Genomic DNA, 47,791 nt, shown 5'->3' with positions numbered 1-47,791 from the left:
TAATGGAAAAATCTAAAAGGTATGTTTTACCGAAAAAAAGAAGTAGAAACTACCCACGAGTTGTGAAAGGGAAACCACAGAAATACCCAAAAAAATGCCAGTCAATCTCTTAACTGACTGGCATTACCCATCAGGAGGCTTTTTTAGGACATCAGATCTTAGTGATCAGATGCACCTGAGATTCCAATACCTGTTTGTGAGCGAACAAACTGTGCATCGAAAGCTTTGCGTTCTGTCTGTGCTTTCACTGAGCGGTCTGTGATGGAGAAGAACCAGCAGCAGAAGAAAGACAATGGCATTGCAAATAATGCAGGACCATTAAATGGAACGACTGGTGTATCTGAAATCGCGAAAGTATCTACCCAAACTGCTTTAGACAGTATGATCAGTACTACTGCAGTCACCAAACCAACCACGCCACCAATGACAGCACCACGTGTGGTCAGGCCTTTCCAGAACATAGACAGAACCAGTACCGGGAAGTTGGCACATGCGGCTACCGAGAATGCCAGACCCACCATGAAGGCAACGTTTTGCTTCTCGAACAGGATTCCCAGAATCATCGCAAAGATAGCAAGACCAAGAGTTGCAATTTTAGACATGCGCAGTTCAGATTCAGGTGTAGTACGGCCTTTCTTGAATACGTTTGCATACAAGTCATGTGAAATTGCTGAAGCACCTGACAAGGTCAAACCTGCAACTACCGCAAGAATGGTTGCGAATGCCACTGCAGAAATGAAGCCCATGAACAGGTCACCACCCACAGCATCTGCCAGGTGAACCGCGGCCATGTTGTTACCGCCCACCAGCTCTAGCTTGCCTGTGATTGCCATTTTTGCAATGTCCAGGAACTGCGGGTTGTTCGCTACGTATAGAATCGCACCGAAACCGATAATGAAGGTTAACAGGTAGAAGTAACCGATAAAGCCTGTTGCAACCACCACTGATTTACGTGCTTCTTTGGCATCTTTTACTGTAAAGAAACGCATCAGGATATGTGGCAGACCTGCTGTACCAAACATCAGCGCCAGACCAAGAGAAATCGCATCGACCGGATTCGAAGCGAGATTACCCGGACCCATAATCTTGGTTGCATCTGCAAGGCTCAAGTCATGTACTTTAGAGTAAACCTGAATCGATTGTTCAAACATATTGGTAAAGCTGAAACCTACGCCCTTCATTACCATGAAAGCCATAAATGTCGCACCAGACAACAGCATTACTGCTTTAATGATCTGTACCCAAGTGGTCGCTAGCATGCCACCGAAGATTACGTAAGCCATCATCAACAGGCCAACAATCACCACAGCAATATTGTAGTTCAGACCGAAGAGTAACTTGATCAACTGACCTGCACCTACCATCTGTGCGATCAGGTAAAACGCAACCACAACCAGTGAACTTAATGCAGCTAGAGTACGCACCGGTTTTTCTTCCAAACGGAACGACACTACATCAGACAGGTTAAATTTACCCAGGTTACGCAAACGTTCTGCCACCAGGAATAAAACGATTGGCCAACCCACCATAAAGCCTAGTGAGTACAGCAATCCGTCAAAACCGGACAGGAATACCATCGCGGAAATACCGAGGAAAGATGCTGCAGACATGAAGTCACCAGCAATGGCCAGACCGTTCTGGAAGCCAGAAATCCCGCCGCCGGCAGTATAGAAATCATTAGTATTTGTGGTTTGTTTGGCAGCCCATTTGGTAATAAATAAGGTTGCTCCAACGAAAATCACAAACATGATAATCGCGTGCCAGTTGGTCGCTTGCTGCTCCGCAGCACCCAGATCTGGTCCAGCAAATGCCATTGCCGAGCTGAGCAAGGTCAGCGCTGCAGCAGCAAGCGCTTGATATGAAATCCCTTTCATCTTAGTGTTGCCCCTTTTCTTTTGTAATCGCTTCCACTTCCTGAATTGCTTCTCTGTTCAGCTGATCAAGTTTGTTATTGGCAATGTAGGAATACACCCAGCACAATATAAAAGACAAAATAATGATACCGATACCTAGAGGTACACCCCAGGTCGTTACACCGCCAGAAATTGAAGACAATAGAAATTCTTTGTTGTAGCCAACAAGCAACATGAAACCGACATAGACAAATAGCATGATGCCGGTTAAGGTCCAGCTCAGCGTACTTTTTCTACGTACCATTTCTTTGAATTTGGGATTCTGTAGAATTCTTTCTACTTGGGCCTCATCCATAGTTACACTCCTGTAGCCCCACCATGGGCTTACTATTTTTTAATTCGAATTATCACTGTTGCAAAATAACAACATTTAGAATGACTTGTAATTTAGACTTTGGTCGTTAAAAAATGATCAATTTAAACTGCTGAGTGCATGATGCGGTATCATAGCGTCATGCACAGTACACATCAGGCTATATGAACAGTTGGCTCATCATAGGGGTGCTCGCCCTCTATATCACTTTACTCTTTACTTGCGCTTTCTATGGGGAAAAACATGCCAGCCGGCTCAGTACCCGTGGCCGTATGCTATTGTTTAGTTTAACTTTAGGCGTCTATTGTTCTTCCTGGACATTTTATGGCGCGACTGGCGCTGCAGTTCGTGAAGGAATTATTTTCCTGCCGATCTATCTTGGTCCCCTGCTCTTTGTCGCGATTGGTTACGATATCTGGCGCCGTCTGGGACGGGTACGCCAGCATCATGCCATTTCATCGATCGCCGACTTCGTCGCTGCACGTTATGGTAAGAGTGGGCCTCTGGCTTCGCTGGTCACCATTCTGGCGGTGATTGCCATCATTCCCTATCTGGCTTTGCAGTTACGTGCAATTGCTTTAAGTGCCGCAGTAATTCTGGAACCGTCCGCAGGGATTGCCAGTACGACTAATAGCGTACTGTTCCTGACCGGCGTCCTGGCAATCCTGGCAATGATTTTCGGTACCCGGCAGATTGCCAACACCGAACAGCATGGCGGTCTGATGCTGGCTGTCGCCTTTGAGTCTTTTGTTAAGTTATTTGCCTTGCTGGCCGTAGCCTGTTTCTTTATTTTTGAAGCACCAGAAAATCTGCCTCAGATCAGTAGCGATATTCAGTCAACCTTCCATGATGTACAGCTGTTTGGCGTACCGGAAAGTTTCTGGGTACAGACCCTGTTGGCTGCACTGGCGATTATCTGCTTGCCACGTCAATTCCACGTAGCAGTGGTTGAATTACGGGATGAAAAACATATCCGTGGTGCACGTCGCTGGTTTGCCATTTATCTGATTCTGACCACACTGGCAATTATCCCGATTGCCAGCTGGGCACTGCATGCGGCTCCCCAATATTTAGCGATTCCAGATGTCGCGGTACTGTCTTTACCGCTTAGCTATAATCAGGACTGGCTGACCTTATTGGCCTTCTTAGGCGGTTTCTCGGCTTCCACCGGCATGCTGCTGGTATCTTCAGTCGCCCTGTCGATCATGCTAAGTAATGACCTGATCATGCCGGCGCTCTGGCGCTTAAACCTGATCTCACGGCATGACAAGCGTTTGCCACTGGTACTCAAATTTACCCGCCGGATCTGTATCCTAGCCGTGATGTTGATGGGCTTTCTGTTCTTCAACTTTTTTAATGATATTGACCAGCTCTCAGTCTTTGGTCTGCTGGCCTTTAGTGCCGTGGCACAATTCGCCCCTGCCCTGATTGGTGGTCTGTATTGGCGTGGCGGGAGTAAGCAAGGTGTATATGCTGGCCTGCTGACCGGTTTCGCTTTATGGTCGTATACCCTGCTATTACCAACGATTTTGCGCAGCCTGCCAGAAGCCTATCAGCAGTTCAGCCAGAGTTTTCTGGAACAGGGTCCTTTGGGCTGGAACTGGTTACGTCCTGAAGCCCTGATCGGTTTCGAATCTTTTGATCCTTTAACGCATGGTGTGGTCTGGGCACTAGGTCTGAACACATTCCTATATATCTGGGTTTCCCGGATGTTCCGTCCAAGTGTGGCTGAACAGATTCAGGCGGAAAGTTTCTTCTACTATGAAACCAAGCCGCTTCCTTCTCAAAGTCCATCTACTGATGTCAGCTACTCGCATCAGGATGTGGCCCGTTTAAAAGTTGGTGACCTGATTACGCTGGCCAAGCGCATTACCGGTGAAGGTCCAACCATGCAGGCCTTCCAGCAGTTCTGTGCTCAAAATAGTGTGGAACTGAATGAAAATAGCAGTGCCAATGGCATGTGGTGGCGTTTTACCGAGCAGTATCTGGCCGGTACCATTGGTGCAGCCTCGGCACGTACCCTGCTGACTACCGCGATGGTGAATAATGGCCTGGCCCTCGGTCAGGTGGCGAATATTCTGGATCAGGCCTCACAATGGCAGCGTTTTAACCAGAACCTGATCATGACCATGATCGACCATATGACCCAAGGGGTGAGTGTGGTTGATGAAAATATGTGTCTGGTCGCCTGGAACAACCAATACCTGAAACTGTTCGACTATCCAAAAGATATTGTTTATGTCGGCTGTCCAATCGCTGACCTAATCCGTTATAACGCTGAACGCGGTGAATGTGGTCCGGGCTCGGTCGAAGAACATGTGCGTAAACGGATTCACTGGATGCAGGTCGGCAGTGCGCATGAATTTGAACGGATCCGTAAAGATGGCCGCGTGATTCAGATGCGGGGTAACCCAATTGAAGGCGGTGGTTTCGTGACGACCTTTGCCGATATTACTGCCTTCCGTGAAAATGAAGCATTACTGGAAGCCCGGGTTCAGGATCGTACCCAGCAGCTCGCTGATGCCCTGTCTGAACAGCAACTGGCGCGTGAACAAGCCGACAAAGCCAATATGTCCAAGAGCCGCTTTATTGCTGCCGCCAGTCATGACCTGTTACAGCCAATGCATGCTGCACGTCTGTTCAGTACGGCGCTGGAGCAAAGTGTACAAAGCGAAGAAGATCGCAAGACCCTGCAGCAACTGGATCGTGCCCTGCATGGGGCAGAAAGCATGCTCTCAGCTCTGCTGGATATTGCCCGACTGGAGGGCGGTACGATTCAGCCGAAACGCCAGGCTTATCCACTGCATGATTTATTAAGTGATCTGGAACTGCAATTCAAATCCATTGCGGCACAACGTGGCATCAAACTGCGAGTGCATGATGCCCAGTTCTGGATTGACACCGATCCACAATGGATTCGCCGGATTATCCAGAACTTTGTCAGCAATGCCCTACGTTATACCGCCAAAGGTAAGGTCGTGGTCGGTGTACTGCGTTCTAGCAACCGGCCAAATCATATCCGGATCGGGGTTTGGGATACCGGTCCCGGTATTGCTGAAGAACAGCGGATCAAGCTGTTCCAGGAATTCGAGCGATGTGGCCATACTTCGCCTTGGGGTGAACAGGGTCTGGGGCTTGGTCTCGCCATCGTGCAACGTATGACTGGTCTATTGGATTATCCAGTTCATGTTTCTTCCGAGCTGGGCAAAGGTTCCTGCTTCATGATTGAAGTGCCACTGACCGCAGCACCGAAAGTCGTTGCCGCCCCTGTTCAGGCTGTGCCGTTGAAGTCCAAGGCCTTTAAGATTCTATGTCTGGACAATGATGAAACCATTCTGGAAGGCATGTCGACCTTATTGACCAAATGGGGTTATCAGGTCTTTAAAGCCACCGAACCAGAACAGGCCGCCGAGATGATTCAGCAGGAAAATATTCAGGTCTGGCTGGTCGATCAGCATTTAAACCAGGACAAGATCGGTCTGGACTTTATTCTGGAACATCGTAGTAGTGATATTCCGGTGGCATTGATTACCGCAGATTCTGATCCGGAACTGCCACAGCGCCTGAAGGATTTAAATATTGTCCTGCTGAAAAAACCGTTGAAGCCTGCTTCACTCCGTTCCTGGTTATCCGGTCTGAAAATCTCGGGCAGCTAGAACTTTTTATTTTCATCTCAATGCCCATTTTAATGATTTAAGATGGGCATTTTTTATACTGAATAAATACCTATCTTTACCTGACTGGCAAAAAAAATTGGCCAATGTGCCAAAAGCACCAAATTTCACATAATTCTTGCTGATAAATTGCTCAAAATTATCATTTCAGCATTCTCTATGGCAAAAGCCACCAAATCTATTAATATACATGTGTACACCTAGTTACAATTATTTAAGTTGCTGTTTTAAATTAATTTTTAATCCTATTTTATGGCAGATAGAACTTTGGTCGTATTTTTAATACAACAGGCTTAGTTCTAAAAATAGACAATATAAGAAGCGATCAGTTTCCATCTGACAATGCCTAAATCCTTTTGGCAGCTGGTCTATTTGCACTGCTAGATAGGAGTTATAAAAATGAAACTCGATGAATCAATTGCTCAGCTTCCCGCACAGACTCAGCAATTCCATCGCCAATATGGTGCTAATGCCTTATTACCCAGCATCGACTGGGCGCAAATGTTTAAATACAGCAAACTCGACGATACCCAGATTCAGGCACTTGAAACCCTGTATCAGCATGCGGTTCCTTTAGCCCTGCAAGTTTTTGATGAACTGCATTTTGATGTCTTTGAACCTTATGCCTACAAACCGCAAGGTTTAGGTTTATTTGAACGTTTGGCTGAACAGGAAAACAAGCTGATTGAATCTCTGGAAGCAGAAGCTGAAGATTTACCTGTACAAACCCGTCATCAGATCTGGAGTATGCTGCTGCGTGGTGGTGCCGTACTGGTCTTTAAAGCGTGGCTCGGCAAAGTGAAAAATGAAGAAGATTGCCTGGATACCACCCAGTTTGATGAACTCTCTGACTTGCTCTTTATCAAAACCTGCCCGCATGAACTGGCAGAGCACCTACAGGTCGATCCGAATAGCACAGACGAGCATGTGTTCCTGATGTATGAAGATGAAGTTTATCTGGACCGTTTTAACAGTCTGGAAACTGCTGCCCTGTTTGTAGACTTGGGGGTTTATGATGCAACTTTCCTGAGTCTGCGTGATGACCGCGTGGCAGAATACCTGATCTCCAAAGGCTATGTCACTCAAGAACAGATTGATGAATTGCAGTCCGCATTGAATCCAATGTTCTGTACCGATGTCACCCAAAAACAGGATTATATTGCTTAATCTGGCAATATTCTCATAATAAAAAAGACCTCAATTGAGGTCTTTTTTATTTTGTAAGCTGTATCACTTACATTTTCTTTTCTTCAATATTCAAGGCATTAATAGCAAGCACCGCCTGGGTACGGTTTTGTACACCCAGCTTACGGAAGATTGCTGTTACGTGCGCTTTAATGGTGGCTTCTGAAACATCCAGTTCATAAGCAATCTGTTTGTTCAGCAAGCCTTCGGCCACCATCATCAAGACACGGAACTGTTGCGGTGTCAGTGACTGAATCCGTTCTGCCAATGCAGTTTCATCTGCAGCACGCGGATCGAAATTCATGTTGGCTGGCAGATTGGGTGGTAACCAGATTTCCCCTTCGAGGACTTCACGAATCGCTTCACCAATATGGCTTGGATGCGCAGATTTTGGAATATAGCCCATCGCACCATGTGCAATCGCACGCTGGATAATGCTGGCTTCTTCGTGAGCAGAAACGACAATAATTGGAATCGAAGGATATTGGGCGCGAACGTGGACCAGAGCAGAAAAGCCCGATGCACCTGGCAGGTTTAAATCCAGAAGGACAAGATCAGGCTCAGGACCATTTTCTAGACGTTCATAAAATTCATTGACTGCTGCAGTTTCATGAATCTGCGCTTGTGGCAGACTATAACGAACAGCTTGGATCAGAGCATGACGAAACAGTGGATGATCATCAACGATTAAAATATTCATAGGACGTGAGAGAGATCTTGTGCACAGTAGCTCCTATTCTAACCACACAAGCCAGTTTATGGATATGCAAGATCACCAATTTTTTAAATAATGTGGAGTTTTTCTTTAATTTTTTTAAATTTTGGCTTATTTCAATAATTCTTTAATTCTCATCACTTTTTTATATATGATTTATTCCTATTCTGCATAGCTTATCTCTATTCAATATAAATATAGTTATCAATCATTTATCCAGCTCTATCCGTTTCAGAAGCACATTTTCCGCTTATATAGAAAAATCAGATAACTTTTCAGCATTTCGTTATTTTACACCTACTGCGGCAATCGGGATTAATAGGGTCATTCCGAGCTTAACCATTTTTAGGTACTTCACATGTCCCATTTTTCCGAGCAAAAACCTTTAAACATCGTGGCTGTTTCTGGCGGCCTGAATCACCCATCTAAAACCGAAGCACTGGTTCAAGCCATTCTGGATGAACTGGGTGAAGCGACGCCAATCAATGTACATTTCATCAAGTTCAGTGAAATTGGCCAGCTTTTAGGTGGTGCAATTTACCGTAACCAGCTACCGCAACGCGTGCAGGATGATCTGGCAGCTGTTGAAGCAGCAGATGCCCTGATTGTCGGTACGCCTGTTTACCGCGCTTCATTTACGGGCTTGTTCAAGCATTTCTTTGACTTCGTAGAACAAACGGCGCTGGTAGATGTACCGGTTCTTTTAGCAGCTTCTGGTGGTAGTGACCGTCATGCGCTGGTTCTTGAACACCAATTACGCCCATTGTTCAGCTTCTTCCAGGCACAAACTCTGCCAATCGGGGTGTATGCCACAGATCGTGACTTTACGCCTGAATACACCATTCACAGCGAATTACTCCGTGCCCGTATTACCCTGGCAGTGGCTCGTGCCCTACCAATCCTTGAATGGGCGCCAGCAAAGGGGCAGCGTGCTGAGGTTATTAAAGAAAAATCTCAGCAAGCCAACCAGAACCTAGGCATCAACAAGCAAATCGAACAGGAAGAAGTTTTACCTTCAGCTGCAGTACCAAGTCTGGATGCCGCAGAATCCCGTTTGCACAGCAAGAAAGTGCCAAAGACTCAAGTGGCTTAATAGCCGCTTCATTCAGAGGGTAAGAATAATGTCTCAAGATAAAAATATTGTATTTGCTTACTGGGTTCCAAATGTCAGTGGCGGTCTGGTGGTCAGCGACATTGAACAGCGTACTGACTGGAGCTATGACTATAATGTCCGTCTGGCGCAAACTGCTGAGAAAGCAGGTTTTGACTATGCCCTGACCCAGATCCGTTTTACTGCGGGCTATAACGCTGAAAACCAGCATGAATCAGTGAGTTTCAGTCATGGCATCCTGGCGAAAACTGAACGTTTAAAAGTGATTGCCGCGATTTTGCCGGGCCCATGGAAGCCTGCGCTGGCAGCGAAGCAGCTGGCCACCATTGACCATCTCACCAATGGCCGGATTGCGATTAATGTCGTAAGTGGCTGGTTCCGTGGCGAGTTTGATGCAATTGGTGAAGAATGGCCGGAACATGACGAACGTTATGCACGTTCAGAAGAATTTATTCGCAGCCTGAAAGGGGTCTGGACCCAAAACAATTTTAGTTTTGATGGTAAATACTACCAGTTCCAAGACTATACCTTGAGTCCAAAACCGGTACAAAAACCGTATATTGAAATCTTCCAGGGGGGAAGTTCCCGGGCAGCACGCGATATGGCATCTCGCGTGTCTGACTGGTACTTCACCAATGGCAATACACCTAAAGAGCTGAAAAAACAGATCGATGATATTCGTGAAAAAGCCAAAGCGAACAACCACTCTGTGAAAATTGGCGTAAATGCATTTGTGATTGCACGTGATACCGAAGAGGAAGCGCAAGCAGTACTGCGAGAAATCGTGGCCAAGGCCAATGTTCAGGCGGTGAAATCTTTCGGTGAGGCAACGCGTGAAGCGGGCGCAGCCAGTAAAGAAGGTGAAGGTAACTGGGCCAAATCTACGTTTGAAGATCTGGTGCAATATAACGATGGCTTCCGTACCAACCTGATCGGTACGCCAGAGCAGATTGCGGAACGTATCATCGAACTGAAAAAAGTCGGTGTTGATCTGGTTCTTTCAGGCTTCCTGCACTTTATTGAAGAAGTGGAATACTTCGGTGAAAAAGTCTTGCCACTCGTGCGTGAACTCGAAACGCAGCAAGCTGAACAGCAACAAGAAGAACAAGAAGAACAAGAAGCTGAGCTCGTTTAAACTATAATAATGCTCAGCATAACGATTCATTCCCTCAAGGCTCGGCTTGAGGGATTTTTTTGTGCAACACAGTGTTCTCGGCATAGAGATAGCCGCCTGCTTCATTCTTGACTAGAATGAAGCCAAACTCGATGAGATAGAAATTTAAATTATGTATACCGGTATCGTACAAGGCTTGGAAAAAGTCGTGGATATTCGCCAGGGCAATGGCTTCATTACCATTATCGTGAGCAACGAAAATCAGTTTTTTCAGGATGTCTTTATTGGCGCCAGTGTTGCGATCAACGGCGTCTGCCTCACCGTAACGACTATTGATCAGAAGCTAAACCAGATTCACTTCGATATCTCCGATGTAACCCTTGCCCTCACCACCTTAAAATCTCTTCAAGTAGGTGATGAAGTGAATGTCGAACGCTCTGCCAAAGTCGGTGCAGAAAATGGCGGGCATAATCTGTATGGACATATTGAAGGCACAGCGATCATTAAAAATCTGGAACATCGCGGTGAAACCTACCATATCGATATTCAGATCCCAGATGGCAATATCAAATACTTTTTCCTGAAAGGGTTTATTGGTCTGAACGGCTGCAGCCTGACCATCAATCGCGTCGATCGCGCCAATAGTGAAATTTCGATTGATCTGATTCCCGAAACTTTGCGTCTGACCACCTGGAAAAATGCCAAAGTAGGTGATGAAGTCAATTATGAAATTGACCAGACCACGCGTACCTTGGTGGATACCTTAGAAAATATTCACCAGCGTTAAATGAAAGAGCCGCTTATACCATAGGCGGTTTTTTAACTGATCATTCTGCCCATATCTACGTTTCTATACAGAATTTTCAGGTGGAATGAATAAAATAATCTGATTCCGATTCAGAACGTTATTCCCATGCAGTTGATCTGGTTCCGCCAAGACCTCCGTATACATGACCATGCCGCACTCTGGCATGCTACTCAGCAAGGACCTTGCATTGCGCTAGCAGTCCTCTCTCCCGAACAATGGCAACTGCATCAGGATGCCCGGATCAAAACTGATTTTTATCTGCGTCGGCTCAAATATTTAAAACAGCAGCTACAGCAACTGAATATCCCGCTGATCATATTGAATATTCCTTTGTGGGAAAATTTAGCGCCAGAAATATTGAATCTGTGTCAAACCCTGAAAATTGAAAGCTTGCATGCCAATATCGAAGTTGGCGTCAATGAACTGGAACGTGATGCTCAGGTGCAGCAATTACTAGAACAGCAGCAAATCAGGATCGAGCTCTATCATGACCGCACCCTGTTTCCCCTCGGCAGTATCCGGAACCAGTCCAATCAACCCTATCAGGTCTATAGTGCCTTTAAGAAAAAGTGCTATGAACGGCTAATTCTGGATGTACCCACCTGCTATCCTGAGATTGAAACTCAAGATCCAATCCAATTATCAACTAAGCTCCCCAATGTTGATCTTGAAAAATTCTCAGCGGATTATGTGGTAGAGCATGCTGCCCAACTTTGGCCTGCGGAGGATCGAACTGCCTTGGATCTGCTCGATGATTTTATCGAGGACAAAATGGTTCATTATAAAACCGCTCGTGATCTGCCAGCAGTTGATGGCACCAGCCGTCTTTCCCCTTATCTGAATATCGGTATTCTCTCCATTCGCCAATGTATGCAAGCTCTTTTTCAGGATGGCTATTTCCAGATTGAGGATGTGGGTCAGCAGACCTGGTTAGATGAACTCTTGTGGCGGGAATTCTATCTACAGACCCTGTTTGATTTTCCACGTGTCTCCAAACACCAACCATTTAAGCAAAATACCAATAAGATCCAGTGGCGCAATGCCCCCGAAGATCTAGCTGCCTGGCAGCAAGGCCAGACCGGAATTCCAATTGTCGATGCTGGCATGCGGCAAATGCTGGCAACTGGCTGGATGCATAACCGGGTCAGGATGATTACTGCGATGTTCCTGTGTAAGAACTTGCTGATCGACTGGCGACTGGGTGAAAGCTGGTTTATGCAGCATCTGATTGATGGCGATCTGGCTGCGAATAATGGCGGCTGGCAATGGTGCGCATCAACCGGCATGGATGCTGTGCCCTACTTCCGGATTTTTAATCCGGTCAGCCAGTCCCTGAAGTTTGATCCCAATGGAGACTATATCCGCGAGTGGGTGCCTGAACTGGCGCATCTGGATGCCAAATCCATTCATGAACCTTATGCCAAAAATCCTGATCTGGAACTGGATTATCCAAAACCGATTGTCGATTTAAAAGCCTCTCGTGTACGAGCCATAGAAGCCTTTAAGCAGATTTAGAAGAAACTATCACTTCATCTAATATGAAAAGCCTCCAATATTGGAGGCTTTTTATTTTCATATTAAGAATAAAAACTTGGATCAGGCACTTTCCCGGTCAGTATCCATTCCCCAACTTCCTGATATTTATAATCTACCGGATCATGCAAGGTCTGGGTGCGAACATTACGCCAGAAACGGTCCAGATTCAGTTTGGCTGTGGTCGCACGCGCGCCCATCACCTGAAAAATATTCTGGGTGATATAGAGAGATGTATTGGTGGCCGCGATTTTGGCTGTAGCAATCGCCACTGAAACTTCACCACGCTGCTCGGCAGTGAGATCATTGCCCAGATCCCAAGCAGCTTGTAAGGTTTGAATCGCTTTATCAGCCAGCAAACGCACGCTTTCCAGCTGCACATAAAAATCGGCAAAATGCTTCTGGGTAAAAGGGTCATTCACAGCCTCTTCTACCAGTGATTTAGACCAGGCTTTTTGAGTCTGTACGGTTTGTTTAGCCACTTCAAACGCACCTTCTGCTACACCGAGGAACATGTGTACAAAGATCAGCTGGGCAATCAAAGGACGTAAGCTTGAATACGGTGTACTCAGTGGACCGGGATTTAACAGCAATTCATTTTCATGAATTCTGACCTGCTCAAAATGGCTGGTGCCGCTATCGGTCTGGCGTTGACCCATATTATTCCAGTCACCGAGAAAACTTACACCCTTACGTGCTGTTGGAATTACCCCGATCAGTAATTTTCCAGCGTCGTTATAGCCTGAGCACAGTAAGATATCGGAATCAATGGAGCCCGAACAGAAGCTTTTATGCCCATCAAAAATATATTCTTTTTCAGCAACTTTTATTGCGGTAGTACGACGGTCCAGTGGATTTAGGGTATTGCCCCAGAACAGGTTTTCCCGAGCGGTCTGTTCAAACCATGGGCCATATTGTTCCGGTTGGGAAAATAATTGAACCGTTGCAATCAGCAAATGATGAAACCCATAAACATGTGCTAATGAACTATCGACTCGGGCAATGATTTGAATGGTTTTAAAAATTGTCTGCCAGTCTGCTTCCTGACCGCCGTACTGTTTTGGAATAGACAGGCCCAGTAAACCGCTCTGACGAATCAGATCACGCTCGGCTTTAGGATTACCGCCCTGCTTGTCACGAGCTGCGGCTGTTTGGGCAAAAGTTTCTGTCAGTTGCTGGGCAATTTGCAGTGGAGATTGATCTAGATATTGTTGTCGTACATTCATTCTTTTGACCTAAGTTCAGCATGGTTTTAGCTTAGCAGATTGCAGCTTGGCACTATATTCGAAAGCATGCAGAGCTTATTCCTGAGACAAAATACCGGCAAATAATGCCGGTATTTGAACGTCCTAAACTTATGCCTGATTACGCTGCACTTCAGCAATTAACTGATCCACGACTTGTGGCTCAGCCAGAGTCGAGGTATCGCCCAGACTGTCCAGTTCATTGGCAGCAATCTTTCTTAAAATCCGGCGCATAATTTTTCCTGAACGGGTTTTAGGTAAAGCGGGTGCCCAGTGCAAGGCGTCTGGCGTTGCCACTGGCCCTAAAATTTTACGTACCCAAGCTACCAGTTCACCGCGCAGCTGTTCAGTACTTTCAGTCCCTGCCTGCAAGGTGACAAATGCACAAATCCCCTGACCTTTGATGTCATGCGGCATACCGACAACAGCCGCTTCGGCAACCGCTTCATGGGCCACCAGTGCACTTTCAATCTCTGCCGTACCCAGACGATGGCCTGAAACATTGAGTACGTCATCGACACGACCGGTAATCCAGTAATAGCCATCTTCATCACGACGTGCGCCGTCACCAGTAAAATAGGTACCCGGATAGGTCGAGAAATAAGCTTCAATAAAGCGGTCTGGGTCACCCCAGATGGTGCGCATCTGACCTGGCCAGGAATCCTTAATTACCAGATTGCCTTCTGCCACCCCTTCAATTTCCTTGCCTTCTGCATCGACAATGGCTGGTTGTATGCCAAAGAATGGACGGGTCGCAGAACCCGGTTTCAGGTCGGTCGCACCTGGTAAAGGCGTAATCATGAAGCCACCAGTTTCGGTTTGCCACCAGGTATCAATCACCGGACAGCGGCTTTCACCGACTACCGAGTAATACCAGTTCCAGGCTTCCGGGTTAATCGGCTCACCGACCGAACCTAAAATTCTCAGGCTGCTACGATCACTTTCCCGTACATAGGCATCCCCCTCACGCATCATGGCACGAATGGCTGTCGGTGCAGTATAGAGAATGGTCACATTGTGCTTGTCGACGATATGTCCGGTACGTGCCCAGCTCGGATATTGCGGCACTCCCTCGAACATGACCGTAGTCGTACCATTAGAGAGCGGACCATACAGTACATAGGAATGCCCGGTAATCCAGCCGACATCGGCAGTACACCAGAACACATCATCCTGTTTGATGTCAAAAACTTCTCGGAAAGTACAGTTCACATAAGTCAGATAGCCGCCTGTGGTATGCAGTACGCCCTTAGGTTTTCCGGTTGAACCCGAGGTATATAGGATAAACAGCGGATCTTCCGCATTCATCGGCTCAGGCGGACAGATCTCATTGACGGTCATAATTTCCATGTGATACCAGAGATCACGCCCCTGTTGCATTTCCACCGGATTGCCAGTGCGATGTACAACGATGACATGTTCAACCGATTCGGTACCGGCGACTTTCAGGGCTTCATCCACATTGGCTTTCAGTGGAATGGCTTTGCCCCCACGCATGCCCGAATCTGCGGTAATCACCATTTTGGCCTGACTGTCTTCAATCCGGCTGGCCAGAGAATCAGGTGAGAAACCACCAAACACCACACAATGCACTGCACCAATCCGGGCACAGGCCAGCATGGCAATTGCGGCTTCCGAGACCATTGGCATATACAGCACCACCCGGTCGCCCTTTTTAATTCCGTTCTTTTTCAGGACATTGGCGAAACGGCAGGTTTCATCATAAAGCTCATGAAAAGAAATAATCTTGTGACGGGATGGATGATCCCCTTCCCAGATAATCGCCGGTTTATAAGGATGTTCCTTAAGATGGCGATCCAGACAGTTGGCACTGACATTGAGCTGGCCATCTGCAAACCATTCAATTTTAAAATTGTCTTTATCAAAACTGGTATTTTTAACCTGGGTAAAAGGTTTGATCCAGTCCAGGCGCTGTGCCTGTTCAGCCCAGAACTGATCCGGTTGTTCAATGGATTGCTGATAACGCTCAAAATACTCTGTATCAGTGGTACGTGCGGTTTTCTTAAATTCTACTGGTACTGGATAGATTTCTTTCATTGTTCGCTTCCTTGATCTTGTTCTATCTCATCACGAGAGCTTGATGGCATTTTGTTGATTGTTTTTTATGCATAATGGCAGTATGTACTGCATATTTCAAATCCGACAATCATGCTTTCGTCGTAGATTATTTATTCAAATTCAATCAGAATAACTTCGGATAATGCTCAGCTATGGCCAAAGTCAGCTAGATATTGCTATCGTCAAATAAAATGAGTCGCCCACTCTCGCTGTATTTTATACAGGCTTAGGATCTTGCCCATGAATTCAACTGAACCTTCCTATTTCCCTCCTCCTTTTCCTGCAGCAGATCATCCCCTATCGATCAGGGGCCGATTTGGACGTTTGAGTTTTATTGCCTGGTCTGCATTTTTACAGTTTATTTTCTTATGCAGCAGTATTGCGCTAGGTTTAAGTATTGATATTGTGAACATTGCCAGCCTATCAGTAGATTCAAACTGGCAAATCTCCCTGCACGGCCTGTCCAGCCTGTTTGCCTTAGCGATCATGCTGGTCTATCTGTATTTCGGTATTGTGATTACAGTACGACGCTTACACGATCTGGACCGCAGTGGCTGGTGGATGCTGCTATTCTTCGTGCCTTTGATCAATCTGTTTGTCTGGATTTATATCCTGCTTTTTCCAGGAACAAGAGGCAGCAATCAGTATGGCCCGATACGTACAAGCCCCGTCTGGGAAAAAATTGTGGCCTGGCTGGTAATCATTTTTACCGTACTCAGCCTGTTGGCGACGACTGCGTTATTCTCTTATATGAGTGAAGGTGAACCTTCAAGAATCCCAAGTGAAGTGAAACAAAAAACGACTGAGTTCTTTTAAGACAGTTGTGTCTGTTTTGCATAAATATATTGTGTATAAATTTCGCTGTTGTTAATTTTTTGCTGTAGTTGAGGCAAAATAAGCGAAATTTAAATTGTGGAGTTTTTGTGGCTGAGCAAGAGAATACTTTAAGCCAGGTAACTGAAGGGACGACTGAGCTCCTGCATCAGGCGACTGAAAAAACTGCCCAAACCGTGATCGAACATACCTCCAAGTACAATGATGCCTATAGCACCATTGACAAGATCATGGAGGGTTTCTGGGAGCGTGTGCCTTATTTCTGCATCGCACTGACAGTCATTGTCATTTTCTGGTTACTGTCAAAACTGTTTAAGTTTTTTGTCCGTAAGACTTTAGAAAACCGTACTTATACCCGACAGAATCTGGTACTGGTGCTGAACCGTGTCGGTAGTACCGTGATTGTTTTCTTCGGTGTTTTAATCGGGCTGGTGATTGCAATTCCAGGTTTCACCCCAGGTCAGCTGATGAGTGCGCTTGGGATTGGTTCGGTGGCGATCGGTTTCGCATTTAAGGATATTTTCCAGAATCTGCTCTCAGGTGTACTGATTTTGCTGGGTGAACCTTTCAAGATTGGCGATGACATTATCGTGAATGGTCTGGAGGGTACCGTGGAAGATATCCAGATTCGTGCAACTTTTTTACGCTCGCCAGATGGTCGTCGTATCGTAATTCCAAATGCTACGGTCTATACCAGTGCAGTCACGGTGAATACTGCTTATACCCGTCGCCGCTGTGAATTTTCGGTCGGGATCGGTTATGAAGATGATATCCAGAAAGCCAAGGATATTATTACTGCAATTCTGGATAAAGATCCGACCATCCTGAGTCAACCTGCATTTAGCGTCAATGTGATTGCACTGGCAGACTTCTCGATTACTCTCAAAGCCTTATGGTGGGTCAATACCACTGAAACAGGCATAGGCACCTCAATCAGTGCAGTTCAGGAACGGGTGATACAAGCCTTTGCTGAACATAATATTTCGATTCCATATCCGGTGCAGGAAGTGAAAGTCTATCGTGGCGATGGCCATGAAGATGCCTCAGCTCGCGCTAAACAGTCGACCTAAAACATATGAAATCGCCGTTTCAGTACGGAGAATACGGTTGCCAAGGCGCACTGCTTGGCAGCCGTTTTTTATGAGCAAATCAACTTCATACGGAATAAAGCCACCTTCGGGGCCAATGACAATCGTGCAAGTATGCTGAAGTGCATATGGCATCGGCTGTTCCGCATAAGGATGTGCAACAAAGGCTGGACAGTCTGCTGTAATGAGTCCCGGCAAAATATCTTCAACAAAAGGTTTAAAGCGTTTATACAGCTCAATTTTCGGAGCAAGCGTATCCCCTGCCTGTTCTAAACCAAGATCTACATAATGATTCAGCTGCTGCAAAAATGGTGTCTGCCAATAGCTTTTATCCACCCGATAGCTATGCAATAAAATGATTTTCTCTACGCCCATGGTCACAGCATCCATGATCAGACGACGCAAAACTTTAGGACGTGGTAAAGCTACAATTAGAGTAACAGGCAGCTTTGCAGGAACTGCTTCTTCTTGAATCGGCTTCAATAAAACTGCCTTTTCAGAGATTTCGACAACTTCAGTTAAATACCGTTTCCCTTCCCGAATTCCGACTTTTAATGTGTCACCGACCTGAACCTCAAGATGCTGTTGCAAATGTTCCAGCTGTCGCTTTGACGTAATTGACCACAGTTCAGATTCAGTTTGGCGGGGATCAAGCAGGACGATATTCATAAAAAATTAACTCAACAAATCCATCACTGGATACGCGGAAACGTCATCCACAACTGTCCGAGGCAGGACTCTTTTTGCCTGATATAGGTTCTGCGATATCTCTGCAAAAAGATGGTATATGACGAGTTTTGTGGATGACAAATGGTTTTGTTACTTTTGTCGAAACAAAAGTAAAAGAAAGAAGAGTCCCTAGCATTAAATCTATAAAGATAAGGCTTGGTTTTAACCTTATACAGTCAATCCATAAAAATCAGCTTCTTCACAAATCAGAATATAATCAGAGATATTGATCAACCACCTGAATATGCTTTTCAAGTGAACCCTGATTCTGCTGCATAATCTTTTGTGCAGCAGTATTCAAGCTTTCAGCTTTAGCTGAATTATTCAAAATCTCTAGTAAAGTCTCAGCCGCCTGCGTGGCATCCTGCACCACTTCTACCGCATGCGCCTGCGCAAACTCATCTACAATCGTCTGAAAGTTAAAATAGTTTTTACCCAGAATCGTTGGAACATTTAGCGCAATCGGCTCCAGAATATTATGTCCACCACCTGGTTCATTTAGAGAACCACCAACATAACAGGCTTGGCTCAAGGCATACCAGAGCCACATCTCGCCCATAGAATCCGCCAGATAAACCTGAGTATTTGTTTCAATGCGCTGTCCCAGGCTACGACGTTGGGTTCTTAAATCTAAAGACTGTGCAGCTTGGAACACCTCATCAAAACGTTCCGGATGGCGTGGCACAACGATACAAACTAATGCTGGATTTGCATCTAACGCAGCTTTAAGCTCAGACATCAATTGCTGTTCTTCAGGTGCATGCGTACTGGCGAGAGTAATAATCTTCCGGCCTTGCAAAGACCATTCCTGTCTCAACCCTGCCGCATGATCAATAAATTGCCGCGGTGCCATGATATCAAACTTGATATTGCCCAAGACCTGAGTTTTTTCTGAAGCGATACCTAGGTCAATATAACGCTGCTGGGTTGCTGTATCCTGAGCCAAAAGGCCGGTTAAATTCTTAAGCATGCCACGGGTTAGGCCTTTGACTTTGCCATAGCCTTTGGCGGATTTTTCAGAAAGACGGGCATTCAGTAACAGACATGGCACATTAAAAGCAGGTGCCTGATCAATCAGATTTGGCCAGAGCTCGGTCTCCATCAATAACAGCAATTTAGGCTGATATTTTTGATAAAAATCACGAATCAGGGTTTTCTGGTCAGCTGGTAAATATACAGCCTGAAATAAGTCTAAATAAGGTTCTTTCAAGAAGAGAGATTTGGCACGTGCCTGCCCGGTCTTGGTGGTATTGGTCACTAGAACCGGATGCCCAAGTTTTAAATAATGCTCAATTAAAGGTTGTGCAGCATTGGTTTCCCCTACGGATACCACATGAAACCACATTGCCTGCAGGTTTTTAGGGGACTGGAAAGGACCAAAACGTTCCAGCAGTTCTTGTTCTAATTGTTCCGGACTGGTCGCACGTTTACGTATACGGGATTGATAAAGCGGTTTCGCTAGCGCCAAGGCTGCGTTATACCAGAATGGAGTAGCCACATTGCGCCCCAAAACAGATTCAATCGGCAAAATATAACAGAGCCACATCGACATGTTAATCGATGTGGCTCTTATTTCGAATTATTCTATGGTGCTTAATACCTTAACTTCTGCCAAAGTTGGATAATCAATATAACCTTCAGCCACCTGACTACCGATCATATTTTCCATTTTCAGCTCATTAAGCGATGCATTCTGAAGCAGACGCTCGTATAGATCAGGATTCGCAATGTAGGCTTTACCAAATGCGACTGCATCTGCCTTTTCAGCTGCCAACAGCTCAATCGCATCTTCACGACTCAGTTGCATATTGGCAATATAAGGCACTCCACCAGAACGCTCTTTCATATATTCAGAAATACTGTCTTCAGCCAGATATTCACGGGTAAAGAAGAAGGCAATCTTGCGCTTGCCCAGCTGCTCCATGGCATAACCAAATGTTTCACGTGGATCATTATCACCCATGTCATGGTCATCACCACGCGGCGCAAAATGCACCCCTACACGATCCGCACCCCATACTTCAATCAGTGCATCAGTTGCTTCTAGCAGGAACCGTGTACGGTTTTCCACTGAACCACCGTATTCATCTTCACGCTGATTGGTTTTACTTTGCAGGAACTGGTCAATCAGATAACCATTGGCAGCATGTAATTCAACACCATCAAAACCGGCTTCTTTAGCACGAATCGCAGCTTGCTTATATTGCTCGGTAATCGTGTGAATTTCAGAAACTTCCAAAGGACGCGGCGTAACGTATGGACGTTTTGGACGTAACAAGCTGACATGACCCGCTTGTTGTACTGCACTTGCAGAGACTGGTGTTTCACCATTTAACAGATCCGGATGCGATACACGGCCAACATGCCAAAGCTGGGCAACGATTAAACCGCCCTTCTCATGAACCGCTTGAGTGACCTTTTTCCAGCCTTCGACCTGAGCATCGGTAAACAGTCCTGGAGTATTTAAATAGCCATTGGCTTCTTCAGAAATCACTGTAGCTTCAGAAATGATCAGGCCAGCACTTGCACGTTGCGCATAGTATTCAACCATCATTGGGGTTGGAACGCGATCAGCAGTTGCGCGGCTACGGGTCAGCGGCGCCATGATGACACGGTTTTTAAGCTCTAACGCACCGAGCGTTAAAGGAGAATTTAATTCAGCCATCGTTACTCCCACCTGTTAAAGGTGTTGTTGTAGGTGTTCGATAAATTGCTGAATCAAAGTTTCATTGCGGGAGAAATATGACCACTGTCCGTGCTTGGTTGCAGTGATCAGACCAGCCTGCTGTAACACCGACAGGTGATTGGACATGGTGGACTGTGAGACCTGGCCCAAACATTCAATTTGACCTGCACAGACCCCACGTTGAAAGCCACCACACTCTTCCGCAGACAGATATTGCTCCGGAGATTTTAACCACTCCAGAATTTGTCGACGGGTCGGATTGGCTAAGGCTTTAAAAATTAGATCAAGGTCCATAGGCACATCACAATCAGTGGCGCAACGAAACTTCATTCAGCATCTGCGACCATTATATCGTATTTTTTCGATTTATATATCGAATAATTTAGATATAAGAGTCACAGTCTGTTAAAGCTTTGTTACGCCAGCTTTTAAACGATTTCTTACAGGCCCTGTTTCAGGCTTGCTTCGATAAATTTGTCCAGATCACCGTCCAGAACTGCGCCAGTATTGGAGTTTTCTACCCCTGTACGCAAATCCTTGATACGTGAATCATCAAGGACATAAGAACGGATCTGGCTACCCCAACCGATATCAGACTTGGAATCTTCCAATGCCTGTGCAGCTTCATTACGTTTATTCATTTCCAGCTCATATAGCTTGGCACGTAATTGCTTCCAGGCATGGTCACGGTTGGCATGTTGTGAACGCTGGTTCTGACATGCCACCACAATACCGGTTGGAATATGGGTTAAACGCACTGCAGAGTCAGTTTTGTTAATGTGCTGACCACCCGCGCCTGATGCACGGTAAGTATCGGTACGTACATCTGAAGGATTGATTTCAATTTCGATATTGTCATCTACTTCAGGTGAGACAAACACGGCAGAAAATGACGTATGACGACGGTTGCCCGAGTCAAAGGGTGATTTACGCACTAAACGGTGTACACCAGATTCGGTACGTAACCAGCCATAGGCATACTCACCTTCGACACGAATCGTCGCAGATTTAATCCCGGCGACATCCCCATCAGATTCTTCCATCAGTTCAGCTTTAAAACCATGACGTTCGATCCAGCGCATGTACATACGTAGCAGCATAGAGGCCCAGTCCTGTGCTTCGGTACCGCCCGAACCTGCCTGAATTTCTACATAGCAAGGGTTTGGATCCATCGGGTTGCTGAACATACGACGGAATTCAAGCTTCGCCAGTTCTTCTTCAGCCGCATTCAGCTCAGCCTGCACATCTTCAAGCATGGCCTCTTCATCTGCTTCAACCGCAAGGTCGAGCATTGCCTGGGCATCTTCAAGCTGGGTCGTTAAGCCGTCCAGTACATTGAGTACATTTTCAAGCTCGCCTTTTTCTTTGGCCATGGCCTGAGCACGACTCTGGTCATTCCAGATCGCCGGGTCTTCTAATTCACGCAGGACTTCTTCTAAACGCTCTTTTTTCAGATCGTAGTCAAAGATACCCCCGTAGTGTTTGACCACGTTCGTTTAAGTCTTTTAATTGGTTTAGATACGGATTAATTTCCACGTGAATTTCTCTCAATCAAAATTAGGTATAAACTCTTAGGTCAATATTATATCACAGTCTATTTCGCCAATTTATAGCGATAAATCCATCTTTAAAGCTAAGCAAGAAAATATTAACCGCACATTTTTTAATTACAAAATTTGTCAGCTTGATAAAATAGCTAAATATTATTTTTAATACTTTCTCATTCTATTCTTAAATATATTTCGCTGTATTTTTATACTCGGTTTTTGATTCATTTTAAAACCCTAAAAACCATACAAAACAAGATAAAAAATAGCATTTTCAATACATTCCACAATATCTACACATTTTTAATAAAACAAAACATTTCATTTTTAGTTTTTAAATTCAATTACTTATTAAATGAAAATTACATAATATTACCTTACTCACAATGTAGTAACTTTCCTTTGATTGACGATTATTGGAATTGGTCTAGACTTAAAGTTGTAACAAAAAGTGTATTAATTTTAGCCATATTTTCAGAGGGGAGTATCCGCATGAAAAAACTAGCAATCGCTTCAGCATTACTTTCAGCCGTAGCTCTTACAGGTACAGCAGCTCATGCTTATCAAGTAGAAGTGGGTGCATCTGCAGGCCTAACAGACCCGGATAATGGTAGCTCAAGCGGCTCTTTTGGTGTTGATGGCACATACTACTTTAATCCAGTTGAAACACGTAATGCACCATTAGCCGAAGCAGCCTTCCTTGATCGAGCAAGTAATGTGAAAGCTCAATATCAATATGATGATTACGACTCTTCAGAACGTCACCGTTATGGTGTAGGTGCTGAATACTTCGTACCAAACTCAGATTTTTATTTGAGTGGTAGCGTAGGTCGTGATGATGCTAAATACGACAATGCACCTGATTTTGACGAAACCGTTTATAGTGCTGAAGTCGGTTATTTACCTGCACCAGGTCTGTTAATTGCAGCAGGTGTGAAAGGTTATGACAATGACTATGATGACGGTGTAGATCCAACTTTACGTGCTAAATATGTGACTACCTTAAGCAATGGTAAAGACATTAACCTTGAAGCTGGCGCTGCCTTTGGCGACCTAGATGAGTACAACTTAAAAGCTGACTACTTCATCGACAAAACTTTAAGTGTTGGTGCTGATTATCAAAGCAAAGACAATGGCCCTTATGACTCAAATGAATTTGGTGTAAGTGCACGTAAATTCTTTAATGAACAAGTAAGCTTGGAAGGTCGTGTAGGTTTTGGTGAAATTGGTAACCAAGACTACAACAAATTTGGTCTAGCTGCGAAATACCGCTTCTAATCCAAACTAAGAAATTTCATTATAAAAAAACCCATCTTCGGATGGGTTTTTTTATTGCACTTTAAACAAGCATTTAGGTAGTTTTTGCACATTGACGGGGCGATTATTATCTGTACAATTTGTTACAACTGTTCATCAAACAGTCATATTTTTATAACAAAGAGAGAACTCTAAATGCTTAAGAAACTTACTCTTGCTACAGCACTTATTGCTAGCCTAGGAACTGCTCACGCTTATCAAGCTGAAGTAGGCGGTACAATTGCTCTGGTTGATCCAGACAATGGGGATACTTCTACTGGTTTCGCAATTGATGGAACTTACTACTTCAATCCAGTTCAAGTTAAGAACTCGCCTCTTAATGAAGCAGCATTTTTAAATCGTGCAAGCAATATCAATGCAGCGGTTTCTTATATTGATTACGATTTATTTGATGTGACTACATTTAATGTAGGTGTTGAATATTTTGTTCCAAATTCAGATTTTTATGTAAGTGGTAATATTGGTCAATCATCTACTGATACACCAATTGGTGATGATGACACAACTATATACTCAGCAGAATTAGGTTATTTACCGGTTCCTGGTCTATTACTGGCTGTTGGCCTAGCTGGTTATGACAATGACGCAGGCGATGATGTAGATCCAACCTTACGTGCCAAATATGTTACTCAAGTTGGTCAATATGACATGAACTTTGAAGGTGGTGCAAGCTTCGGTGATCTTGATGCTTATAGCCTCGGCGCAGATTTATATTTAGACAAAACCTTCAGCGTTGGTCTGGGTTACTCTGATTCCGATATTGATAATAGTGATGTCTTCACTATTCGCGCGAAGAAATTCTTCAATCAGCAAGTTAGCCTAGAAGGTTCAATTGATTTCGCTGACGAAGGCAATATCTTTGGTGTACGTGGTGCATACCGCTTCTAATCTGCAAGATTAAAAGTTAAAAAAACCGCTCAATTGGGCGGTTTTTTTATTTGAATAATTTATTGCTCCAGATGAGCAATTCGCATTTGCAGGCTGACATTGCCATTAAAGACATTTTTATCCAGTTCATAGACCAGACGTACATGCTGCTTCATTGGATCAAATTTGTATTTATCGATAGCATTAAAGGCAATCGCATCCACAACCTGTCCATTCTCTAAAGCAACACGTAATTTCAGATGTACATCCTTGAGCCAGCGGTAATCCAGAATCTTAAAGATGCCTTCAAAAATCGGTTGAGGAAACTTTTGCCCCCATGGACTTAAGTTTTGCAGTAAATCGACTGTTTCAATTTGGAAAGCTGATGCCGGTAGTTCACCATCAGTCCACAGCGTAGCTGTAAATAGGCTTTCATCCATCTCTGCAATCAGCTGTTCAAAGACCTGTTTAAATTCAGCAAAATGCTGCTTTTTAATGGTTAATCCCGCTGCGGCCGCATGTCCACCGAAATGGCTGACCAGATGCGGACACTGCTCTGCTATCCGTTCAATGCTATCCCGGATATGAATCCCTTCAATGGAACGTGCTGAACCTTTGATATGAATACCGTCTTCATCAGCAGCAAAGACTATACTTGGACGATGGAACTGTTCTTTTAAACGCCCCGCTACAATCCCGATCACACCCTGATGCCAGTGCTGTTCAAACATGATCAGTGCGGCAGGCAAAGTATTCTCATCCAGCTGGATTTTTTCCAGTTCAGTCAAAGCTTCCTGCTTGATTTTGCCTTCTACCTGACGACGTTCGACATTCAGTTTATTCAGCTGTTCTGCGAGTGGATAAGCGGTTGCCAGATCCGGAGCGAGCAAACACTCAATCCCGATATCCATGGTTTCCATACGACCCGCTGCATTAATACGTGGACCCAGTACAAAACCCAGATCCTGCGCTTTGAGCGTGGCAGCATCACGACCAGCAATTTCCAGCAAGGCACTGATACCAGGTCGGCAAAGATGCTGCTGAATCCGTTTTAAGCCAGCATCCACCAGAATACGGTTGTTATAGTCCAGACTTGCAACATCTGCATAAGTGCCTAAAGCCACTAGATCCAGATAATTGGTAATAACCGTTGAAGATTTACCGAGCTTTTTACGATGAGTCGATAGATTTGCCAGAACATAAAAAGCTACCCCCACTCCCGCCAAGGCCTTACTTGGAAAATCACAACCTAACTGATTGGGATTGACTACAGCTTCTGCTGCAGGTGTAGGCTTGGTGGTTAAGTGGTGATCGGTAATAATCACCTGCATACCATGATCCTGCGCCTGCTTCACACCTTCATGACTGGAAATCCCGTTATCCACCGTAATTAAAAGATCCGGCGTAAAATTGGCAAAAGCCAGATCTGCAATCGCAGGTGTCAGGCCATAACCATACTTAAACCTATCAGGAACCAGATACTCGACATGGGCACCCATATCACGTAGGGCTAAAACCATCAGTGTTGTACTGGTCGCCCCATCAGCATCATAGTCACCGACAATTACGATTTTCTGGCCAGTATCTATAGCCTGATCAATTAGCTGAATTGCTTCCGGTAAGCCTTTCATGGTCGGAGCCAACAGATGCTTGAGTTTAAGCTCCAGCTCCTGTTCAGATTCCACACCACGGCGTGCCAGAATGTCAGCTACAAATGAAGGCACGCCCTGAAAAGATTCAGGGCGTGTCAGTAAAGGTCTTTGCTTGATTTCAAGTTTAGGCATTGTTATGGCATCAATCGTTGTAGTTTCCACGCCCCATCGATTTTTTCATAACTCAGGCGGTCATGTAAACGGTTTGGACGGCCCTGCCAGAATTCATAATAATCTGGCTGCAAACGATAGCCGCCCCAAAATCCCGGTTTATCCAGCTCTTCCTGATTGGCGACCTGCTGATGCAGATCCCAGAAACGTTGCTGTAGTTCTTCACGACTCGCAACCATACCGCTTTGCGGGGTACTGATATGAGCAGCGATCTGACTTTCACGTGGACGTTTATGATAATAGTCAGTTGATTCTTCTTCCGAAATTTTAACTACCTTTCCGCTAATCCGGATCTGACGTTCCTGTTCCTGCCAGTAAAACAGTAATTCTGCATACGGGTTTTCGGCCAGATCCAGACCTTTCTGACTATCATAATTGGTATAGAAATCATAACCCGCTTCAGTGGCACCACGCAGCAACACTGTGCGCACATGCGGACGACCCTGTGCATTTGCGGTTGCCAATGACATGGCATAGGGTTCATGCAGCTGTGCAGCAAGTGCATGGTTAAACCACTGCAAAAACTGCATATGCGGGTTGGGATTGACCTGATCTTCGTGTAGCTCGCCTTTTTGATAGTTCAGACGCAGTTCACTTAGATCCTTAATCAGATCGCTCATTTACTCTTCCCCCATTTAAGCGGCGTTGGCACGTACCGCATCAGCCAATGAATTTGCCAGTGTGGTCACCTCTGCAAGATCCTCGCCCTCAACCATGACACGGATCACCGGTTCAGTCCCTGATTTACGGATCAGTAAACGGCCACGGCCTTTGAGCTGCTCTTCAGCTTTGTTAAATTCTGCAGTCAAAGCAGGCACTGAGTACGGGTCAAACATGGTATTCAGACGTACATTCACCAAGACATTTGGCAATAATTTAAAATCAGCCACTAACTCGTGCAGTGCTTTCTTCTGCTCGACCATCACGGTTAAGACTTGCAGCGCAGCAATAATCGCATCGCCTGTGGTGCTCTTGTCTAAAGTCAGGATATGGCCTGATGGCTCACCACCAATCGACCAGCCTTTTTCTTCCAGACCTTGCAGTACATAACGGTCACCGACTTTAGCACGTAGCAGCTCTACTCCGGCTTTTTCCAGCGCCAGTTCCAGCGCCATATTGCTCATCAAGGTACCGACGATACCCGCCGGCTTGTTTTTTGCCTGAGTCGCGAGGATATACAAAATATGATCGCCGGTAATTTGCTCACCATTTTTATCGACCATGATCACACGGTCTGCATCACCATCGAAGGCTATGCCTAAATCAGCCCCATGCTCAACCACTGCTTTTTGCAGATTTTCTGGATGAGTCGAACCACAGTTCTCATTGATATTCAGACCAGTCGGTTCGTCATAGATGGAAATGACTTTTGCACCCAACTCACGGAAAACCGCAGGGCCAACGCTGTAAGCTGCACCATTGGCACAGTCAACAACAATGGTTAAATCATTCAGGTCTAAATGGTATGGGAAGGTTGATTTACAGAATTCGATATAACGGCCATTGGCATCTTTCACGCGGAAACTTTTACCCAAGTTCGCGTTATCTTCGATCACCAGTTCTTTTTCCAGCTCCTGGTTGATCTCATCCTGCAAAGCATCAGGCAGTTTTTTGCCTTCACTCGAGAAAAACTTAATCCCGTTATCAAAATATGGGTTATGTGACGCAGAAATGACAATGCCAAGGCTAGCATGCAAAGCACGGGTCAAATGGGCAATGGCCGGCGTTGGCAAAGGTCCAAGCAGATGCACATAAACACCTGCCGCATTGAGTCCTGCCTGTAGCGCAGATTCCAGAATATAACCTGATAAACGGGTATCTTTACCCAGTACCACTAATGGTTTGTTTTTTTTGCTATTTCGTTTTAATACTTTTCCTGCCGCAAAACCTAATTTCAGGGCAAATTCAGGTGTAATCGGTAACTCACCAAATTTTCCACGAATACCATCGGTACCAAAATAACTCATGCTTTGTCTCACTTCTTAGCGGGTGATTTACATCATCCTTTTTCATTGTGCAACACTGTACACCAAAACAAAAAAGCCGTCATGAGTATGACGGCTTTTTTAGAGTAAACAATCAGCGAAAGTTAGCCCATACGGTAGTTTGGCGCTTCTTTAGTGATGGTTACATCATGCACGTGAGACTCAGACATACCGGCAGATGTGATTTTCACAAACTTGGCATTTTGACGCAGATCATCAATGGTTGCAGAACCGGTATAGCCCATAGAAGAACGCAGACCGCCCATCATCTGATGCACGATATTGCCCATTGGACCTTTGTACGGTACGCGACCTTCAATACCTTCAGGAACCAGTTTTTCAGCACCGGCTTTAGAGTCCTGGAAGTAACGGTCAGCAGAGCCAGTCGCACCAGCCATCGCACCCAAAGAACCCATACCACGGTAAGCTTTGTAGTAACGACCCTGGAAGAATTCAACTTCGCCTGGTGCTTCTTCAGTACCAGCCATTAATGAACCCACCATGATGGTGCTTGCACCAGCGCCAATCGCTTTTGCCATATCACCAGAGAAACGGATACCACCATCAGCAATTAATGGAATCTGCTCTTTCAAGGCACGCGCAACAGAATCAATTGCAGAGATTTGTGGCATACCAATACCAGCCACGATACGAGTCGTACAGATTGAGCCAGGACCGATCCCTACTTTCACTGCGTCCGCACCCGCATCAAGTAATGCAAGCGCAGCATCACCAGTGGCGATGTTACCGCCGATCACTTGAACTTGTGGGTAGTTCTGTTTCACCCAGCGTACACGCTCGATCACACCCGCAGAGTGACCATGTGCAGTGTCCACAACAATCACATCTACACCAGCATCAACCAGTGCTTCTACACGGCTTGGTGTTTCAGCGCCAGTACCGACTGCTGCACCTACACGTAGACGACCTAAATCATCTTTACAGCTATTTGGATAAAGTTCCGCTTTACGGAAATCAGTCACCGTGATCAAGCCTTTTAATTCGTTGTTTTCGCCAACAACGATCACTTTTTCAATACGGTTTTTTTGCAATAAGGCCTGAATGTTTTCTTTCGATTCGCCTTCACACACAGTCACCAGACGGTCTTGACCTGTCATGATATTACTGACCGGCTGTTCCAGATTGGTTTCAAAGCGTGTATCACGGCCTGTCACGATACCCACCACTTTACCGTCTTTAACTACCGGCACACCGCTGATGTTATTCGCTTGAGTCACAGCGATCAGTTCACGTACTGTAGTTTCTGGGGTAACTGTGATCGGATCTTTCACCATACCGGCTTCAAATTTTTTCACACGGCGTACTTCTGCGGCCTGGGCAGCAATATCCATGTTCTTGTGCAAAATACCGATACCGCCATTTTGTGCCATCGCAATTGCCATACGTGACTCAGTCACAGTATCCATAGCTGCTGAAACAAGTGGAATATTCAGGTTAATGCCGCGAGTCAGGCGTGTCTTTAGAGAGACATCTTTTGGGAGAACAGTAGAGTAGGCAGGGAGTAATAGGACATCATCGAAGGTTAACGCGTCTTGAACGATGGTCAACATAACAGTCTCACTGGTAATTTCCGTGCGCTATTATAAACAAATTTAGCTCTAAATTTCATTGCAATTGCAAAATTTATTTTGTCTAAATCTGGACTTAGATTTAATCCGAATATCTAAACCTGTAAATTTGACTATTCAATCAATAATTTAAATATGCCAGAGCAGTCATCATATTTATTCGGTTTACAAAATCCCTTACTAATTTTTTCTCCCATAAAAAGCAGAGTCCATACCTTGCTTTTTAAATCTTGAGTTTGGATTTAGCTCACCCGTTCGAAATTATCATCATTTTCGGCTTCATCCGGCTCAATCTGAATGAATGGAATCATATTGTGTGCCATTCGTGCTTTATTGCACTGGGCATCAGCAATCTGCACTTCTTTACAGGATGAGCTACGTAGTTCGTACATGCCACAACTCACCTGTTCACCAATGCTACCTTCGAGCGCAATACAACGCGGATTTTTTTGATTGGTTCCCACCATGCATGAATAGACGGAAGTAACAGGTTCAGTATAGTGCTCAGGCATGGGAATCCCCTCTGCCCAATAAAATGAAACCCTGAAATAGGCGCAACATGCGCCACAACTTAAACATGCATCTTGTGTAGGAACTTGAGACAACATTTCTTATAAATTCTCGTCATCAAAAACAATTTTTTGCAGGCGGAAAATATAAAAAATGTTGTTTTTCTACTCAAGAAAAAATTTAAAATTTTCTTGAACTATTCAGGACAAGTAAAAACAGTTTCATCCATTAAATCAGTGCCACATTCCAGTGTTTCAATCCAGTCCATAAACTGGTTAATCTGTTCTTTACCCACAAATGGTGTTCCATGCTGCGGCACAATCATGTCGACATCCATGGTACGTACCATCTGCACCCATAAACGAATCACCTTGTTATTGCACATGTAGCGTTGGTGAAATCCCTTCATTTTCGGAATGTGCGCCGCAAAATTTTCCAGTGGCTTTGAAGCATCCTCGACCATTGACGCGCCCATATCACCAGAAAACAGGATCTTGGCAATCGGGTCATAAAACTGGAAATTACCGACTGAATGTAAAAAGTGTGCTGGAATGGCAATAATGCTGGATTGACCGAGTGGAATGATCTGACCATGATCCGGCAATTCAACCAGACGATCCAGCCAGTTACCTTTCATACGGTCACTCATAAAGGCTGAATTCAGATGCGGTAAGAAACGCGCCCAGAGCTTGGAAGCTACGACTTTGGCTTCGGTATAGACCAGCCAGCGCGGCATGGACGTAATAATGTCCGGATCCTGATGCGATGCCATCACATAATCCAGATTGCTTAACCGGGTATAGCGGTTCAGTTCCATGGTCAACGGTACATAGGTCAAATCACCACCCGGATCAAGTACTGCAGCACGCTCATTATCAATAATCAGGAATTGGTTTGCCTGTACACCTTCACCTTTTACCAAGCTGGTAAAACTGATGCATTTATGCGTTCCATCATCATAAAGTACTTGTGATGTAGTACGTTCAAAAGCCATGCCCATTCCCCAAAATTTTTATGTAAAAAATGTATATTCTATAGGTGAATAACATATATTTATTTAGAGAAACTTACAATAAAAATCAGATCAATATTATCTATAATATCAGTTAATTAAGTCACATTTTTAGGCAAAAAATCCTGAGCAATTAGCTCAGGATTTACGATATCTTTAACACTCAAAATAAATAGTGCTGTGCCAATGCTGCCAGACCAATTATTAAGAAAACCAAAGCGCCAATTTTATGAATGAGCGAAATTGGTAATTTTTCTGCCAATTTATTACCAATAAATACCGCTGGTGCATTTACCAACATAATACCGATCGTAGTACCCAAAGTGACCCAACCAATACTGTCAAAGCGCGCGGCTAAAGCGACTGTTGCAATTTGAGTTTTATCGCCGATTTCTGCCAAGAAAAACAACACAAATGTGGCACCGAATACCCCATATTTTTGCCATTTATTGATACTTTCTGATTCATTATCCAATTCATCGGGAATTAACATCCACACCGCCATCGCAATAAAACCAAGCGATACAATCCACAGCAAGACTGTTGGGCTAAGCACTGTGGTGATCCATTGACCTAAGACTGCGGAAACGCCATGGTTGATGACTGTCGCCAAAAAGATTGCGAAGAGAATTGGAACAGGTTTACGAAAACGTGCGGCAAGTAATAAAGCAAGCAGTTGCGTTTTATCGCCCATTTCAGATAAGGCAACAACAGCTAATGAGATCAGAAAAGCAGAAAGCATGATGTATTTCTCTGGCCAGCAATTTACATACCTATGACTCACCCCTCCTGCCAGCCATATCTGCAGAGTGGTAAATCAAAGGTCTTGCCAACAAAAGAAAGCTTCGAGAAGCTCATTTGGTTCTTTGCTATGATGACCATGCCCTGTTGAGCAAATATGTTGACCATCACCCTTCTGCTTTGCGCAAAAGGCGGCTACTCCCCAATGAAGTGTGCCCATTATAGCCAACCATGTTTATATTTACAAATTGTCATATTAAAAAAACCCTGCCGAAGCAGGGTCTTTATTTTTAAACATTCATGAATCAGATCAAGAGCGTACGAATATCCTTTAATAGCTTGGTCAGCTTATTGGTAAAGCGTGCAGCATCTGCGCCATTAATTACCCGATGATCATAAGATAACGACAATGGCAGCATCAGACGTGGATCAAAGCCCTCACCATTCCATACCGGTTGCATAGTTGCAGGAGAAATACCCAGGATCGCCACTTGTGGCCAGTTCACCAACGGCGTAAATGCTGTACCACCAATTGAACCCAAGCTGGTAATGGTAAAATTCGCCCCTTGCAGATCTTTAGGTGACAATTTCTTGTCACGTGCTTTCTGGCTTAACTCACCCAGCTCAATAGCAATCTGCTTAATCGACTTCTGGTCCGGGTTACGTAATACAGGAACAGTCAGACCATCTGGTGTCGCAACCGCAATGCCCATATGGATCTCATTCCGTAGCAATACCGATTTACCGTCATCAGACAGGTGACCGGCAAACTCGCGCTCTTCTTGGAGAAGATAAGCCACAGCCTTGATAATGAAAGCCATAATGGTCAGGCCAATACCTTCTTTCTTGAAGTTGCCTTTCAACTCATTACGCCAAGCTTCCAGCTCAGTGATATCGGCTGCATCAAACTGGGTCACTTGTGGGATATAGTTATTTAAAGATAACTGTGGAATCGAAACCTGTTGCAGACGCGTCAAAGTTTTCTCTTCTACCCCACCAAAAGCACTGAAATCAGGCAGTTTTGGCAAGCCTGCAGGAGCTGTAGCTGCCGCAGGTGCGGTTGTTGTTTGCGGTGCAGTCAGACGATCTTTCACATACGCAAACAGGTCTTCTTTCATTAGACGCTCATGCGGACCAGAAGCTTTCACTTCTGCCAATACCACACCCAGTTCACGAGCCAGTTTACGCACAGCAGGGCCAGCATAAACTTTGGCATTGGCAGCGTTCTGCTCTTTGGTGAGTTTGTCTGCACTATGCGTTTCAGGCGTCACAGCAGCAGTGTCAGCTTTTGGCGCTGCGGCTGGTGCAGGCGTAGCTTTAGCTACAGGTGCTTCTGATTTTTCCGCTGGAGCTGCAGCAGGTGATGCTTGTCCTTCAGCTTCAATTGTAATCAGTGCCACGCCTTCAGAAACATTCTGACCCAGCTCAACATGAATCGCCTTAATCACTCCGGCAGTCGTGCTTGGCACTTCTACTGTCGCTTTATCTGACTCGACCACGATGATGCTCTGGTCTTTCTCCACCGTATCACCGACCTGTACTAGAATTTCTGCTACAGCCGCCTTATCAACACCCAAATCAGGTACTTTTACTTCAATATTGCCTCCAGGGGCTACAGTCTGTTGTGGTGCTGTTTCAGTTTTGGCTTCAGGTGTTGCTTGAGCTTTTGGCTTTTCTTCCGCTTGAGGCGCTGCTTGCTCAGCAGCTGGTGCCGAATCTGTAGTTTTCACTGTCAGAATCAGCACTCCTTCTTTGACTGAATCGCCCTCCTGAATATGAATCGCCTCTACAGTACCAGCAACTGTACTTGGTACTTCAACTGTGGCTTTATCAGATTCAACCACGACCAGGCTTTGATCAACTTCAACTTCATCGCCAACCTGAACCAGAATTTCACCCACCAGGGCCTTTTCTACGCCAATATCCGGCAATTTCACTTCTACAGTAGATGTAGAAGTCGATTGAGAGGACTGTTCATTTTGACTAGAGGCTTTGGGCTGATGTGTCGCCACTTCCTGCAGGATTTGCTCATCAGGCAATTCAGTTGGGGTATTTTCCGAAGTTTTGTCAGCAGCATCAGCTTCCTGACTTTCTACCGTACCGGCATCATCTTCAGCCTGCAGTTCGATCAGGACAGTACCTTCAGATACTTCATCACCCTGATTGACCAGGATGCTTTTAACTACACCTGCTGAAGTGCTTGGCACTTCAACAGAGGCTTTATCTGATTCCAGCAACACAATACTTTCATCTACAGCGATGGTGTCACCCACCTTCACCAGGATTTCTGCCACAGTTGCCTTATCTACACCAATATCTGGAGTCGTAATTTGCATGATTAGTTCTCCTCTTTGTAGTCAGCAACTGGATGCAATTCAGGAGTCGCCTGAGGTGCCCAAGCCACCGGACGATCAGTATCTAACTCAAAGCTAGAGATCGCGTCTTTCACTAAACGTGCATCGACTTCACCTTCATCTGCCAGTTTCTTCAGGGTTGCCACGACAATATGCGCAGCATCGACACCAAAATAGCTACGCAGATTGCCACGTGTATCTGAACGGCCATAACCATCGGTACCCAAGGCTACGAACGGACGACTGTCTGGAAGATAGGCACGGATCTGTTCACTATAGGCGCGCATGTGATCGGTGGCCGATACCACAATACCGTCCTTGTCACGTAACTGCTGAGATACCCATGGCTCTTTCGCTTCTTCAGCCAATGGATGCAGGCGGTTATATTCTTCACATGCCATACCATCGCGAGCCAGTTCGTTAAAGCTGGTCACGCTCCAGACATTGGCATGAATCTGATATTCCTCACGCAGGATTTTCGCGGCTTTGATGACTTCACGCAGAATCACGCCTGAACCCATCAACTGAACCGTCGCCTTTTCGTCTTCTTCCAGCAGATACATACCACGCTTGATGCCTTCTTCTGCACCTTGTGGCATTGGTGGATGTTCGTAGTTTTCGTTCATCAAGGTCAGATAATAGAACACACGTTCCTGATTTACATACATACGCTGCAGACCATCATGCACGATTACGGCAAGCTCATAGCCAAAGCACGGGTCATAAGAGACACAGTTCGGAATGGTATTGGCCAGAATGTGTGAATGACCATCCTGATGCTGCAGGCCCTCACCATTTAAGGTAGTACGGCCAGCGGTTGCACCCAACAAGAAACCTTGCGCCTGTGCATCACCTGCTACCCAGGCAATATCACCAATACGCTGGAAGCCGAACATTGAGTAGTACATGTACATCGGGATCATTGGCAAGTTATTGGTTGAATAACTGGTCGCCAAGGCTGCCCATGCACTCATTGCACCGGCTTCGTTAATCCCTTCCTGTAACATATGACCGTCTTTGGCTTCACGGTAATGCATCAACTGTTCCTGATCTTCAGGGGTATATTGTTGACCATGCGCTGCATAGATCCCCAATTGACGGAACATCCCTTCCAGACCAAAGGTACGTGCTTCATCTGGAACAATCGGGACCACACGGTCCTTGATTGCTTTCTCTTTTAATAAGGCAGAGATTAAGCGGACCATGACCATGGTGGTGGACTGTTCTTTACCGTTTGAACCTTTAAGCACAGCATCAAAAACAGAGAGCTCAGGAATCGGTAAAGATTCGCTTTCTTTGCGACGTGCTGGCAGATAACCACCCAGTGCCTCACGGCGTGCCTTCATATATTTAATTTCAGGCGAGTTTTCGCTTGGGCGGTAGAATGGAATTTCTTCCAGTTGTTCATCAGTAAAAGGCAAGTTGAAACGATTACGTACGTATTTCAATGATTCCAGCTGCATTTTCTTGATTTGGTGCGTCTTGTTCACCGCTTCAATTTCATCAGACAGACCATAACCTTTTACGGTTTTCGCCAGAATCACCGTTGGCTGACCTTTGGCCTTGGTCGCTTCTGCATAGGCAGCAAAGACTTTGTATGGATCATGACCACCACGGTTCAGATTATCGATATCTTCATCGCTCAGGTCTTTGACCAAAGCTTCTGCTTCTGGATATTTACCAAAGAAATGTGCGCGTGCATAAGCACCACCTTTCACCTGATAGCGCTGATAATCACCATCTACTGCTTCTTCCATAATCGCTTTGAGTGCACCAGATTTGTCTTTATCCAGTAGCGGATCCCAGTGACGACCCCAGACAACTTTAATCACGCGCCAGCCAGCACCACGGAATAAAGACTCAAGTTCCTGAATGATCTTGCCATTACCACGTACCGGACCATCCAGACGCTGCAAGTTACAGTTCACCACCCAGATCAGGTTGTCCAGTTTCTCACGACCCGCCAGTGAGATCGCACCCAAGCTTTCCGGCTCATCCATTTCGCCATCGCCCAGGTACGCCCAGACTTTACGGTCTTCTTCCTTAATCAGGCCACGGTTCATCAGGTACTTTTGAATATGAGCCTGATAAATCGACATGATTGGACCGAGACCCATCGATACCGTCGGGAACTGCCAATAGTCTGGCATCAAGTAAGGATGAGGATAAGAGGGTAAGCCTTTGCCGCCGACTTCACGACGGAAATTATTCAGATGCTCTTCAGTTAAGCGACCTTCTAAAAATGAGCGGGCATAAATCCCCGGTGCACAGTGACCTTGATAGTAAATCAGGTCGCCACCGAAGCCGTCGTTATTGGCACGGAAGAAATGGTTAAAACCCACATCATATAAAGTGGCAGATGAAGCAAAGCTGGCCAAATGACCACCCAGGTCATCACCGGATTTATTTGCGCGAAGCACCATTGCCAAAGCATTCCAGCGGATCAGCGCGCGAATACGGCGTTCCATATCCTGGTCGCCCGGCATCACAGGTTGTTCTTCTACAGAAATAGTGTTTAAGTAGGGAGTATTTAAACGCTGAATAGGAACATGTTTGGCAATTGCGCGTTGATAAAGTTTTTCAAGTAAAAAGGCGGCGCGCTCGGTTCCCATGTGCTGCAAAACGGAGTCAAAAGCGTCTTGCCATTCTTGGGTTTCTTGAGCGTCGGTATCTCCATAAAACGCCATAATCTACAGTTCCTGAAAGCCAAATTGATCACTTATATGTATCATATTTACGGCTTATGCAGGTATGGCTCTGGCTGAATGCGGTTCTGGAGTACTATTTATTATCTAAATATCCATTGACACTTTATTACACAAAGTAACAAAAAGAAGTCAATGATGGCGATTTTTTATACAATAGTTATAATTCTCGGTGATAATATAATATCTAAAAGCAATTAGACCGAACTCCTTCTCTACTCCCTGGAAGAAATGTTCAGCCTAATTGCCTTAAAAGCGGTTTGATTGATTTTTTATGAGTATCAAGTATCAGACGCATTAAAGTATTTCAGTTATTTTGAGCAAAGCTACGTTTAGGGTAACATTGCTAAATAAGTTGAAGGATTTTTACGTTGACCGTCTTTTACTACTTCATAGTGTAGATGAGGACCTGTACAACGACCTGTACAACCTACATTCGCAATATGATCACCGGCTTGCACCTGATCTCCCACACGTGCAATCAAGCGTGAAGCATGGGCATAACGAGTAAGGTATCCATTACCATGGTTAATTTCGACATACTGACCATAACCTGTACCCCAACCCGATTTGGTTACGATACCAGGACCAGTTGCGTAGATCGGTGTACCGCTTGCAGCAGCCAGATCCAGGCCTGAGTGATTTTCAGCACGGCCACCCATAGTACGACCACCAAAACTTGAGCTGACACGTTTCATGTCTGGTAATGGATGAGCCACTAGCCATGAATAAGGGTTATTTGAAGATGCAACTTTGCTGGATGAAGAATTGCCATATTTTTGGGCAATGGTCTGATTATTCAGTTCAACCGGTTTTTCACGTAGCTGAACATTTAATTTGGTTTGTGCGGGAATATCAATATCTTCAGGATGGGTATAAGAACCCTGCGATAAAGTACGTGTTAACTGCTCAAGACGGTCAGGTGTAGCATCTTGTTGATTCAGATCCACTAAATCTGCAAAAGCTACTGAAGCAGCTGAAACCGAAATAGAAAATGCCAATAGGATACGTCGCATAGGCATATGCATAAAAAACCTCTCTAAACTGCTAATCGAGTTTCTTGAAGATCTCTTCCTTGATATCCACTTTAAGAAGCGCATAAGATTAAGACATAAACATGTAGGAATTATGTATGTCGGAACCTGTCAACGTCTTTCAAAAAACAAGAAAACAGATAAAAACAGGAAACTTTTCGTTTCTCTCATCACAAGTTTCTGCATGGCAAAAACTTACGAAACTCGTACAACCGCTATTGCCTCAACCCGAACAATGGCAAGTTGCCTGCTATCAAAATGGTGTGTTAACGATTACCGGTGAAAACCAAGCCATGATTTCTCAATTGGCTTATCTTCAAAAGCAATACATCTCACAACTCTCTCAAATAAACGAATTAAAAGATCTCACTAAAATCCAGGTTTGCTTAAGGAATCCATCCCCCGTTCAACCGATTCCAGAAAAATCTGAAAGAGCCCTGAGTCCAGAAACACAGGAATTACTCCGCGGTGCTGCTGACTTTATAAGCGACCCTAAGCTTAGCCAAGCTTTACTACGTTTGGCAAGCAATAAAAAGTAACATTGCAATGAGATGTAATAAATTCCAATGTTGTTTTTATGTGACGGGTGTCACATTAGATGCGGCTAAGTTATAACACAAAGACACAAAGACAAGGACTTATGTCACAGTTACATAACTAATTGGACATTGAGTTACGTCATCAAATGTTACAATTTCATAGCTGCTTGGGTCACTTTTCACGTTACGCAATAGTTGATTATTCAAAGCGTGCCCTGATTTGTAGCCATCAAATTTAGCAATAATCTGGTGGCCTAGCAGGTATAAATCACCTACTGCATCCAGAATCTTGTGACGTACAAACTCATCCGAAAAACGCAAACCTTCTTCATTGACCACGCCGGTTTCATCTACACCGATCGCATTTTCCAAGCTTGCACCCAAAGCCAGATTATTGGCTTTCAAGTAGTCAAGGTCTTTCATAAAGCCAAATGTACGCGCTTCACTGACTTCATAAACAAAGGTTTCTGTAGAAAAATCGATGCTGGCAGACTGATGTTCTTTTTTGAAGGCAGGATGATCAAAATCAATAGTGAAATTTAGCTGAAAGCCGTCATGTGGGCTGAAAATCGCCCGTTTATCATCGATCAAGGCTTCAACAGGTTTAATAATTTTAATAAATTTCTTTAGTGCATCTAGTTCTTGCAAGCCGCCCTGCATGAGCAGATAAATGAAAGGTCCGGCACTGCCATCCATAATGGGAACTTCTGAAGCTGACACTTCAATAATCAGGTTATCAATACCTAATCCCGCAATGGCGCTCATCACATGCTCGATCGTACCGACTTTGGCATTTGACTGAACCAGATTTGAACACATGAAGGCTTCCTGGATCAATAGGGCATCCGCAGGAATATCGACAGGTGGATGCAGATCAATACGACGAAACACAATACCCCCATCGGCGTGGTGTGGCACAAAGTTAATCATAACCTTCTGCCCACTATGAAGACCGATTCCGCTCGCTTTCACGATACGTTGCAGGGTACGTTGTTTCAACATGCTTTTTATCATCTGTTCACCAATAAAACCGCTATACGTTAGCATATTTGGCCATTGATAAAAAACAAAAGGTGGCTCTAAAGCCACCTTTTCTGTGCAATCATCGTAAACACATGCTGTTACATATTACTTACGCTGTTGATTTTTAAGGTAATCTTGGATGCTCATTGGTGTTGGGCGTGGGCTAGAAACTGAAGCTGCAGGATTAGCTGCTGCACCTGCTTCATTTTGCTGACGCTGAATTGCCGGTACATCATCATCTTCAACTACTGCCGGGGATGATGATGGACGTGCTGCCTGTACATTCGCGCGTTTAGTTGGCTCAACCGAATCTGCAGCATGGCGAGTCAAACCAGTCGCAATCACAGTTACACTGATTTCATCACGTGCATCCGGATCAAATACTGTACCGTAGAAGACCTGACCTTCGTCCAGATCCACGATCTGGTTTACAACATCAGTAATTTCTTCAATTTCACCGAAGGTTACGTCATCACCGCCAGTCACGTTAATCAGAATACCTTTGGCATTCATGATGGTGACGTTATCCAGTAATGGGCTGCGAATCGCCTGCTCTGCTGCCTGACGTGCACGGTTTTCACCACGACCCAAGCCTACACCCATCATGGCATAACCACGTGTACTCATTGCAGTTTTCAGATCGGCGAAGTCAAGGTTAATGTGACCAGGACGAACCACCAGATCAAAGATACTACGTACCGCATTCAACAGTACATCATCCGCTTTTTTATACGCATCCTTCATTGAAATATCACGGAAGACTTTCAATAGACGCTGGTTTGGAATGATGATCAGAGAATCTACGTGCTGTTCTAGCGCTTCAATCCCCTTCTCGGCAGATTGCAAACGGCGTTTACCTTCAAAGTTGAATGGCGTAGTCACCACACCAACAGTCAAGATACCCATTTCTTTAGCAATTTCAGCAACGACTGGCGCAGCACCGGTACCTGTACCGCCACCCATACCGGCAGTAACGAATACCATATCGGTACCTTCAAGCTGCTGGCGGATCAGTTCACGGCTTTCTTCTGCTGCCGCTTGACCGACCTGTGGATTTGCTCCAGCACCCAGACCACGTGTACTTTGCTCGCCCAGCTGAATTTTAAATTCGGCTTCCATGCGATCCAGTGCCTGTTTGTCTGTATTGGCACAGACGAACTTTACGCCCTGGATATCGGACTGCAACATATGCTGTACAGCATTACCACCCGCACCACCTACACCAAATACAGTGAAACGGGCTTGACCATTGCTATCGCTATGATCTTCTTCGAAAAATTCAAATGAGGCCATGACCTATAAAATTCCTAATTCATAATTGGCAGTCACTAAGCCCGTATACTGCCTTAATCTTGATAAAAATTGTTTTTAAGAATGCTGCTCAAGCAGGCACTTGTCAAGTACAAGCCCGATTAACTACAACTTCCCAACAATATTCACAATAAAAATCGCTTAAAAGATCGCTTTTAACGTTTCGTTAAAACCTGACCATGCCCGTTTAATGCGCTGTGTAACTGATAACTTATCCCCGTCTTCAGTTTCAACGAGGGTTTCCTGAGTATCACTCTGGCTAAACATCAGCAAACCAGCCACTGTTGCGTACTGGGAACGACGTAAAGCTGCTTGGTGCTGTTCATCTGCATAGACCTGTACCGGCGGATTGCCCAGATGCGCGGACACACCCAAGGTACGACGTACAAAGCTGACCATACCTTCAATCTGACTGGCATCACCAGTCAGCACCACACCATGATAAAGGCCCTGCATTGCGCCATGGTTCACCAGTTCATCACGCACCAGACCCATGATTTCTTCATAACGTGCCATGATAATTTCAGTCAGTTCAATCCGGCTGATAGTTTGTGGTCCATCAATGCCCTGGAACTGAATCATATGCTCTGGTTTAACCACTTTCAGGTCAACACAGCCATAGAGCAATTTCAGACGTTCTGCTTCTTCTGTAGTCGTCTGTAAAACCGCTGCAATATCACGGGTGACATGCTCACCACCACGCTGAATGGTATGGGTTAGCGCCAGACGGCCATCCAGATAAACAGCGACATTGGTGGTTCCCGCACCGATATCCACCAGACACACGCCATATTCTTTTTCATCTTTGAGCAGGCTGGCTTCAGCGGTAGCCAGACAGGACACCACCATTTTCTCCACACCGATATTGGCCCCTTTTAAAGCGCGGTCAATATTCTGCATGGTGCTGATCGGTAACATCATCAAATGATAATGCCCGGTCATGCTATGTGCCGACATACGGATCGGGTTGAGTACCCATTCCGGTGCATCATCCAGCTCGAAGCCTAAAGGCACCGCACTGACCAAATAGTGATCTGAGGTGACATGACTGGCTTTGGCCAGCTCAAGTGCCCGCACCACTTCACTGGTCGTAATTGAATGTTCACTATTATCAATGGTGGTACGACCCGAGGCATAAAAGCTTTTTAATTCAGCACTTGGGATCGAAATCCACGCAGAATGCACACGACATTCAGCCATATCTTCCGCTTCTTGTACGGCGTTTTTAATGGCGGTAATGACTTTATCGAGACTGACAATTTTTCCTTTATTCATGCCTCGGTTACGAGCAGTCGCCATCCCAATCACTTGGATATTGTCTGACGCGTGTACCTTACCAATCAAAACTGAAACTTTATGTGTCCCAATGTCAATCGCCACAACCGAGGGAACAGCTTCACTCATTATTAACTACTACCATTACGTGTTTGTTAGATTTATGGCTTTATAAGGCCTCTAATTTTTAAAGCCGGTCATTATGGCTTTACTGTTACATTATTCTCAACGCCCGTGTCATTAATGGTTACAATAAATTGACCATTTACAATTTTAGGCGGAATTGAATTTTTCCATTGAATCGCCAATCCATTACGATAACGCAGGTCAATCGCTGAAATTTTTGACCATACCGGTTTTAGGTCGCTATAGGACAGATGACTCAAACGTTGCAATTTGCTCATGGTCTGTTCTTTATCGACAATCACACGCAAACCTGAATCAAACTGCATAAACCATGTCATTCGTTCAGTTAAATATAATTCTTTTAAACGAATACCTTGTGGTAAAAATAACTGGTTGATTTCATTATAACGTCGCATCATGGTATTTGCATGAGTAGAGGGTCCATGCAGCAACGGTAAAGCTGAATAATCTTTAGGACTGACTTCAGTAAAAATAATGCCACTATCACTCAGCAGTCGTCCTGTACCCCATCGGGCAATAGCATGATGCGGCATTACCCGGACATGAATCTTGTCTGGCCAGGCACGAGATACCACCACACGGTCCACCCAGGACAATTCCAGTGCGCGGTCACGAATCGATTCCAGGTCCGAAGTGAAATAGTTTTCAGTCACAATTGGTGATACGTACTGCATGACCTGACGCTCTTCAGCTGCTGTACGCGTTCCTGCCACTTTCAGCTCTGCTACCTGAGCATCAGTCATCACCTTATACAGGCCAAAAATCCCAAAAGCCAGCACCACCAGCGCGACACACAACAAGGCCCAACCACCCAGGTTGGTTAGTTTCTCTTTGCGTGTCGGCGGCTTGTCGTGAATTGAGGTAATCGCAGCACGTTTACGGCGCATGGTTGCTGGGAGTTGAGCCATAACTTAGTGTGCCGCACCGTTTAATGTTTGTTCCAGAATCGCTACACAGAGCGCATCAAAACTATAGCCGACGGCTGCTGCCGCTTTTGGTACCAGAGAATGACTGGTCATACCTGGAACAGTATTCACTTCCAGTAACCAGAACTTACCCTGTTCATCCTGCATTGCATCAATACGGCCCCAGCCACTTGCACCCACCGCCTGGAAGGCACGTAGAGCCAAGGCTTGCAATTCTTTCTCTTCAGACTCGCTTAAGCCACATGGAATGCCATATTCCACATCATTACGCTGATATTTAGCTTCATAGTCATAGAAAGCCACATCTTCTGGCGGTTGCAGACGAATGACAGGTAGGGCCTGACCATTCAGAATTACAATGGTAAATTCACGGCCTGTGATCCATTTCTCTGCCATAACCACGGCATCATGTTCAGTGGCTTTGGCAATCGCATCGGCAAAGTCTTCTACTTTTTCAACTTTACTCATGCCAATACTCGAACCTTCGTGTACAGGCTTAATGATCAGCGGCAAATCTAGAGTAGATACAATTTCTTGCGCATTCGAGTTCTTGGTCACGATACGATATGGCGCAGTAGGTAATTCTGAACCCTGCCAAACCTGTTTGGTTTTGACTTTATCCATACCAATGGCAGAACCCTGTACGCCTGTACCGGTATATGGAATATTCAACCATTCCAGCGCACCCTGAATCTGACCGTCTTCACCGCCACGACCATGCAATACCACAAACGCACGATCATAATTTACCAGCTCGGTAACACTACGCTCTTGTGGATCAAACGCTTCTGCATTGACCCCAGAACGCATTAATGCCTCAAGTACGGCGGTTCCACTATCTAGCGAAACCTCACGCTCTGCAGATTTACCACCCAGCAATACGGCAACTTTTCCGAATTTTGAAGCATTTGACACGTTTATATCCTTAAACTTTTTGAATCTGTTCAATCAGTCATAACATGACTATTTTACTTTACATATAAATGATTTTGAGCAAGTTCGATTGAGATTGCTCCAACATTACCTGCGCCTTGGGTTAATAACAAGTCATTTGCTTGCAATACCTTTTTCATCACCTGGCTCAGGTTCCCCTCAACCGGATCAATCAGGATTGGTTCAACTTCCCCACGTAAACGGATACTACGTGCCAATGCGCGGCTATCTGCACCTACAATTGGCTTTTCCCCTGCCGGATACACTTCAAGTAAGAGCAGCTGATCAACTTGTGAAAGCACTTCTACGAAGTCATCAAAACAGTCACGGGTACGGCTGAAACGGTGCGGCTGGAACATCATCACCAGACGGCGATCTGGATGGCTGGCACGAGCCGCTTTAATAGTGGCTTCTACTTCTTTTGGATGGTGACCATAGTCATCGACCAGTTTCACATCGCCGCCTTCAAGTTCGAATTGACCTTGTACTTGGAAGCGACGACCTACACCACTGAAGCCTTCCAGTGCACGGCAAATGGCTGCATCAGATACGCCTTCATCCGTCGCAATCCCAATTGCAGCCAAGGCATTGAGTACATTATGCAGACCCGGCTGATTCACAGTCACGCGTAGCGGCTCACGATCTTTACGTAATACGGTAAAGTGGCTGCGCATACCTTCCTGTACGACATCGACGGCACGAATGTCATTATCTTCATTAAAACCATAAGTCAGTAATGGACGACCAATACGTGGCATGATTTCCCGGATATTGGCATCGTCACCACACACCACTGCTAAACCATAGAATGGTAGTTTTTGCAGGAATTGGATAAAGGTGTCTTTCAAGACATCGAAGCTACCACCATAGGTATCCATATGGTCAGCATCAATATTGGTCACCACGGCAGCCATTGGTTCTAGATACAGGAATGACGCATCTGATTCATCGGCTTCTGCCACGATATAACGGCTCGCACCCAAAGCGGCATTCACACCAGTACGGTTCAGCAAACCGCCGATCACATAAGTTGGATCCAGATTTTCTTCTGCCAGCATACAGGTGATCAGGCTGGTAGTTGTAGTTTTACCATGAGTGCCTGCAACCGCGATCCCATGACGGTAACGCATCAGCTCTCCCAGCATTTCTGCACGGCGGACTACAGGTGTACGGGTCTCAAGGGCTGCCTTGATTTCCGAATTTTCTTTATCAATCGCGGTAGATACCACGATAACATTGGCACCTTTAATATTGCTGGCTGCATGGCCGATATAGACCTTGATACCATTTTCTTCTAATTGAGCCGTAGTTTTAGAGGCTTTGATGTCTGAACCAGAAACTTTATACCCCTGGTTTTTCAGTACTTCAGCAATCCCGCACATCCCTGCACCACCAATCCCCACAAAATGGATATGCTTGATCCGGCGCATTTCCGGGACTTTAATTAATTTCTTTGCTTGGTCTGCTGGGGTTACTGGAGACATAATTTACTCGGATTACAATTCTTGAATTAAACGGACCACATGCTGGGTCGCATCGGGTTGAGCCTGACGGCGTGCTTTTACCGCCATTTCCATCAATACCTGACGGTCAAGCATCGGCTCTAATAAGGTTTTTAAACTGTCTGGCGTCAAAGTAGCCTGCGGGCAGATTTTGGCTGCCTGCTGATTGGCCAGGAATTTGGCATTCGCAGTCTGGTGGTCATCAACCGCACTTGGTAGCGGTACAAAAATCGCGGCCACGCCTGCTGTGGCAATTTCAGTTACGGTCAACGCACCGGCACGGCAGATAATTAAGTCCGCATCGCTATAGGCCTGTGCCATATCTTCAATAAATGGCTGTACTTCAACATTTAAAGTTGCAGGTGCATCAGCATAACGGGCACGCGTCGCATCTGCATGATTTTGACCACACTGATGATAGACATTTAACGGCACATTCAACTGTTTCAAGGCTTCCGGCACGCGTTCATTTAAGGCTTGTGCCCCAAGTGAACCACCAACAATTAAAATTCGTAGCGGCTGGCCAGCTTTTTCCCGCTCCTGATAACGCCAGGACGGATTTAAAATTTCTGTAATTTCTTTACGTACAGGGTTACCAGTAGTCACCACTTTATCTTGTGCCGGAAAAGTATCAGGAAAAGCCTGACAGACTTTTTTGGCAATACGGGACAGCTGGGTATTGGTAAAACCGGCTACAGCATTTTGCTCATGAATAATCACGGGAATGCCCAGCATTCGCGCTGCCAGACCACCCGGTCCTGCCACATAACCGCCAAAGCCTGCAACAGCTTCGACTTTGAGCTGTTTCATATGCTTCATGGCACTAAGAGTGGCTTTTAGAATTTTAAAGGGGGCCAAGGCTTTACGCACAAAACCATTGCCACGCACACCTTGAATATCGATTTGATAAATTGGAATATTATGGTTTTTTAAGAGTCGGTTTTCCATGCCCGCTGGCGTTGCCAACCAGGACACTTCAATTCCTTGTTGTTGTAAATCTTTTGCAACGGCTAACGCTGGAAACACATGTCCACCCGTACCTGCGGCCATCATCATGACATGTTTAGGCTGTTTTTGCTGAGCGTCGGTCACGGTCTAATTCTTCAATTTAAAAAATGAAACAGGAGGTCTAATTTAAGTCATCAATTGTAATCACAAACGCTTGCCCTTGAAAGTTTATTTACCTTATTTCAACAAGCGTTTCATTGTTTTTTTCATACTAATTTGGAGTTTAAACTAGTTTTATTATAAGGTCTGCATTTTTCCTTAGACTTAAGTGAAATATAAGCATAATTTTTGAATATTTTTCATTAGATCTCTTGCGAAAGTCATTATTGCAAGTTCATCCGGTTTACCAGTGCAGCGATTAAGTTAATGCGTAAACCGAATCTTTTCCGTCTATTTCGATAGCGTTCACTTAGTATTCTAAATCTTTTCAATTGACTGTTAATGTGTTCGATTACAACTCGTATTTTTCCAATCATTTTATTGTAATTTTTCTCAGCATCAAATAAGGGTAAATTCTTCTTTTTCTTTATTGGCATCAATAATTTAAAGCCATCTTGCTCTAACCCATAGTACCCTAAATCGGTCATAACATAGTCACAATGTTTGAATTTCTTAAC

39 protein-coding genes and 1 riboswitch are annotated in these 47,791 nt (G+C 45.1%); of the genes, 11 read left to right on the top strand and 28 right to left on the bottom strand.

Annotated elements, in window-relative coordinates:
* Window positions 1-158 precede the first annotated feature (158 nt).
* Both FTV12_RS10880 and FTV12_RS10875 read right to left on the bottom strand, forming a co-directional pair.
* Window positions 159-1,874 (bottom strand): cation acetate symporter, encoded by a 1,716-nt coding sequence (locus FTV12_RS10880; RefSeq protein WP_180034026.1) that lies wholly within the window; start codon window positions 1,872-1,874, stop codon window positions 159-161.
* A 1-nt stretch (window position 1,875) separates the two neighbouring features.
* Complete coding sequence (locus FTV12_RS10875; RefSeq protein WP_004781535.1) at window positions 1,876-2,208, bottom strand: DUF485 domain-containing protein; 333 nt, start codon at window positions 2,206-2,208, stop codon at window positions 1,876-1,878.
* A gap of 182 nt (window positions 2,209-2,390) precedes the next feature.
* Here FTV12_RS10875 and FTV12_RS10870 point away from each other — a divergent pair, with 182 nt between their 5' ends.
* Both FTV12_RS10870 and FTV12_RS10865 read left to right on the top strand, forming a co-directional pair.
* Window positions 2,391-5,882, top strand: a complete 3,492-nt coding sequence (locus FTV12_RS10870) for a PAS domain-containing hybrid sensor histidine kinase/response regulator (RefSeq protein ID WP_159123807.1) — start codon at window positions 2,391-2,393, stop codon at window positions 5,880-5,882.
* Window positions 5,883-6,299: 417 nt separating this feature from the next.
* Window positions 6,300-7,067, top strand: coding sequence for a hypothetical protein (locus tag FTV12_RS10865; protein WP_159123806.1), 768 nt, complete (start codon window positions 6,300-6,302; stop codon window positions 7,065-7,067).
* Window positions 7,068-7,134: 67 nt separating this feature from the next.
* Here FTV12_RS10865 and FTV12_RS10860 read toward each other — a convergent pair whose 3' ends face one another.
* Window positions 7,135-7,785, bottom strand: coding sequence for a response regulator transcription factor (locus FTV12_RS10860; RefSeq protein ID WP_004781530.1), 651 nt, complete (start codon window positions 7,783-7,785; stop codon window positions 7,135-7,137).
* Window positions 7,786-8,158: 373 nt separating this feature from the next.
* On the opposite strand from FTV12_RS10860, the gene msuE reads away from it, so the two are divergent.
* The 4 genes from msuE to FTV12_RS10840 all read left to right on the top strand — a co-directional run bounded on the left by msuE (window position 8,159) and on the right by FTV12_RS10840 (window position 12,348).
* Window positions 8,159-8,893 carry an FMN reductase gene (gene msuE, locus FTV12_RS10855; protein ID WP_180002606.1) on the top strand — a complete coding sequence of 245 codons (735 nt, stop codon included), beginning with the start codon at window positions 8,159-8,161 and terminating at the stop codon, window positions 8,891-8,893.
* Between the two features lie 28 nt (window positions 8,894-8,921).
* Window positions 8,922-10,046 (top strand): dimethylsulfone monooxygenase SfnG, encoded by a 1,125-nt coding sequence (gene sfnG, locus FTV12_RS10850; protein ID WP_180034025.1) that lies wholly within the window; start codon window positions 8,922-8,924, stop codon window positions 10,044-10,046.
* A gap of 151 nt (window positions 10,047-10,197) precedes the next feature.
* Window positions 10,198-10,812 carry a riboflavin synthase subunit alpha gene (locus tag FTV12_RS10845; RefSeq protein WP_125279183.1) on the top strand — a complete coding sequence of 205 codons (615 nt, stop codon included), beginning with the start codon at window positions 10,198-10,200 and terminating at the stop codon, window positions 10,810-10,812.
* A gap of 126 nt (window positions 10,813-10,938) precedes the next feature.
* The gene (locus FTV12_RS10840; protein WP_180034024.1) at window positions 10,939-12,348 is read left to right on the top strand and encodes a deoxyribodipyrimidine photo-lyase; all 1,410 of its coding nucleotides are present in this window, start codon (window positions 10,939-10,941) and stop codon (window positions 12,346-12,348) included.
* A gap of 62 nt (window positions 12,349-12,410) precedes the next feature.
* Here FTV12_RS10840 and FTV12_RS10835 read toward each other — a convergent pair whose 3' ends face one another.
* Together FTV12_RS10835 and acs are read right to left on the bottom strand one after the other, a co-directional pair.
* The gene (locus FTV12_RS10835; protein ID WP_180034023.1) at window positions 12,411-13,592 is read right to left on the bottom strand and encodes an acyl-CoA dehydrogenase family protein; all 1,182 of its coding nucleotides are present in this window, start codon (window positions 13,590-13,592) and stop codon (window positions 12,411-12,413) included.
* Window positions 13,593-13,721: 129 nt separating this feature from the next.
* The gene (gene acs, locus FTV12_RS10830; protein ID WP_180034022.1) at window positions 13,722-15,668 is read right to left on the bottom strand and encodes an acetate--CoA ligase; all 1,947 of its coding nucleotides are present in this window, start codon (window positions 15,666-15,668) and stop codon (window positions 13,722-13,724) included.
* 261 nt (window positions 15,669-15,929) lie between these two features.
* On the opposite strand from acs, the gene FTV12_RS10825 reads away from it, so the two are divergent.
* Both FTV12_RS10825 and FTV12_RS10820 read left to right on the top strand, forming a co-directional pair.
* Window positions 15,930-16,505 (top strand): DUF805 domain-containing protein, encoded by a 576-nt coding sequence (locus tag FTV12_RS10825; protein ID WP_034170236.1) that lies wholly within the window; start codon window positions 15,930-15,932, stop codon window positions 16,503-16,505.
* 107 nt (window positions 16,506-16,612) lie between these two features.
* Window positions 16,613-17,593 carry a mechanosensitive ion channel family protein gene (locus tag FTV12_RS10820; protein ID WP_159123798.1) on the top strand — a complete coding sequence of 327 codons (981 nt, stop codon included), beginning with the start codon at window positions 16,613-16,615 and terminating at the stop codon, window positions 17,591-17,593.
* On the opposite strand, the gene FTV12_RS10815 is transcribed toward FTV12_RS10820, so the two are convergent.
* The 5 genes from FTV12_RS10815 to prfB all read right to left on the bottom strand — a co-directional run bounded on the left by FTV12_RS10815 (window position 17,567) and on the right by prfB (window position 22,562).
* Entirely contained in the window at window positions 17,567-18,280 is a 714-nt protein-coding gene (locus FTV12_RS10815; protein WP_180034021.1) for a 16S rRNA (uracil(1498)-N(3))-methyltransferase, read from the bottom strand. The genes FTV12_RS10820 and FTV12_RS10815 overlap by 27 nt on opposite strands.
* Window positions 18,281-18,557: 277 nt before the next feature.
* Complete coding sequence (locus tag FTV12_RS10810) at window positions 18,558-19,838, bottom strand: 3-deoxy-D-manno-octulosonic acid transferase (protein WP_180034027.1); 1,281 nt, start codon at window positions 19,836-19,838, stop codon at window positions 18,558-18,560.
* Between the two features lie 81 nt (window positions 19,839-19,919).
* Complete coding sequence (locus FTV12_RS10805) at window positions 19,920-21,005, bottom strand: alkene reductase (RefSeq protein ID WP_180034020.1); 1,086 nt, start codon at window positions 21,003-21,005, stop codon at window positions 19,920-19,922.
* A gap of 15 nt (window positions 21,006-21,020) precedes the next feature.
* A complete protein-coding gene (locus FTV12_RS10800) occupies window positions 21,021-21,320 on the bottom strand; it encodes a helix-turn-helix transcriptional regulator (RefSeq protein ID WP_034170237.1) in 300 nt (99 codons plus the stop codon).
* A gap of 146 nt (window positions 21,321-21,466) precedes the next feature.
* Window positions 21,467-22,562 (bottom strand): peptide chain release factor 2 gene (gene prfB, locus FTV12_RS10795; RefSeq protein WP_104426741.1). Its coding sequence is split into 2 segments (ribosomal slippage): window positions 21,467-22,489 and window positions 22,491-22,562, totalling 1,095 coding nucleotides; the frame shifts between segments, so codons are not numbered across the junction.
* 503 nt (window positions 22,563-23,065) lie between these two features.
* On the opposite strand from prfB, the gene FTV12_RS10790 reads away from it, so the two are divergent.
* Both FTV12_RS10790 and FTV12_RS10785 read left to right on the top strand, forming a co-directional pair.
* Complete coding sequence (locus FTV12_RS10790) at window positions 23,066-23,851, top strand: putative porin (RefSeq protein ID WP_180034019.1); 786 nt, start codon at window positions 23,066-23,068, stop codon at window positions 23,849-23,851.
* A gap of 174 nt (window positions 23,852-24,025) precedes the next feature.
* Window positions 24,026-24,778 carry a putative porin gene (locus tag FTV12_RS10785; protein ID WP_180034018.1) on the top strand — a complete coding sequence of 251 codons (753 nt, stop codon included), beginning with the start codon at window positions 24,026-24,028 and terminating at the stop codon, window positions 24,776-24,778.
* Between the two features lie 59 nt (window positions 24,779-24,837).
* Here FTV12_RS10785 and recJ read toward each other — a convergent pair whose 3' ends face one another.
* The 10 genes from recJ to FTV12_RS10735 all read right to left on the bottom strand — a co-directional run bounded on the left by recJ (window position 24,838) and on the right by FTV12_RS10735 (window position 38,498).
* Window positions 24,838-26,541 (bottom strand): single-stranded-DNA-specific exonuclease RecJ, encoded by a 1,704-nt coding sequence (recJ, locus tag FTV12_RS10780; RefSeq protein WP_180034017.1) that lies wholly within the window; start codon window positions 26,539-26,541, stop codon window positions 24,838-24,840.
* Between the two features lie 2 nt (window positions 26,542-26,543).
* Window positions 26,544-27,200: a pyridoxamine 5'-phosphate oxidase gene (gene pdxH, locus FTV12_RS10775; RefSeq protein WP_004781507.1), complete on the bottom strand. Its 657-nt coding sequence runs from the start codon at window positions 27,198-27,200 to the stop codon at window positions 26,544-26,546.
* A gap of 15 nt (window positions 27,201-27,215) precedes the next feature.
* Entirely contained in the window at window positions 27,216-28,547 is a 1,332-nt protein-coding gene (gene glmM, locus FTV12_RS10770; RefSeq protein ID WP_004781506.1) for a phosphoglucosamine mutase, read from the bottom strand.
* Between the two features lie 122 nt (window positions 28,548-28,669).
* Window positions 28,670-30,136: an IMP dehydrogenase gene (gene guaB, locus FTV12_RS10765; protein WP_180034016.1), complete on the bottom strand. Its 1,467-nt coding sequence runs from the start codon at window positions 30,134-30,136 to the stop codon at window positions 28,670-28,672.
* A 260-nt stretch (window positions 30,137-30,396) separates the two neighbouring features.
* Window positions 30,397-30,762, bottom strand: a complete 366-nt coding sequence (locus tag FTV12_RS10760) for a YkgJ family cysteine cluster protein (RefSeq protein WP_180034015.1) — start codon at window positions 30,760-30,762, stop codon at window positions 30,397-30,399.
* A 98-nt stretch (window positions 30,763-30,860) separates the two neighbouring features.
* On the bottom strand, window positions 30,861-31,658 hold the full coding sequence (locus tag FTV12_RS10755; protein ID WP_180034014.1) for an MBL fold metallo-hydrolase: 798 nt from the start codon (window positions 31,656-31,658) through the stop codon (window positions 30,861-30,863).
* Between the two features lie 181 nt (window positions 31,659-31,839).
* Window positions 31,840-32,418 (bottom strand): TMEM165/GDT1 family protein, encoded by a 579-nt coding sequence (locus FTV12_RS10750; RefSeq protein WP_180034013.1) that lies wholly within the window; start codon window positions 32,416-32,418, stop codon window positions 31,840-31,842.
* 17 nt (window positions 32,419-32,435) lie between these two features.
* Window positions 32,436-32,633, bottom strand: a riboswitch (yybP-ykoY riboswitch).
* Window positions 32,634-32,722: 89 nt separating this feature from the next.
* Window positions 32,723-34,753, bottom strand: a complete 2,031-nt coding sequence (locus FTV12_RS10745) for a 2-oxo acid dehydrogenase subunit E2 (RefSeq protein WP_180034012.1) — start codon at window positions 34,751-34,753, stop codon at window positions 32,723-32,725.
* A gap of 2 nt (window positions 34,754-34,755) precedes the next feature.
* The gene (aceE, locus tag FTV12_RS10740) at window positions 34,756-37,458 is read right to left on the bottom strand and encodes a pyruvate dehydrogenase (acetyl-transferring), homodimeric type (protein ID WP_180034011.1); all 2,703 of its coding nucleotides are present in this window, start codon (window positions 37,456-37,458) and stop codon (window positions 34,756-34,758) included.
* 350 nt (window positions 37,459-37,808) lie between these two features.
* Window positions 37,809-38,498 carry a M23 family metallopeptidase gene (locus FTV12_RS10735; RefSeq protein WP_034589860.1) on the bottom strand — a complete coding sequence of 230 codons (690 nt, stop codon included), beginning with the start codon at window positions 38,496-38,498 and terminating at the stop codon, window positions 37,809-37,811.
* Between the two features lie 110 nt (window positions 38,499-38,608).
* Here FTV12_RS10735 and FTV12_RS10730 point away from each other — a divergent pair, with 110 nt between their 5' ends.
* A complete protein-coding gene (locus tag FTV12_RS10730; protein ID WP_180034010.1) occupies window positions 38,609-39,049 on the top strand; it encodes a DciA family protein in 441 nt (146 codons plus the stop codon).
* Window positions 39,050-39,148: 99 nt separating this feature from the next.
* Here FTV12_RS10730 and lpxC read toward each other — a convergent pair whose 3' ends face one another.
* From lpxC to FTV12_RS10690, 8 genes are all read right to left on the bottom strand, one after another.
* Window positions 39,149-40,051 carry a UDP-3-O-acyl-N-acetylglucosamine deacetylase gene (gene lpxC / locus FTV12_RS10725; protein WP_180034009.1) on the bottom strand — a complete coding sequence of 301 codons (903 nt, stop codon included), beginning with the start codon at window positions 40,049-40,051 and terminating at the stop codon, window positions 39,149-39,151.
* A gap of 126 nt (window positions 40,052-40,177) precedes the next feature.
* Window positions 40,178-41,365, bottom strand: coding sequence for a cell division protein FtsZ (ftsZ, locus tag FTV12_RS10720; RefSeq protein WP_004781488.1), 1,188 nt, complete (start codon window positions 41,363-41,365; stop codon window positions 40,178-40,180).
* 159 nt (window positions 41,366-41,524) lie between these two features.
* Window positions 41,525-42,787, bottom strand: coding sequence for a cell division protein FtsA (gene ftsA, locus FTV12_RS10715; protein WP_180034008.1), 1,263 nt, complete (start codon window positions 42,785-42,787; stop codon window positions 41,525-41,527).
* A 71-nt stretch (window positions 42,788-42,858) separates the two neighbouring features.
* Window positions 42,859-43,713 carry a cell division protein FtsQ/DivIB gene (locus FTV12_RS10710; RefSeq protein WP_180034007.1) on the bottom strand — a complete coding sequence of 285 codons (855 nt, stop codon included), beginning with the start codon at window positions 43,711-43,713 and terminating at the stop codon, window positions 42,859-42,861.
* Window positions 43,714-43,716: 3 nt separating this feature from the next.
* A complete protein-coding gene (locus FTV12_RS10705; RefSeq protein WP_180034006.1) occupies window positions 43,717-44,646 on the bottom strand; it encodes a D-alanine--D-alanine ligase in 930 nt (309 codons plus the stop codon).
* Window positions 44,647-44,699: 53 nt separating this feature from the next.
* Window positions 44,700-46,148: a UDP-N-acetylmuramate--L-alanine ligase gene (gene murC, locus FTV12_RS10700; RefSeq protein WP_180034005.1), complete on the bottom strand. Its 1,449-nt coding sequence runs from the start codon at window positions 46,146-46,148 to the stop codon at window positions 44,700-44,702.
* A gap of 12 nt (window positions 46,149-46,160) precedes the next feature.
* The gene (gene murG / locus FTV12_RS10695; RefSeq protein ID WP_180034004.1) at window positions 46,161-47,258 is read right to left on the bottom strand and encodes an undecaprenyldiphospho-muramoylpentapeptide beta-N-acetylglucosaminyltransferase; all 1,098 of its coding nucleotides are present in this window, start codon (window positions 47,256-47,258) and stop codon (window positions 46,161-46,163) included.
* 239 nt (window positions 47,259-47,497) lie between these two features.
* A partial coding sequence (locus FTV12_RS10690) for a transposase family protein (protein WP_180034003.1) occupies window positions 47,498-47,791 on the bottom strand: 294 nt, incomplete at its 5' end.

The sequence above is a fragment of the Acinetobacter sp. YH12233 genome, assembly GCF_013417725.1.
Classification (GTDB): Bacteria; Pseudomonadota; Gammaproteobacteria; order Pseudomonadales; family Moraxellaceae; genus Acinetobacter.
This window is presented reverse-complemented; position numbering and strand designations above follow the sequence as displayed.

Bases quoted from the DNA above. Each gene is read 5' to 3' on its own strand.
- FTV12_RS10880 (WP_180034026.1), bottom strand. From the start codon at position 1,874: ATGAAAGGGATTTCATATCAAGCGCTTGCTGCTGCAGCGCTGACCTTG.
- FTV12_RS10875 (WP_004781535.1), bottom strand. From the start codon at position 2,208: ATGGATGAGGCCCAAGTAGAAAGAATTCTACAGAATCCCAAATTCAAA.
- FTV12_RS10870 (WP_159123807.1), top strand. From the start codon at position 2,391: ATGAACAGTTGGCTCATCATAGGGGTGCTCGCCCTCTATATCACTTTA.
- FTV12_RS10865 (WP_159123806.1), top strand. From the start codon at position 6,300: ATGAAACTCGATGAATCAATTGCTCAGCTTCCCGCACAGACTCAGCAA.
- FTV12_RS10860 (WP_004781530.1), bottom strand. From the start codon at position 7,785: ATGAATATTTTAATCGTTGATGATCATCCACTGTTTCGTCATGCTCTG.
- msuE (WP_180002606.1), top strand. From the start codon at position 8,159: ATGTCCCATTTTTCCGAGCAAAAACCTTTAAACATCGTGGCTGTTTCT.
- sfnG (WP_180034025.1), top strand. From the start codon at position 8,922: ATGTCTCAAGATAAAAATATTGTATTTGCTTACTGGGTTCCAAATGTC.
- FTV12_RS10845 (WP_125279183.1), top strand. From the start codon at position 10,198: ATGTATACCGGTATCGTACAAGGCTTGGAAAAAGTCGTGGATATTCGC.
- FTV12_RS10840 (WP_180034024.1), top strand. From the start codon at position 10,939: ATGCAGTTGATCTGGTTCCGCCAAGACCTCCGTATACATGACCATGCC.
- FTV12_RS10835 (WP_180034023.1), bottom strand. From the start codon at position 13,592: ATGAATGTACGACAACAATATCTAGATCAATCTCCACTGCAAATTGCC.
- acs (WP_180034022.1), bottom strand. From the start codon at position 15,668: ATGAAAGAAATCTATCCAGTACCAGTAGAATTTAAGAAAACCGCACGT.
- FTV12_RS10825 (WP_034170236.1), top strand. From the start codon at position 15,930: ATGAATTCAACTGAACCTTCCTATTTCCCTCCTCCTTTTCCTGCAGCA.
- FTV12_RS10815 (WP_180034021.1), bottom strand. From the start codon at position 18,280: ATGAATATCGTCCTGCTTGATCCCCGCCAAACTGAATCTGAACTGTGG.
- FTV12_RS10805 (WP_180034020.1), bottom strand. From the start codon at position 21,005: ATGGCTGAATTAAATTCTCCTTTAACGCTCGGTGCGTTAGAGCTTAAA.
- FTV12_RS10800 (WP_034170237.1), bottom strand. From the start codon at position 21,320: ATGGACCTTGATCTAATTTTTAAAGCCTTAGCCAATCCGACCCGTCGA.
- FTV12_RS10790 (WP_180034019.1), top strand. From the start codon at position 23,066: ATGAAAAAACTAGCAATCGCTTCAGCATTACTTTCAGCCGTAGCTCTT.
- FTV12_RS10785 (WP_180034018.1), top strand. From the start codon at position 24,026: ATGCTTAAGAAACTTACTCTTGCTACAGCACTTATTGCTAGCCTAGGA.
- recJ (WP_180034017.1), bottom strand. From the start codon at position 26,541: ATGCCTAAACTTGAAATCAAGCAAAGACCTTTACTGACACGCCCTGAA.
- pdxH (WP_004781507.1), bottom strand. From the start codon at position 27,200: ATGAGCGATCTGATTAAGGATCTAAGTGAACTGCGTCTGAACTATCAA.
- glmM (WP_004781506.1), bottom strand. From the start codon at position 28,547: ATGAGTTATTTTGGTACCGATGGTATTCGTGGAAAATTTGGTGAGTTA.
- guaB (WP_180034016.1), bottom strand. From the start codon at position 30,136: ATGTTGACCATCGTTCAAGACGCGTTAACCTTCGATGATGTCCTATTA.
- FTV12_RS10760 (WP_180034015.1), bottom strand. From the start codon at position 30,762: ATGTTGTCTCAAGTTCCTACACAAGATGCATGTTTAAGTTGTGGCGCA.
- FTV12_RS10755 (WP_180034014.1), bottom strand. From the start codon at position 31,658: ATGGCTTTTGAACGTACTACATCACAAGTACTTTATGATGATGGAACG.
- FTV12_RS10750 (WP_180034013.1), bottom strand. From the start codon at position 32,418: ATGCTTTCTGCTTTTCTGATCTCATTAGCTGTTGTTGCCTTATCTGAA.
- FTV12_RS10745 (WP_180034012.1), bottom strand. From the start codon at position 34,753: ATGCAAATTACGACTCCAGATATTGGTGTAGATAAGGCAACTGTGGCA.
- aceE (WP_180034011.1), bottom strand. From the start codon at position 37,458: ATGGCGTTTTATGGAGATACCGACGCTCAAGAAACCCAAGAATGGCAA.
- FTV12_RS10735 (WP_034589860.1), bottom strand. From the start codon at position 38,498: ATGCCTATGCGACGTATCCTATTGGCATTTTCTATTTCGGTTTCAGCT.
- FTV12_RS10730 (WP_180034010.1), top strand. From the start codon at position 38,609: ATGTCGGAACCTGTCAACGTCTTTCAAAAAACAAGAAAACAGATAAAA.
- lpxC (WP_180034009.1), bottom strand. From the start codon at position 40,051: ATGTTGAAACAACGTACCCTGCAACGTATCGTGAAAGCGAGCGGAATC.
- ftsZ (WP_004781488.1), bottom strand. From the start codon at position 41,365: ATGGCCTCATTTGAATTTTTCGAAGAAGATCATAGCGATAGCAATGGT.
- ftsA (WP_180034008.1), bottom strand. From the start codon at position 42,787: ATGAGTGAAGCTGTTCCCTCGGTTGTGGCGATTGACATTGGGACACAT.
- FTV12_RS10710 (WP_180034007.1), bottom strand. From the start codon at position 43,713: ATGGCTCAACTCCCAGCAACCATGCGCCGTAAACGTGCTGCGATTACC.
- murC (WP_180034005.1), bottom strand. From the start codon at position 46,148: ATGTCTCCAGTAACCCCAGCAGACCAAGCAAAGAAATTAATTAAAGTC.